Genomic DNA, 53,670 nt, shown 5'->3' with positions numbered 1-53,670 from the left:
CCATTCTCGCGGATACGCCGGAAGTGCGCGTGCCGGCGGTCGAGGTAGAGCTCTCGACCCGGCGCCTCCTGACCATGCATTGGCTCGACGGCAGCCCGATCCTCTCGCACAAGCAGGATGGGCAGCAGGCGCGCGACCGCATCTCGACAGCGATGTTCAAGGCCTGGTGGCGCCCCTTCAGCCATCACGGCGTCATCCATGGCGATCCGCATCTCGGCAACTACACGGTGTTCTCGGAGGACGGGGAGCCTGAAGGCATCAACCTGCTCGACTATGGCTGCATCCGCATCTTCCCGCCTTCCTTCGTCGGCGGGGTCGTCGATCTCTATCAGGGGCTGCGGGACGGCGAGGAGGCACGGGTCGTCCATGCCTACGAGACCTGGGGCTTCAAGGGGCTGACCAAGGACCTCGTCGACACGCTCAACATCTGGGCGCGCTTCATCTACGGGCCGCTGCTGGAAGACCGGACACGGCGCATCGCCGAAGATGTCAGCCCGGCCGAATATGGCCGCAAGCAGGCTTTCCAGGTGCATCAGGCACTGAAGCGGCGCGGGCCGGTGACGGTGCCGCGCGAATTCGTCTTCATGGACCGCGCCGCGATCGGGCTCGGCGGCGTCTTCCTGCATCTCGACGCCGAATTGAACTTCCACCGGCTGTTCGAGGCGGAAATCGAAGGCTTTTCCTTGGTGGGTGTCGCCGAGCGGCAGGGCGCGGCGCTGGCGGATGCGGGTTTGAAGGCGCAGCCCTGACCGGTTCAGTCGCCGCCCCCGCAGTCCCCGCCATCGCCGCCGAAATCGCCGCTTCCTCCATCGCCCCCGGCCGGGCCGTTGTCGCGACGCCAGGCGGCAATCTCCTCGTCGTCGCGTTTGGTCTGCTCTCGCGCCTCGGCGAATCAGCGCCTGGCCTTCTCCCGCAGGGCGGGGTCGAGGGCAAAGGGATCGTCCTTGCTGACATCCTTTCGAGGATCGTTCACGACAAGCGTCTCCACTCCGTCGCGAGAGGTTTAGCCGAGATCGGGAGGGCCGTCCTTGCCCGCGCCGAAACGATGTTAACGGCGATCATGCGGGGTTGGCGGACTCAGGGCAATTTGTGTCCTTTAAATCGATTGAATTCCCGTCAGGGCGTCGCCATTAGTCGAGCAAGCGCCCGCTGAACGATGTCGTGCCGGGGTGCGTTGCGGTGGTGCGTTGCCCGTCCGTCGCGGGTGCGCTACAGGCTTAGAGAGACTGTGTCTTTTTCAGGATCGAGACCATGGCCGACCACGCCCAGCATGCCGACATCCCCGCGATGGACTACGAGGAGCACGAACGCACCTATACCGGCTTCGTGCACTTCGCCGAGGTCGGCACCGTCGCCTGTCTCGCGATCGTCGCGGCGCTCGCGGTCGGTGGCTCCAAACATGCCTGGGGCACTGCGCTGATCGGAACGATTCTTGCGGTCATCGGCGCCGGTGTCGGCATTGCTGCTCCCTCGATCTCGTGGCGCGCGCCGGTCGTCGCGCTGGTCCTGATGTTGCTCGCCCTCCTGCTGCTCTGACCGTCTTCCCATAACGCCGGAAAGGCCTGCCCCACCATGCGCATTGCTGTCCCAGCCGAAACGCAAGGGGCGGAAACCCGCGTCGCCGCGACGCCGGAGACCGTCCGCAAGTTCAAAGGCCTTGGAGCCGAGGTGGTGATCCAGGCTGGGGCGGGCAAAACCTCCGGCATCCCCGATGCGGAGTATGAGGCAGCTGGCGCAACGATCGCGAAGACGGCCGAGGAGGCGCTGAAGGGCGCCGAGATCGTGCTGAAGGTGCGGCGCCCGGGCGAGGCCGAGATAGCCGGCCTGCCGGCGGGCGCGCTCGTCATCGCGACGATGGACCCCTACGGCAACGAGGCGCAGGTCGAGGCGCTGGCCAAGGCCAATGTCGCGGCCTTCGCCATGGAGTTCATGCCGCGCATCACCCGCGCCCAGGTGATGGACGTGCTCTCCTCGCAGGCGAATCTTGCCGGCTACCGCGCCGTGATCGACGCGGCGGGCGAATACGGCCGGGCGCTTCCGATGATGATGACGGCGGCGGGCACCGTGCCGGCCGCGAAGATCTTCGTGATGGGCGTCGGCGTCGCCGGCCTGCAGGCGATCGCCACCGCGCGCCGCCTCGGCGCCATCGTCACGGCTACCGACGTGCGCCCCGCCACGAAGGAACAGGTCGAATCGCTCGGCGCCAAGTTCCTCGCCGTCGAGGACGAGGAGTTCAAGCAGGCGCAGACGGCGGGCGGCTACGCCAAGGAGATGTCCAAGGAGTACCAGGCGAAGCAGGCGGAGCTGACAGCCAGCCACATCGCCAAGCAGGATATCGTCATCACCACCGCGCTGATCCCGGGCCGCCCGGCGCCGAAGCTGATTTCGGCGGCAATGGTGGAGAGCATGAAGCCCGGTTCCGTGATCGTCGACCTCGCGGTCGAGCGCGGCGGCAACTGCGAACTGGCCAAGCCGGGCGAGGTCGTGACGACGGACAACGGCGTCAAGATCGTCGGCCATCTCAACGTGCCCGGGCGCCTGGCCGCGACCTCCTCCTCGCTCTACGCCAAGAACCTCTTCGCCTTCGTCGAGACGCTGATCGACAAGGCCGAGAAGAAACTCGCGGTGAACTGGGACGACGAGCTGGTCAAGGCGACCGCCCTGACGAAGGACGGTGCCGTCATCCATCCGAATTTCGCGCCGAAGGCCTGAGCGAAGGAATTCCGACCATGGCAACTCCCTCTCCCGAACAGGCTCTGGAACAGGCCCGCAACGCGGCCGCTCTCGCCAAACAGGCGGCCGAGCTCGCCGAGCGCTACGCCGACCAGGCTGCCGCTGCCGCCAGCATCGCAACCGGCGGCGTCGATCCGACGGTGTTCCGCCTCGCCATCTTCGTGCTCGCCGTCTTCGTCGGCTATTACGTCGTCTGGTCGGTGACGCCGGCGCTGCACACGCCGCTGATGTCGGTCACCAACGCGATCTCCTCGGTCATCGTCGTCGGCGCCCTGCTGGCGGTCGGCGTCTCGGCGGCGGATGCGCTGGGCGACGGGCCGATCTGGGCCAAGCTCTTCGGCTTCATCGCGCTGATCCTGGCCTCGGTGAACATCTTCGGCGGCTTCCTCGTCACCGAGCGCATGCTCGCGATGTACAAGAAGAAGGGCTGACGCATGGCCGCGAACCTCTCAGCCCTCCTCTACGTCGTTTCGGGCGTCCTCTTCATCATGGCCCTGCGGGGCCTGTCTCATCCGACGACCTCGCGACAGGGCAACCGCTACGGCATGATCGGCATGGCGATCGCCATCGTCACGACCGTGCTGTTCTTCCCGCCTGCCGGCTTCTCCGGCTGGCTGCTGGTCGTGGTCGGCATCGCCATCGGCGGCGGCGCCGGCGCCTATATGGCCAGGCGCGTGCAGATGACGCAGATGCCGCAGCTCGTCGCCTTCTTCCACTCGCTGGTCGGCCTCGCCGCCGTTCTGGTGGCGGCGGCGGCGCTCTACGCCCCGGAGGCCTTCGGTATCGGCCGCACCGGCGCGATCCACGGCTCGAGCCTGTTCGAGATGGCGCTCGGCGTCGCGATCGGCGCGATCACCTTCACCGGCTCGATCATCGCCTTCCTCAAGCTCGACGGGCGGATGAGCGGCAAGCCGATCATGCTGCCGCAGCGCCACGGCATCAATATCGGCCTCGGCATCGCGCTCGTCGTGCTGCTCGCGATCTTCATCAAGAGCGAGAGCCATGCGGTCTTCTGGCTGATCGTCGTGGTTTCGCTGGCTCTCGGCATCCTGCTGATCATCCCGATCGGCGGCGCCGACATGCCGGTCGTGGTCTCGATGCTGAACTCCTATTCCGGCTGGGCTGCGGCCGGCATCGGCTTCACGCTCGGCAATATGGCGCTGATCATCACCGGCGCGCTGGTCGGCTCCTCCGGCGCGATCCTGTCCTACATCATGTGCAAGGCGATGAACCGGAGCTTCATCTCCGTCATTCTCGGCGGCTTCGGCGGCGACGATGCAGCGGCTGGCGCGGGCGGCGCGGCCGAGGCGCGGCCGGTCAAGCAGGGCTCGCCGGACGACGCCGCCTACATCATGAAGAACGCCGGCAAGATCATCATCGTGCCGGGCTACGGCATGGCGGTGGCCCAGGCGCAGCATGCGCTGCGCGAAATGGCGGACACGCTGAAGAAGGAGGGCGTCGAGGTCAAATACGCCATCCACCCGGTGGCGGGCCGCATGCCCGGCCACATGAACGTGCTGCTGGCCGAAGCCAACGTGCCTTATGACGAGGTCTTCGAGCTGGAGGACATCAACTCGGAATTCGGCCAGGCCGATGTCGCCTTCGTCATCGGCGCCAACGACGTCACCAACCCGGCGGCCAAGACGGACAAGTCCTCGCCGATCTACGGCATGCCGATTCTCGACGTCGAGAAGGCCAAGACCGTGATCTTCATCAAGCGCGGCATGGCGGCTGGCTATGCCGGCGTCGAGAACGAGCTGTTCTTCCGGCCCAACACGATGATGCTGTTCGGCGACGCCAAGAAGGTCACCGACGAGATCGTCAAGGCGATGGCGCACTGAGAACACGCCCCGCAAAAGTGGCGCCACTTTTGCGATGCGGACTGGTTCCAGGCGAAACGCCGCCGCCGTCATCGGATTGCTGCAAAGGGCCGGCTTGATCGCCGGCCCTTTCGCTTTCCGGGCGTGCCGTCGTGATCACCCTGCGCCTTCTGAAGCTGATCGCTGTTCTGGGTGTCGCCGGCTATCTCGCGATGCTCGGCATGCTCTACACCCGGCAGCGCGAGCTGTTGTATCCGCGCGACCCAGCGAAGGTCGACATCGCGACGGCGGGGCTCGTCGCGGCCGAGGAGGCGACAATCGCGACCGCGGATGGCGAGCGGCTCATCGCCTGGATCGTGCCGCCGCGGGCCGACAAGCCGGTCCTGCTCTATTTCCACGGCAATGCCGGCAATCTCGCACGGACCGGCCGGGTGGGGCGGTTCCGGGCGCTGACGGAGGATGGCGCGGGGCTCTTCGCGGTGAGCTATCGCGGCTATGGCGGCTCGACAGGCAGCCCGAGCGAAGACGGGCTGCTGCAGGATGCCCGGGCCGCCTATGGCGCTGCCGCGGACCGTTTCGGCACGGGGCGGCTGGTCGGCTACGGCGAGTCGCTTGGGACCGGCGTGCTGCTGAAACTGGCGGCGGAGGTGCCGCTCAAGGCCGTGGTGCTGGAGGCGCCTTATCTCTCGATCGCCGCCGTCGCGCAGGAACGCTATCCTTACGCCCCGGTCGGATCGTTCATGAAGGACCAGTTCCACTCGGATGAGGTCGTCGGGCGGCTCAAGACGCCTTTGCTCGTCATGCATGGCGAGCGGGACAAGGTCATTCCCTTCGCTCAGGGGAGGGCACTTTATGAGCTTGCCAACCCACCGAAGCGTTTCCTGCGCTTTCCCGATGGCGGGCACGAGGATCTGCCGCAATACGGCTCGCTCGCCGAGGTGCGACGCTTCCTCGCCGATGTCGCGGGAGGCAGGCTGAGCGGGGCTGAAACCCGGACGGTGGGCGAGCCGGCAACCAGGGCCGGCTCCGCGCCGTGATCAGCTGCGGAAGAAGCCGCCGCCGCCGAGACGTGACTGGCCTGCGCGAGCCTGGGCATTGTTGCCGTCGAGGCTGAGCGCACGCTGATAGGCCTCCGAAGCCTCCGTCTTCTTGCCGAGCTTCTCGAAGGCGAAGCCGCGGCCGGCCCAGGCATCGGCATTGCGGTTGTCGACGTTGAGCGCGGCGGTGAAATCCTCCAGCGCCGCGTCGTATTTGCCGAGCGCGTTCAGGCTCTGGCCGCGGGCGATATAGGGCGGCGCGGTGTAGGGGTTCCGGTCGATCACCGAATCGAAATCGGTGACGGCATGCTGGTGCTGGCCTTCCTTCTGGTAAACGAGCCCGCGGGCGTGGAAGGCTTCGGCCGCTTCCGGGTTGAGGCGGATCGCGGTGTTGAGGTCGGCGATGGCCTGCTGGCTGTTGCCCTGCTGGCGCAGCAGGTTGGCGCGAGCGACATAGGCCGGCGCATAATTCGCATTGGCCGTCGTGGCGCGGTTGAAATCCGCGAGCGCGGCGTCGTTCCGGCCGCTCTGGCGCAGTGCCAGGCCGCGATTCGTATAGGCCGAGGCGAGGTTCGGATCGAGCTGGACCGCCTTGGTGAAGTCACCGATCGCATCGGAGAAGCGGCCGACGCGGGCATAGGCCGCACCGCGAAGATTGTAGGCGCCGGGGTCGTTCGGATTGCGGCTGATGACCTCGGTCAGCGAGCCGATATTGACGTTGGCGTCGGCGGTATCGCGGGTGTCGAGCTCGGCGATAGCGGGTTGCGAGGAGAGGCCGGAGACGGTGTCGCATCCTGCGAGCGCAAGCGCCATGCCGGCGGCGGCCAGCCAATATCTGCCTCGGATCATGCTCTGCCTCTTTGGTTCCGTGCTTCGCCTGCCGCATGGCCTCCGCGCGGAAGGCTCATCCGGCACAAGGCCGGACACGGCGTCTCTGCGCTCCCAACCGACAGCGCCTCGCGGAAGAGAACGCCTGAAACCCGCCAAAACTTGGTTAACATGGCTGAAAAGCAAGAGCGCCCGGAGGGGTCTCCAGGCGCGTTTCGCTATCGGCCCTGGGTCCTGGACGGCTCAATGGCCGCCCGGGAATCGATCAGGGACGCTTCGGCTTCACCGGCGCGGGCAGGAGACCTTCGCGCTGCATCTTCTTGCGGACGAGCTTGCGAGCGCGACGGACGGCCTCGGCCTTCTCACGCGCCTTCTTCTCGGAGGGCTTCTCGTAGTGACCGCGGAGCTTCATCTCACGGAAGATACCTTCGCGCTGCATCTTCTTCTTGAGAGCGCGGAGAGCCTGGTCGACATTGTTGTCGCGAACGAGAACCTGCACGTGAAACGTCCGTCCTTAGCGGTTGATCCAAAAATGAGGGCCGGCGATGACACGAGGCACATCGCTCGAAGGTTCGTGCGGATAGCAGAATTAATTTTGCCTGTCCACGCCGAAAACCCGTGAAAACCGGGGTTTGTGGCGGTTTCAGGTTGGCGCTGTGCCGAAGGCCTAGACTCCGTCGCGGGTAATGCGCGTGACGTGGCCCATCTTGCGGCCGGGGCGGGCGTCGCGCTTGCCGTAAAGATGCAGATGAGCGCCGGGCTCGGCGAGGATCTCGCGCCAGCGCAGCGCGGCATCGCCAATCAGATTTTCCATCTCGATATGGCCGCGCCTGGTGGCGGACCCGAGCGGGAAGCCACAGACGGCGCGGACATGCTGGTGAAACTGCGATGTCTGCGCGCCTTCGCTGGTCCAGTGCCCGGAATTGTGGACGCGCGGGGCGATCTCGTTGATGACGATGCGCTCGTCCTCGCCCTCTTCCAGCACGAACATCTCGACGGCGAAGACACCGACATAGCCCAGTGCCTCGCCGATGCGGCGTGCCGCATCGATGGCGGCGTCCGAAGCTTCGGCGGAGAGATTCGCCGGCACATGGGTGAAGGCGAGGATGTGGTCGCGGTGCTCGTTCTCGCAGACGTCGAAGGCGGCGAAGGCGCCATCCAGCCCGCGGGCCGCAATGACCGAGACTTCGCGGATGAAGGGCACGAAGCCTTCGAGGATCGCGGGAAAGCGACCGATCGCTTCGTGGGCTTCGCCGAGATCGCTGCCGGGCGCGATTTTGACCTGGCCCTTGCCGTCATAGCCGAAGCGACGGGTCTTGAGCACGCAGGGGCGCCCGAGCGCGGCGACGGCAGCCTCGAGATCGGCCAGCGAATCGACGGCGCGGAAGGGGGCGACGGGCAGGCCGAGATTGGCGATGAAGCGCTTCTCGCTGAGCCGGTCCTGGGTGACCGCAAGCGCGCGGGCTCCGGGGTGCAGCGGGGTCCGGCCGGCGAGGAACGCGGCGGTCGCGGCGGGAACGTTCTCGAATTCGTAAGTGACCACGTCGACCGCACCGGCGAAGGCGGCGAGCGCCGCCTCGTCCTCATACTCGGCGATCGTGTGACGGGCGGCGACATCGAAAGCCGGGCTGTCGGCCTCGGGTGCGAAGATATGGCAGCGCACGCCCAGATCGGCGGCCGCGAGCGCCATCATGCGGGCGAGCTGGCCGCCGCCGAGGATGCCGAGCACGGCGCCCGGCGCAAGGCCAGTGGGAACGGGGGGGCTCATGCGTCCTCGCGGCTGGGGCGCTCGGCGATCCCCGCGCTCTGGCGGGCGCGATAGGCATCCAGCCGCTCGGCCAGCTTCGCGTCCGAAAGCGCGAGCACTGCAGCGGCGAGAAGGGCGGCGTTGACCGCGCCCGCACGGCCGATGGCGAGCGTCCCGACGGGGATGCCCGCCGGCATCTGCACGATGGAGAGCAGGCTGTCCTGTCCCGACAGCGCCTTGGATTCGACCGGCACGCCGAAGACCGGCAGCGGCGTCAGCGAAGCGGTCATGCCCGGCAGATGGGCGGCCCCGCCGGCACCTGCGATCACCACCTTGAAGCCCTCTGCCTTGGCGCCCTTGGCGAAGGCGAAAAGACGATCGGGCGTGCGATGAGCCGAGACGATGCGGGCGTCATAGGGAATGGCGAGCGCGTCGAGCGCTTCCGCGGCATGGCGCATCGTCGCCCAGTCGGACTGGCTGCCCATGATGATGGCGACGGGAGGGTTGGTCTCGGCCATGGATGCGCTCAAGGCTCCGCTTAGGGAAGCGCGCGATCTAGACCGTCCGGCGCTCGGTAAGCAAGGGCGAATCGGGCCTGCGCTGCCGGAAAAGGCATCGCGTCAGGCGATGATATCGGGCGTCAGCGCGTCCTCGATCTGCGCGATGCGGTCCTTCAGGTAGAGCTTGCGCTTTTTCAGCCGCTGCACCTGAATCTGGTTGATCGCGCCGACCCGCTCCAGCGCATCGATGGCGCTGTCGAGATCGCGGTGTTCCTCGCGTAGCCGCGCCAGCTCCGCGGTGAAGGTCTCGACCTCTTCCGGGCTGAGCTCGAATCCCATGGCCATCTCATCATCGCCGCACTTGGGCGCGACTATGCCTTTGCCGCTGCGCGCCCTGCAAGAGCGTCCGCGGCGGTACGAGGGCCGGAAGGTCGTCCTATTCACGGCTTTCCGGGACCGAGCTGGCGAGGATCACAGAATCTCATGAATACCGTGTGACATCACAGGGAAGACGTGAAGCCGGCTCTATGTCAGATTGAGGCGTCAACCGCTCATCAGGAGGATCCAGATGTCGTTGCAAACCCGTCTTGCGGAACTTGAGCGCAAGCACCGTCAGCTCGAAGACGCGATCGCGCAGGCCGTTTTGAGCCCGTCCTCGAGCGACCTCAGCGTGGCTGAGCTGAAGCGGAAGAAGTTGCAACTGAAGGATGAGATCGAGCGCGTAAGGCAGACGATGCCGGTGCGCACCTTGCATTGAGGCCAGAGCGGGCGACCCAGCCCGCCAAGGATTCGACGATTCCAGAATTCGACGATGCGGATGAGCCGGCCCCCCGAAAGGGGCCGGTTTTTTTGTCGACGCCGTCTTCGCGCAGGGTCGTCAACAGGATGACGCAATCGCGCAGGAACATCTTGCTCAGTCAGCCGTTGAGGCCGGGCGTTCGTGCAAAGGGGAGGTAGCCTTGGGCATCGTCTGGACCATCATCATCGGCTTCATTGCCGGCGTCGTCGCCAAGTTCATCATGCCGGGATCGAACGAGCCTTCCGGGTTCGTGCTGACCACGATCCTCGGCATCGTCGGCGCCATCGTGGCGACCTATCTCGGCCAAGCGCTCGGCTGGTACGCGCCGGGCCAAGGCGCGGGGCTGATTGGCGCAGTTGTCGGCGCGATCGTCGTGCTCGTCATCTGGGGCGCCCTATCCGGCCGCAATCGTGCGGTCTGATCCACGCGAGCCTATTCCAGGACAGAGGAGTGATTGCCGTGAGTGACGACAACAGCAGCAGCGGCTTCCCGTCCATGACCGCCTTGCTCGGTCTTCTGGCCGTGGCGGGCTTTCAAAACCGCGACAAGATCGCCGAGTGGATCGGCGGTCGCGGCCAGCCCGAGCCGGGACAGATTCCCTCGCCCGTGCCGCAACCCGGGCAGGCACAGGCACAGCCGCAGCAGGGCGGCGGACTTCTCGGCGGCCTCGGCGGCTTGCTCGGGGCGGGCGGTGTCGGCGCGGTGCTCAACAACGGCCTGGGCGAACTGGTCGACCGCTTCAACCAGTCGGGGCAGGGCCAGAAGGCCGATTCCTGGGTGAGCCAGGGGCCGAATGAGCAGGTTGCGCCGAATGAGCTGGAGCAGGCGCTCGGCCCCCAGGTCATCGACGCGATCACGCGCCAGACCGGGCTGACTCGCGAAGACCTGCTGGCGCGGCTGTCGAAAATCCTGCCGGAAGCGGTCGACCGCTACACGCCGGAAGGCCAGTTGAAACGGGGCTGATCGACAGTCCGTTTTCGTGATTCCGGGCCGTCGCTCTGCGTGCCGCCCGGAATGACGGTTTTCGTTTGTCTCAGAGCGCCCGCGCCATTTCGCGCAAGCGGAACTTCTGGATCTTGCCCGTGGAGGTCTTCGGCACCTCGGCGAAGACGATCGTCCGCGGGCATTTGAACGAGGCGAGGTGCTCCTTGCACCAGGCGATGATCTCGGCCTCGGTCGCGGTGTGGCCCGGCTTCAGCTCGATGAAGGCGCAGGGCGCCTCGCCCCATTTCTCGTCGGGGCGCGCCACCACGGCGGCAGCCTGCACGGCGGGGTGTTTGTAGAGCGCGTCCTCGACCTCGATCGAGGAGATGTTCTCGCCGCCCGAGATGATGATGTCCTTGGAGCGGTCCTTGAGCTGGATGTAGCCGTCGGGATAGCGCACGCCGAGGTCGCCGGTGTGGAACCAGCCCCCGGTGAAGGCGGCCCCGGTCGATTTCGGGTTCTTGAGATAGCCCTTCATCACCACATTGCCGCGCATCATCACCTCGCCGAGCGTCTGGCCGTCGCGCGGGACCGGATGCATTGTCTCGGGATCGAGCACGTCGAGCCCTTCCAGCGCCGGGTAGCGCACGCCCTGCCGGGCCTTCTTGGCGGCCTGATCGGCGGGGGAGAGCGCATTCCAGTCGTCGTTCCAGTCGTTGACGACTGACGGGCCGTAGCACTCGGTCAGTCCGTAGAGATGCGTCACCTCGAAGCCGGCCTGCTTCATGCCGGCGAGCACCGCCTCTGGCGGCGGGGCGGCGGCGGTGAAGAAGGAGACCGTCTGCGGGAAGTCGCGCCGGTCCTCGGCCGGGGCGTTGAGCAGCGTCGACATCACGATCGGCGCGCCGCAGAGATGCGTGACGCCGTGGTCGGCGAGCGCATCGTACATCGCCTTGGCGCGGACCTGCCGCAGGCAGGCATGGGTGCCGGCGACGATCGAGATCGTCCAGGGGAAGCACCAGCCATTGCAGTGGAACATCGGCAGCGTCCAGAGATAGACGGGATGCCGGCCCATATTGCCGGTGATGACGTTGGAGGTGGCGAGCAGATTGGCGCCGCGGTGGTGATAGACCACGCCCTTCGGGTCGCCCGTGGTGCCGGAGGTGTAGTTCAGCGCGATGGCGTCCCATTCGTCCGATGGCATCTGCCAGTCGAAATTCGGGTCGCCGCCAGCGACGAAATCCTCGTATTCGACACTGCCCAGGCGCTCGCCCGGCCCGTCATAGACCGGATCGTCATAGTCGATGACCAGCGGCTTCGCCTTGCAGAGCGCGAGCGCCTCCTTGACCGTCTTCGAGAACTCACGGTCGCAGATCAGCACCTTGGCTTCGCCATGGTCGAGCGAGAAGGCGATGATCGCAGCATCGAGCCGGGTGTTCAGCGTGTTGAGGACGGCGCCGGCCATCGGCACGCCGTAATGGCATTCGAGCATCGCCGGCGTGTTCGGCAGCATCGCGGCGACGGTGTCGTTCTTGCCGATGCCGTGCTTCGCCAGCGCGGACGCAAGCCGGCGCGAGCGGGCATAGAACTCGGCATAGGAGCGCCGCAGCGTGCCGTGGACGATTGCCGTGCGGCTCGGGAAGACCGCGGCGGCGCGCTCAAGGAAAGTGAGCGGCGTCAGCGGCTGGAAATTCGCCGGGTTGCGGTCGAGATCGGTGTCATAGGCCGAACGGGTCATCGGAAAACCTTCCACGCAAGCGCGACAGCCTTAGCGGCTGGAGCGCCCTCGCGTAATCCATCCCTTTTTCCGATGCGGCGCAATCGCGCGGTGGCAGTTCATCGTGAGCCCTCATCCTTCGAGACGCCGCTGCGCGGCCCCTCAGGATGAGGGCCGAGAGGTGAACGGGCGCCTGGGAATCAGCCGAGAAGGTGCAGGTCGCGCACGCCGTCGAAGACCAGCTTCGCGCCGACGAGCAGCAGCAGCCAGTAGACGATGCCGTAGAAGCGCTCGGCCGGCACCCGCCGGACCAGCCAGATCCCGGCAAAGGTCGCCGCGATGGCGAAGGGCAGCAGCGCGGCTGAGGCCATGAGGTTCTGGCTGCTGAACTGGCCGAGCGCGAGATAGGGGATGATCTTCACCCAGTTCATCGCGGCGAAGAAGATCGCGCCGGTGCCGACGAAGACGGCGGGCGGCAGCTTCTGCGGCATGACGTAGATCTGGAATGGCGGGCCGCCGGCATGGGCGACCATGCTGGTGAAGCCGCAGAGGAAGCCCCAGACGCCGCCCGCGCTCCAATTCGCCTGCGTCGCCACGGCGGGCTTCTTGCCGTCGCTCAGCATGCGGCGCAACGCGAAGCCGACCGAGATCAACCCGACGGCGAGAACGACGGCTGCGTCCGAGACCTTCGCCGCCAGCAGATAGCCGAGGAGGATGCCCAGCAGCGCGCCGGGCGCCAGGGTTGCGAGATTGCGGCGGTCGAAGTCCCGCCGGTAGGACCAGACCGAGACCACGTCCTGCGCGATCAGCAGCGGCAGCATGATCGCGGCTGCCGTCACCGGCGAGACGACCAGCGCCATCAGCGGCAGGGAAAGCAGGCCGAGCCCGGAAAAGCCGCCTTTCGCGAGCCCCGTCAGGATGACGGCCGGCACCATGGCGGCGAAGAAGATGAGGTCGAAGGACATGGAGTGACGCTGCGCCGCAGCGCCGAGAGGTGCAGAATGGGATGGGCGAAAGTCGTAAGTTTACGTGCTTGCGCTGGCCGAGGGGAGTGCGCAGGATTCCGCGCAAAACCAGCCCTGCCATCGCCGGCTCGCTGCGGGGCTTTAGGACGAAACCCGGCGCAGAGGAACACGTCCGATGAATGGCTCCCATGCGGTACCCGCCCGCCCCGCCGAAGGCTATCGCGAAACCTACGCCCGGTGGCAGGCCGATCCGGCCGCCTACTGGCTCGATATTGCCAAGGGAATCGATTGGATTCGGCCGCCCGAGAGGGCTTTCGACGCTTCGGCCGGCATCTATGGCCGCTGGTTCCCCGACGCGACCTGCAACACCTGCTTCAATGCGCTGGACAGGCATGTCCGGGACGGGCGCGGCGATCAGGTCGCGCTGATCTACGACAGTCCGGTGACCGGGACAAAGGCCCGTTACACCTATGCGCAGATGCTGGAGGAGGTCGCGACGCTCGCGGCCGTGCTGCAGGATCTTGGCGTGGCCAAGGGTGACCGCGTCCTCATCTATATGCCGATGGTGCCGGAGGCGGCCTTCGCCATGCTGGCCTGCGCCCGCATCGGGGCGGTGCATTCGGTCGTCTTCGGCGGCTTCGCCGCCAAGGAGCTGGCGACGCGTATCGACGATGCCGAGCCCAAGGTGATCCTGACCGCGACGTGCGGCATCGAGCCGACGCGCGTGGTCGAATACAAGCCGCTGCTCGATGGCGCGATCGAGATGGCCAGGCACAAGCCGCAAACCTGCGTCGTGCTGCAGCGGCCGCAGGCGGACGCCTCGATGCATGCAATGCGCGACAAGAACTGGCGCACGCTGGTGGCCGCGGCGAAGGCGGCCGGCCGCAAGGCCGATTGCGTCGAGGTGGCGGCGACCGACCCGCTCTATGTCCTCTACACCTCCGGCACGACCGGCAAGCCGAAGGGCGTGGTGCGCGACAATGGCGGGCACATGGTCGTGCTCAAGGCGACGATGGACCAGCTCTTCGACGTGAAGCCCGGCGAGGTGATGTTCACCGCCTCGGATGTCGGCTGGGTCGTCGGTCACGGCTATATCGTCTACGCGCCGCTGATCCAGGGCGCGACCAGCGTGCTCTATGAGGGCAAGCCGGTCGGCACGCCCGATCCCGGTGCCTTCTGGCGGGTGATCGCGGAGCATGGCGTCAAGGTGCTGTTCACGGCGCCGACCGCGTTCCGCGCGATCCGCAAGGAGGATCCCGAGGGCAGGTACCTCGCCGGTCATGACCTGTCGCGGTTCAGGGCGCTCTTCCTCGCCGGCGAGCGGGCCGATCCCGAGACGCTGAAATGGGCCGAGGAATTGCTCAAGGTGCCGGTGATCGACCATTGGTGGCAGACCGAGAGCGGCTCGCCGATCGTCGGTGATCCGATGGGCCTCGGCCTGCTGCCGGTGAAGCACGGCTCGCCGACGGTGCCGCTGCCGGGCTGGGACGTCCAATGCCTCGACGAGGCCGGCCATCCGGTGAAGGCAGGGACGATGGGCGCGATCGTGCTGAAGCTGCCGCTGCCGCCCGGCGCCCTGCCGACGCTCTGGAACGACGACGAGCGCTTCAGGCAGGCGTATCTGACGACCTATCCGGGCTACTACAACACCTCGGATGCCGGTTTCATCGACGAGGACGGTTATGTCTTCATCATGGGGCGCACCGACGACATCATCAACGTCGCCGGCCACCGGCTCTCGACCGGGGGCATGGAGGAGGTGCTGGCGGCGCATCCGGCCGTGGCGGAATGCGCCGTGGTCGGCATTCGCGATGCGCTCAAGGGCGAGCAGCCCTGCGGCTTCGTCGTGCTGAAGGCGGGTACACGCCAGTCGCCGGCGGAGGTCGAGAAGGAGCTGGTCGCGCTGGTGCGCGAGCGGATCGGCCCCGTGGCGGCCTTCAAGCTGGCGGTGACGGTCAATCGGCTGCCGAAGACGCGTTCCGGCAAGATCCTGCGGGCGACCATGAAGAAGATCGCCGACGGCGAGGATTATGCCGTGCCGGCGACGATCGAGGACGCCGGAGTGCTCGACGAGATCGGCACGGCGCTGAAGGACAAGGGAATCGGGTAGGGCTGGCTCCGTCATCCTCCACAGTCATCCCGGGCGGAGCGAAGCGAAGACCCGGGATCCATGCCGGAACTGTTCAGGCATGGATCCCGGATCGGCGCCGCTCACGCGGCTTGTCCGGGATGACGGTGTTGTGTGGAAGGAGGCTAGAGAGCCTCAGCCCTCGTCGTCCTCATCCGCCGGGCGCTTGAGCTGCTTCAGCTTGGCGAAGACGGAATCGACGTCGATCGCCGCTTCCTCCTCGCGCTTCGGCCGGCTCATGTCGGCGAAGGGCTGGCTCTCGGTGTGGGCGTGCGCCGGCGCGGTGGTCTCTTCGGCGGGCAGCAGGGTCGAGCCGGCTTCGGCCAGCGCGGCCGGACGGTCCTTGGCGGCGCGGCCGACCTCGAAGTCCAGGTCGATCTGCGAGCACAGGCCGAGGCTGACCGGGTCGATCGGGGTGAGCTGCTGGGCGTTCCAGTGCGTGCGGTCGCGGATCTGCGCGATGGTCGACTTGGTCGTGCCGATCAGGCGGATGATCTGCGCGTCCTTGAGCTCGGGGTGGTTGCGCAGCAACCAGAGAATGGCGTTCGGGCGATCCTGGCGCTTGGAGACCGGGGTATAGCGCGGGCCCTTGGCGCGCTTGACCTCCGGCACCTTCACCTTGCGCTCGGCGAGACGCAGATGATGGTTCGGGTTCTTGGCGGCGCGCTCCAGCTCCTCGCGGGTGAGCTGGCCTGAGGTGATCGGGTCGAGGCCCTTGATGCCGGCCGCAACCTCACCATCGGCGATGCCGCGGACCTCGAGCGGGTGCAGCTTGCAGAACTCGGCAATCTGCTCGAACGTCAGGGAGGTGTTCTCGACCAGCCAGACCGCGGTGGCCTTGGGCATCAGCGGGGTTTGTGACACGGGGCGTCTCCTGGAAGGCCTTCGCGCCCGATCGGGCTCGTCAAGGCAGGGTCGCGGACAAAAGCTCTCATGCGCCGACCGGCCTCCCCGGCCGGCCATCCAAATCATCGACGATGAGCAGGATGGCGCGCCTTATAGGCGAGGGCGTGGCCAGTGTCCATGGATTTGCATGTCATTGCGGCGGCTGCTCGCGAGCCGAGAGGAGGGCATCCGGGATGGGCCGGGACGGTGTCGCCTTGTCCCAGGCCTGCGCCACGATCCGCCAAACGTCGGCCTCCTTGACCAGCAGCATCATCTCGACGGTGCGGCCGGTTTCGATCGCGTTTTCGACAGCCTCGCAGGCTGCGACCGCCACGGCGACATTGCCGAAGACACGGATCTCGATGCCGAGCGGGCTTTCCTCGAAGGAGCGCAGGCTCGTCTGCGACAGCTCTTGCATCCGCGCGACGAATTGGGCGGGCGATTGCGGCCGGGCGGGGCGAGCGGAGGCATAGAGCAGGGCGGCGTCATGGAAGTCGGCGCCGAAGCCGGCCCAGTCGGCCGGCTCGTCGAGCTGCCAGCTCAGGCTGGCGAACTGCCGCGCGACCAGCGCTGCAATCGCCTGCCTGTCCTCGTCCGGCGCCTCGTTCGGCATGGCTACACCGTCAGCACGATCTTCCCGATATGGGCGCTGGACTCCATCAGACGATGGGCGTCCGCGGCCCGGGCCAACGGGAATGTAGCATGGATCTGCGGCTTGCAGCGCCCGGCTTCGAGCAGCGGCCAGACTTTCGCATGCAGCTCGGCGGCGATGGCGGCCTTCTCGGGGACGGTGCGGGGACGCAGCGTCGAGCCGGTATGAGTCAGGCGCTTCAGCATCAGGCGGCTGAAATTGGCCGATGCCTTCGGGCCGTTGAGGAAAGCGATCTGGACGATGCGGCCCTGATCGGCCGCGGCTTCGTAGTTGCGGTCGATATAGTCGCCGCCGACCATGTCGAGGATGAGGTCGACGCCGCGCCCGCCGGTCGCGGCCTTCGAAGCGGCGACGAAGTCCTCGGTGCGGTAGTTGATGGCGTGGTCGGCGCCGAGTTCGCGGCAGGCGTGGCACTTCTCGTCGGAGCCGGCGGTCGCCAGCACGGTCGCGCCGAAGGCCTTGGCGAGCTGGATCGCCGTGGTGCCGATGCCGGATGAGCCGCCATGGACGAGGAAGCTCTCGCCCGCCTGCAGTCGGCCGCGCTGGAAGACATTGGTCCAGACGGTGAAGTAAGTCTCGGGGACGGCGCCTGCTTCGACAAGCGAAAAGCCCTTCGGCACGGGCAGGGCATTGTCCTCATGAACGATGGCGTATTCGGCATAGCCGCCGCCGGGAACAAGGGCGCAGACCTGCTGGCCGATGGCGAGGCGCTCCGCGCCTTCGCCGCGCGCCACGACCGTGCCCGCGAATTCGAGCCCCGGAATGTCGGAGGCGCCCGGAGGAGGCGTGTAACCGCCAAGGCGTTGCAGGACATCGGGGCGGTTCACGCCGGCAGCCGCGATGGCGACGAGGACCTGGCCGGGGCCGGGCTTGGGAACGGGGCGGGTTTCCGGGCGCAGGACTTCCGGGCCCCCGGGGGCGGGAATGCCGATCGCCGTCATCGTCTCGGGAATGGGGATCATGGCCTCGTCATCCTTCGTCATGGTGCGGCGCAGCGTGACTGTCGCCTCAAGTTCGCTAGCCTGCCGCGCGCAGTTTGAGCAGATGCGAGGCCGCCATGTCGATATTCCCGGAGGACGATCGCCCCAAACCGAAGAGCGTGCATGAGATCGGGCAGGACCTGTCGATGCTCTCGCTCGCCGAGATCGATGAGCGCATCGCCGCGCTGAAGGCCGAGATCGAACGCCTGGCCGAAACGCGGGCGCGCAAGGATGCCTCGCGCTCCGCAGCGGACGCGTTCTTTCGGAAACTTGCCTGAAAAAAGCGTCAAAAAGAAACGCCCGTTAAGGGGGCGTTAATGATTCCAAATTATGAATCGCATCATCCAGTTTGTCTGGATGTCGAGTGGCTCCTGCCCACTCTGTTTGACGCCTCCCTGTTGACCTTCGAGCCGCCTTTGGCGGCTCTTTTTTTGTTTTTGGCGCTTCCTCGCGCCTTCCTGTGGAGAGGGCCGCTGCCTGTGCCCGGACGGGCCGCCGGCCTCGTTTCCGCCATAGCGGTGTAGCCTTGTTAAGGTTAACGACATCTTAGCGGCGTTCGGAAACGCGATCGGCGTTATCCTTGCCACGTCAGCGGCATGATCCGTGGCGCGTTCCAAAGGCGCACGGGCTTGTGCCGATGGGAGACACCGCATGAACGATGCCCAGCTGCTCGATCCGCCGACGGAGGAGGGCGCGCTTTCCTTCGCGCGCCGTTTCGTCCGTTCGGACGCCTTCATGCTGCTGTTTCGCGAAGGCATGGGGCTGGTCGAACAGACCGCCGCCTATCTCGACGGGGAAGGCCGCAAGGAAGCGGCGGCGCTGCCGCGCGAGATCGCGCTGACCTATGCCACCGAGAGCATGCGCCTGACGACGCGGCTGATGCAGATCGCCTCCTGGCTGCTGGTCCAGCGCGCCGTGGCCGAAGGCGAGCTCACGGCCGAGCAGGCCAGGACCGAGCACAACAAGGTCAAGATCAGCGATCCGATGATCTCTCCTGCCGAGCATGTCGTCGCACAGCTGCCGGAGCGCCTGCGTAACCTGATGGCGCATTCGCTGCGGCTGCAGACCCGTGTGCGCCATCTCGAAAACCAGATGTCCGGGACCGAGACCCGCCGCGAAGCCGGCAATCCCGTCCAGGACCAACTGGCGAGCCTGCAGGCGCGCCTCGGCATGAGGCACTGAAGAATTCTCGCGGGAGGCCCGCTCTCCGGGCGGGCCGTCTCGGGCTTCACGCCGCTTCCAGGCTGAACAACAAAAAACCCGGCCGCGAGGCCGGGTTTCTTTGTCTCAGATCAAGGACGGTGGCGCCGGGGCGCCGCAGCCTCACTTCTTGCCGATCGTGCCCAGGCCCGCGAAGCGCGTGTTGAAGCGCGAGACGCGGCCGCCACGGTCCAGCATATGCTGCGTGCCGCCGGTCCAGGCCGGATGGGTCTTGGGGTCGATGTCAAGGTTGAGCGTGTCGCCTTCCTTGCCGTAGGTCGAACGGGTGGCATATTCGGTGCCATCGGTCATGACGACCTTGATGGTGTGATAATCGGGGTGGATGCCGGCCTTGGCCATGACGAAATCCTCGGAGCTTACAAAAACGGGCGCATCGACAAGCAGGCGAGCCTGCCCGGCCCGTCGAAAGAATTCGGATGAGCCTGTCGTGAAGTCGCGTGCACATATCGCAGCCGCGGCGTCAGCGCAAGCTTAACCGGCAATCGGCGCGCCCCTGCGGCGATGCGTCGTTTGCCAAGCTCGCCTTCATGGGCTTCACCGGGCGAGGTTGATATTGGTGGAAAAGGCGCGCGCGTGGCGCGCGCGTGACGAAGGAGGTTCGGTGCGTGGCCGAGGCTGACAAGAACGACAAGAAGGCGCGTCCCGACTTCCGCTCCCTGGCGACCTTCTGGCCCTATGCACGCGCGCAGAAGGGGCGGATCGCCTTCGCGCTCGTCGCGCTCGTGATCGCGTCGCTGGCGACGCTGGTGCTGCCGATGGCGGTCCGACGCGTCATCGATGTCGGCTTCGCCGGCGGCGAACGGCAGCTCGCCAACAGCTACTTCATCCTCCTGATCGGCGTGGTCGCGGTGCTCGCGCTGGCGAGTTCGGCGCGCTTCTACCTCGTCATGACGATCGGCGAGCGCATCGTCTCTTCGCTGCGTGCCGATGTCTTCCGCCATCTGACGCGGCTGGAGCCGGCCTTCTTCGATTCGAGCAAGGCGGGCGAGCTCGTCTCGCGGCTCACGGCGGACACCACGCAGATCAAGTCGACCTTCGCCTCGACCGCCTCGATCGCCCTGCGCAACGTCATCATGGCGCTGGGCGCCCTCGGGCTGATGGTGGCGACGAGCCCGCGGCTTTCCGCCATCGTCATCGGCGTGATCCCGCTGATCGTGGTCCCGCTGGTGCTCTCGGGTCGTTCGGTGCGCAGACGGGCGCGGGCCGCGCAGGACAGGTTGGCCGACGCCTCCGCCTTCGCCGCCGAGGCTGTCGGCGCGATCCGGACGATGCAGTCCTTCGGAGCCGCCCGCCAGACCTCGGCCCGCTTCGAGGCCGCCTCCGACGGAGCTTATTTCGCTTCGCGGGAAGCGACGGCCTCGCGCGCGCTGCTCTCCGGCGTCGCGATCTTCCTGGTCAGCGCCAGCGTCGTCTGCGTACTCTGGACCGGGGCGACCGAGGTCTTCGACGGGCGGATGAGCGGCGGCCGGCTCTCGCAGTTCATTCTCTATGCGGTGCTGGCGGCAAGCTCGCTCGGCCAGCTGTCCGAGGTCTATGGCGATATCAGCGCGGCGGCCGGCGCCTCGAGTCGGCTCGGCGAGATCCTGGCCCTGAAGCCCGCGATCGCCGCGCCGCCGCATCCCAAGCCGATGCCGGCCCCTTCGCTCGGCGAACTCGCCTTCGAGAACGTCTCGTTCAGCTATCCCGGCCGGGTCAGCCCGGCGCTGTCGGACCTGAGCTTCTCCGTGCGGCCGGGCGAGCGCGTGGCGCTGGTCGGCCCGTCCGGCGCCGGCAAGAGCACGGTGCTGCAGCTCGCGCTGCGCTTCTACGATCCGCAGGACGGGCGCGTCGTGGTCGATGGCGTCGCCGGACCCGAGGCAGACCCGGAGATCTGGCGCGAACGCTTCGCGCTGGTGCCGCAGGAACCGACCGTCTTCGGTGTCTCGATTCGGGACAATATCGCCTATGGCCGTCCCGACGCGTCGCAGGACGAGGTCGAAGCGGCGGCGCGGCTCGCGGCGGCCGAAGAGTTCATCCGTGCGCTGCCGCAGGGCTACGACACGATCGTGGGCGAGCGTGGCGTCACGCTATCGGGCGGGCAACGCCAGCGCCTCGCCATCGCGCGGGCGATCCTGAAGGACGCGCCGATCCTGCTGCTCGACGAGGCGACGAGCGCGCTCGACTCGGAAAGCGAGCGGGCGGTTCAAGATGCGCTCGACCGGCTGATGCTGGGGCGCACGACGCTGGTCGTGGCGCATCGCCTGGCGACCATCCTCTCGGCCGACCGAATTCTCGTGATGGAAGACGGACGCATCGTCGAGGAAGGCACGCATGCCGAGCTCAAGGCGCGCGGCGGGCTTTATGCACGCCTGGCCGCGCTGCAGTTCGGGCTGGAGGCGGCTTAGGATAGAGCGAGAAGAAAACCGTTGTTCCGGATCGGCGCCGCTAAAGCGGCGTGTCCGGAGTGACGCAGTGGACCCGGCTCTAGGGGCCCACCAGCGCGCGCTGTTGTTCTTCGCTGGGTTGGCCGAAGAAGCGGATATTGCCGGGCTGGATGAGGACGCCGAGCGCCTCGCTGCCATCGGGCGAGAACAGCGCATAGAACCGGTTGTCGCCGCAATCGTGGCGCTTGCAGGTGTCGACGCGCTCGAAGGTCTGGTCGCCGACGGTGACGATCGTGCTGGGGCCGCCCGGACCGCTCAGCTTGTCAGCCCTGAGCCAGGCTTCGCGCGGGCCGAGCTTGCCGACCATGTGGGTCCAGGCCTCGCGATAGGTCGGCTGCTTCAGCATGTCGTGGAGATAGCGCCCGCCGCCGCCCGTCGACTGGGCCGAAGCCGGGGCCGTCAGCAGCAGCGCGAGAGCCCCAGCGACGGTGAAAGAGAGGCGCCCGACGGACATGATCAGCGCTCCGTGATCTTGAACTCGATGCGGCGGTTGCGGCGGTGCGCTTCGTCGGTATTGGCGACATCGAGCGGCTGGTATTCGCCGAAGCCGGTGGCGGCGACCCGATCGGTCGGCAGGCCGCGCGAGATCAGGTACTCGACCACGGCGATGGCGCGCGCCGAGGAGAGATGCCAGTTCGAAGGGAACTGGGCGGTCTTGATCGGGCGGTTGTCGGTGTGGCCGTCGACGCGCAGGATCCAGGGCAGGTCGGGCGGCATCTCGCGGCCGAGATCGAGCAGGATGGTGGCGAGCTTGTCGAGCTCCTCCTTGCCTTCGGGCTTCAGAACAGCCTGACCGGCATCGAAGAAGACTTCCGACTGGAAGACGAAGCGGTCCCCGACGACGCGGATGTCGGGCCGCGTGCCGAGCACCTGCCGCAGACGTCCGAAGAAGTCCGAGCGGTAGCGCGCGAGTTCCTGGACGCGCTGGGCCAGCGCCACATTGAGCCGCGAGCCCAGTTCCGAGATGCGCGCCTGCGAGTCCTTGTCTTTGGCCTCCGAGGCGGCAAGCGCCTCTTCCAGCGCGGCGAGCTGACGGCGCATGGCGAGAATCTGCTGGTTGACGAGATCGACGGTCGACTGGGCGCGGGCGGAGAGCTGCTTTTCGGCGTCGAGCGCCTTCTGCGTCTCTGCGAGCTGGACCGGGGCGGCATTGTTCTGGGTGGCGAGCTGGCCCTGCAGGCGGCCGCGCTCGTCCTGCTCGCGCGTCAGGGTCGATTGCATGAGCTGCAGGTTCTCCTGCGCCTGCCGGTTCGAGGAACGCTCCAGCGCCAGCAAATCGGTGAGCTCGGAGATCTGCCTGTTGAGCCGCTCCAGCGCGGTGTCCTTGCCGGTCAGCTCCTGTGAGAGGAAGAACTGGCCGAGGACGAAGACGGTGAGCAGGAAGACGATGCCGATCAGCATCGTCGAGAGCGCGTCGACGAAACCGGGCCAGAAATTCGCGTCCTCGCGGCGATGGGCGCGGGAGAGGGCCATGGGTCAGGCTCCTGAAGTGCCGACGGCGATCATGGCTCGGTGATCTGGTCAGCCGTAAGGCGTTCGATCAACCGCTTCAGATCCTTTTCGCGCGTGGCCTGCGCCTCGACCCAGTCGCGGATCATCTGCTGCTCGGCGCGCATATGCTGGACGAGGCCCTGGATGCCCTCGGCGAGGTTGGCGAGCGCCTGGGTCGCCGCGCGGTTGTTCGAGGCGCCGTCCGCCATCGCGGAGCTCAGCCTTTCGAAGCGGTCGGCCAGCGGGTCGCCTGCGGCGAGCAGGGGCGCGATGGTATCCGGCGTTGCGGTGCGGGTGCCGAGCCAGCTTTCGAGCTCGTTGCGGAAGCGGCGCTGCGCCTGTGCCACCTGAAGATCGAGGAAGCCGAGAATCAGCGAGCCGGCGATGCCGAAGAGCGAGGACGAGAAGGACAGGCCCATGCCGGCGAGCGGGGCCGAGAGCCCGGCCTTCAGCTCGTCGAAGAGCACCCCGGCCTCGGCGCCGGTGCGCAGCGACTTGATGACGGTGCCGACCGAACCCACGGTGTCGAGCAGGCCCCAGAATGTGCCGAGCAGGCCGAGGAAGACGAGCAGGCCGGCGAGATAACGCAGCACCTCACGCCCGTCGTCGAGCCTGACCGCGACCGATTCGAGGGCCGAGACGGCCTGGGCGGGGGCGAGCGTGCCGCGATCGAGAGCTGTGAGGACGGAGCCGAAGGGCGCGATGACCTGGCTGCGCTGGACCTCTGCCGAGGCGGGGGCGGCGGCAAGCCGGGTGGCGGCACGGGCCTCGGTGTAAAGGCGCCAGAGTTCGCGCAGGGCGATCAGCACGCCGACGAACAGTGCGCCGACAATGAGGCCGTTAAGCCCCGGATTGGTCATGAAGGCCTGAACCAGGCCGCCCTGGAGGATGTAGCCGAGGAAGCCGATCAGGGCGAGAAACAGGACCGCACGGATGATGTAGCGAAGCGGGCGCGAGAAGCGGGTCTCCGTACGCAGGGGTGCGGCCGTCACCGGCTCGGCCGCGAAATCCTCGTTCGCCATTCGTCGTCTTCCGTTCGCCTCGGAGTGCGGGGAGGACTGTCGCCTTCCACGCCTCCGGGATCAAGCACGAAAGAGCTACAGTTCTGTCTCAAAGCCGGTTTGAAAAAGTCCCCAGCCCTCGGGCGAGGAGCCATTTCGCCGGAAGTGGCGTCTCGCGATGAGGACTGGTGCGCCCAGAGAGCCTCTCAGGCGGCGGCTGTCTTCAGCGCTGCAGCGAGCGCACGCTCGCCGGCCTCGTTGCCGCAGATGATGTCCCGGGCGCTGGTGATCGGCTTGCCGTCGAGCGAGCCGAAGGTGCCGCCCGCCTCGCGGATCAGCACGGCGCCCGCCGCGAAATCCCAGGTGTTGAGACCGCGCTCCCAGTAGGCGTCCATGCGGCCGGCGGCGACATAGGCGATGTCGAGCGCTGCCGAACCCATGCGGCGAACATTGGCGAAGCGCGGCATCACCGCGGCGAGCTCGCGCAGGAACTGGCCGTGGCCGCCCTTGCCGATATGCGGGATGCCGGTGCCGATCAGCATGTCGGCCGGCTCGTTGCGGCCGGAGACGCGCAGGCGCCGGTTGTTGACATAGGCGCCCTTGCCCTTCTCGGCCATGAACATCTCGTCCTTGGCGGCGTCGTAGACGACACCGGCGATGAACTGGTTGTCGCGCTCGAGCGCGACCGAGATGTTCCAGTGCGGGATGCCGCGCAGGAAGTTGTGGGTGCCGTCGAGCGGGTCGATATGCCAGCGATTGCTCTCGTCCGTGCCGTGGACGACGCCGCTTTCCTCCATGATGAAGCCGTAGCCCGGCCGCGCCTTCTCCAGCGACTCGCGCAGGATCTGCTCGGCTTTGTGATCGGCCTTCGAGACGAAGTCGCCGGGCCCTTTCGCGAGCACCTGCAGGTTCTCGACCTCGCCGAAGTCGCGCTTCAGAGAGCGGGACGCCTTCATCACGGCGTCGGTCATCACGGTCATCAGGGGGGAGCGGATCATCGGAAACCTCTTGCGCGCCGGGGCGCGGCTGGAAAGGAAGGAACGGCCTCTCCAGCCCTCATCCTGAGGAGCCGCAAAGCGGCGTCTCGAAGGATGTTTCAGATTGCACTGGAACATCCTTCGAGACGCAGCCTAAAGGCTGCTCCTCAGGATGAGGGCTGCGTTTCGACCGTAGTAACCCGTCACTTGCGCGGCTCTTACTGCGCCGTCAAGACGGCGCTGCTGATGCGGCTGGCCGCAATGCGCGCGGCGCGGGCCTGCTGTTCGGGCTTCAGCCGGTCGAACAGGGCGTCGAGCCCGGGGTCATCGAGCCCCTGCGCACGAGCGGCGAGATGCCAGGCCGCGGCCTCGATCGTGTCGGGCGGAATGCCCAGGCCAAACTGGTAGAGCTTGGCCAGACGGTTCTGGGCGATCGGGTTGCCGAGCGCGGCGGCGCGCTGGAACAGCTTCGCCGCGCGCGCCTCATCCTTGGACACGCCGATGCCGTTGAACAGCATGATCGCATACTCGACCATGCCGGGAACGTTGCCGGCCGCAGTCGCCTGCTTCATCCAGCGCGCGGCTGTCTCCTCGCTCGCCGGCATGCCGCGGCCCTGCTTTGCCAGCACGCCGAGGGCATGCATGGCGTCGCCGACATTGGATTTGGCGGCGATCTCGAGGCAGGCGACGGCGCGCTGGTCGTCCGCCTCGCGGCCGGTGGCGAGCAGGGTCAGCGCGAGATTGTAGTTGGCGGCCGGGTGGCCGGCCGCAGCGGCCTTCTCAAGCAGGGCGCCGGCGCGGACCGGATCGCGCTTGCCGCTCTTGTCGTCGAGCAGCTGGGTCGCCAGGGCGAAGGTGGCATTGATATCGCCGCGCGCTTCGGCCCGTTCATACCATTCGGTCGCGACCTTCTGGTTCGGGGCGACGCCGAGGCCCTGACGGTAGAGCTCGCCGAGCAGCGTCATCGCGGCGGCGTCGCTGTTGTCGGTCTCGATGCGCTTGAGCGCATCGGACAGCGCACGCCGGTAGTGGCCTGCCTGATAGGCGCCATAGGCATTGTCGGCTGAGGGCGCGGCCCAAGCCGGAGCCGCCACCAGCATGGAACCGGCGAGGCAGGCAATACGGGCGAGATGCTTCATCGCGCCGCCTTCCGGGCCGCGAATTCGGCGATCGTGGCATTGGCAGCCTCGACCAGCGCGCGGACATCCTGGCCTTCCTCGAAGGCCCAGGCACCGAGCGCGACGAACTCGGCGCCGGTCTCGACCAGCGCGGGGATCGATTCGGCATCGGGCGCATAGGCGACGCAGGGCGTCTCGAAGATCTCGGCCCACCAGCCGGCGCGCTCGATCACGGCCGTGAGCGGCGGCACGCTGCCGTCGGCGCGCGGTTCGCCGAACATGACGTAGTCGACACCGGCCTCGCCGACATCCATCGCGTCGTGGCGGGCGCGCAGGCCGCCGGCGCCGACGATGCGCTCGTTCTTCAGGCTGGAGCGGGCCTCTGCGATCGCCTCGGGCCCACCGGTGACATGCACGCCGTCGGCGCCGCCGCGGGTCGCGACGAGCGCGCTGTCCTCGACGACAAGGGCGACGTTGTTGGCCTGGACCGGTGCGGCGAGGCGCTTGACGCGCTCGATGCGGTTGCGGTCGTCGCCGGGCGTGAGGCGCAGCACGATGGCGGCGATGTCACCGCCGGCCATGGCCTGCATCAGGCGAAAGACGATCGCCTCCGCGTCCTCGACGGGCGGGGTGACGAGCATCAGGCGGGTGTGGGAGGAGTGCGTGGTCATGATCGGCTGCGCAAACGGCCCGCAGCGAAGTCCAATGTCAAGACCGCAAGCCCGGCAATCAAGCTCCAGAAGGCGGAGCCGATGCCGAAGAGCGAGAAGCTGGAGGCGGCGACGGAGAAGGCGATGACGGCGGCGAAGCGCTCCTTGTCGGAGGATATGGCCTGGGCGAGCGCGCCCGTGAGCGAGCCGACGAGGCCGAGCCCGGCAACGGCGACGATCAGCGCCTTCGGCATGGCGAGCACCAGCGCGATCAGCAGGCCGGCAAAGCCAGCGACGGTGAGCCAGAGCGCGCCGTAGACCACGCCGGCCTTCCAGCGCTGCTTCGGGTCAGGGTGGGTGTCGCCGCCGGTGCAGATCGAGGCTGATATCGCGGCCATGTTGGTCATATGCGCGCCGAAGGGCGCGGTGACGAGCGAGGTCAGGCCGGTGACGAAGAGGGCGGGCGCCGTCGGCGGGCTGTAGCCGGCGGCGCGCAGCACGGCGAAACCCGGCAGGTTCTGGGCGGCCATGGTGACGAGGTAGAGCGGGACGCCGATGCCGAGCATGGCGGCAATATCGAAGCGAGGCGTGACGAATTCGAGGCCGGTCAGCGCGATCTCTCCTGCCGGCCAATGGGCGAGCCCGCCCGCAAAGCTGATCACAATACCGGCGGCGAGCGCGGCGATGACGCCAAGGAAGGGGCTGATCAGCCGCGCGACGAGAAAGACCGCGAGCAGCGGCAGGACGAGCGTCGGCGACAGCCGCATCTCGTCGAAGACCGCGACGACAAAGCGGAAGATGACACCAGCCAGCATCGCCGAGGCGACGGGCATCGGGATGCGTTCGATCAGGCGGCCGAGCGGGCGGAAGGCGGCGGTGAGCATCATCAGCGCCGCGGCGAGGAGAAACGCGCCGACCGCCGACGCCATGTCGAAGCCGCTGGCGGCGGCGATGAGGGCCGCGCCCGGCGTCGACCAGGCGCAGATCATCGGCAGGCGGTAGCGCCAGGACAGAAAGGCGCTGGAGATCGCGGTCGCAATGGCGAGCGCAGCGATCCAGGACACGGTCTGTCCGGCCGTTGCGCCGAGCGTCTGCGCGGCGGAGAGGATGACGGCCACCGAGGCGGCGAAGCCGACGAAGACCGCGACCAGAGCGGAGAAGACGATCGACATGGCGTTCCGGCGGTGATCGCAGGCGGCGGGATCAAGCCGTTGAATCAGAAAACGCTGCGTACGGAAAGAGCGCTAGGCACATGCCGAGCTGCAGCCGGAGCGATGCGCCGCCCCGGAAAGAAAACGCCCGGCGCCAGGCCGGGCGTTGCAGAATGGAGCCGTCAGGCGGATCACGCCGCCTTCTTCGAGCCGAAGGTCGGGTCGAGTTCGCCCTTGGCGTAGCGCTTGGCCATTTCGGCGAGCGTGATGACGCGCTTGATCTTCGAGGCCTGGCCGGCGGTGTTGAACTCCTCGAGCCGCTGCTTGCAGAGCTTGGTCATCGCCTCCATGGCGGGCTTCAGATATTTGCGCGGATCGAACTCGCCGGGGTTCTCGGACAGGATCTTGCGGATCTGGCCGGTCATCGCCATGCGGTTGTCGGTGTCGATGTTGATCTTGCGCACGCCGTGCTTGATGCCGCGCTGGATCTCCTCGACCGGCACACCCCAGGTCTGGGGCATCTTGCCGCCGTACTGGTTGATGACGTCCTGAAGGTCCTGCGGAACGCTGGACGAGCCGTGCATGACGAGATGCGTGTTCGGCAGCAGCTTGTGGATCTCCTCGATGACATGCATCGCCAGGATCGCGCCGTCGGGCTTGCGGGTGAACTTGTAGGCGCCGTGCGAGGTGCCCATGGCGATGGCGAGCGCATCGACCTTGGTCTCGGCAACGAACTTCACGGCTTCGTCGGGGTTGGTCAGGAGCTGGTCATGGCTGAGCTTGCCCTCGAAGCCGTGCCCGTCCTCCTTCTCGCCCTCGCCGCTTTCCAGCGAACCCAAGACACCGAGCTCTCCTTCGACGGAGATGCCGCCGAGATGGGCCATGTCGGTGACGGTCTTGGTCACGCCGACATTGTAGTCCCAGTCGCCGGGGGTCTTGCCGTCGGCCTTGAGCGAGCCGTCCATCATCACCGAGGTGAAGCCCGCCTGGATCGCGGTCATGCAGGTCGCCGGCTCGTTGCCGTGGTCGAGATGCACGCAGACCGGGATATGCGGATAGATCTCGGTGACGGCGTCCATCATGTGCTTGAGCATGATGTCGTTGGCGTAGCTGCGGGCGCCGCGCGAGGCCTGGATGATGACGGGCGCGTCGGTCGCATCCGCCGCGGCCATGATCGCCAGCGCCTGCTCCATGTTGTTGATGTTGAAGGCGGGCACGCCGTAGTCGTTCTCGGCGGCGTGGTCGAGCAACTGGCGAAGCGTGATACGGGCCACGATTGGCACTCCCCTTTGGCTAATCGATATGAGGTTTGATGTAGTGCGTAAGCGCCACTGGCGCAAAACTAAAGCACTGACATGCTGAAAATGCGAAGGGCCGCCCGGTTGCCGGGCGGCCTCTGAAAACATCGTCGCAATCAGGCTTTCCGCAGCGCCTCGACGCCCGGCAGAGCCTTGCCTTCCATCCATTCGAGGAAGGCGCCACCTGCCGTCGAGACATAGGACAGGCTGTCCGCGACGCCGGCATGGTTCATGGCCGAGACGGTGTCGCCGCCGCCGGCGACCGCGACGAGTTCGCCTGCCTGGACGTGCCTGGCCGCCGCCTTGGCGACCGCGACGGTCGCCGTGTCGAAGGGCGGCAGCTCGAAGGCACCGAAGGGGCCGTTCCAGACCAGCGTCTTGACCTTCTCCAACCGCAGAACGACTTCGGCGATGCTCAGCGGGCCGGCGTCGAGGATCATCTCGTCGGCCTCGACCTCGCCAACCGGCACGACGCGGTAGCTGGGATGGGCCTTGAATTCACGCGCGACGAGCGCATCGACCGGAAGCAGGATCTCGCAGCCGGCGGCCTTGGCCTTGGCTTCGATCTCGCGGGCGGTGTCGAGCAGGTCGTGCTCGCAGAGCGACTTGCCGACATCGACGCCGCGCGCGGCGAGGAACGTGTTGGCCATGCCGCCGCCGATAGCGAGCACGTCGACCTTCCTGACGAGGTTGCCGAGCAAGTCGAGCTTGGTCGAGACCTTGGCGCCACCGACGATCGCCATCACCGGCCGGGCGGGATTGTCGAGGCCGGCGGAAAGCGCCTCCAGCTCCGCCTGCATGGTCCGTCCGGCATAGGCCGGCAGGACATGGGCGAGACCTTCAGTCGAGGCATGGGCGCGGTGGGCGGCGGAGAAGGCGTCATTGACGTAGAGATCGCCATTGGCGGCGATCGCCCTCACGAACTCGGCGTCGTTCTTCTCGTCGCCAGCGTGAAAACGGGTGTTCTCCAGCAGCAGGACGTCGCCGTTCTTCGCGGCGGCAACGGCCTTGGCGACCGGCTCGCCGATACAGTCGTCGACGAAGGCGACGGGGCGGCCGAGCGCCTGAGTCAGCGCCGGGACGATCTGCTTCAGGCTGTTCTTGTCGTCGCGGCCCTTGGGACGGCCGAAATGCGCGAGCAGGATGACCTTGCCGCCCTTGTCGGCGATCTCGCGAATGGTCGGCAGCACACGGTCGATGCGGGTGGTGTCGCTGACCTTGCCGTTCTCCATCGGAACGTTGAGGTCGACGCGGACGAGGGCACGCTTGCCGGCGAGATCGGCGTCGTCGAGGGTGCGGAAGGCGGTCATCGCGTCAGCAGGCTCCCGAACAGACCGGGCACTCCGAACCTCAGCACCGCAATGGTGAGCGCGACAGTGAGAACGGCCGTGACGATGGCGGTCAAGAACAGGGTTCCGGCGCGCGGCGTGGCGTCGACGCGGTCACGCAGGGCGGAAATCTCGCCGCGGATCGCGGCGAAGTCCATCGTGCCGGCGGCGGCGTCGACCTTGTGGGCGCTGCGCTCGAGCGAGGCCTCGGCGCGGGTCAGGACAGCCTCGTAGCGGGCGAACTTCTCCTCGATGCGCGCGGCCTTCTCCTCGATGCGGGAGAGCTGATCGAGCTGGCGCGGATCGGGCTTCGATGCGGTTTCGACGGAGGCGGGCACCGCGGAGCCGATGACCACGGCGGGAGCTGCCGGTGCAGGCGTTGCAGCTGCGGGAGCGGGGCTGAATGCGGGGGGCGGCATCACGGCGGGCGCCTCGACGGGCACCGGGGACGCAACAGTCGGCTCGATCTTGGCCATAGGCTCTCCGTAGCGTGGAGGAAATGGCGGGGCCGCGCCGGAGCACGGTGCGGCCTCGCTTTCAGGCACCATACCCCCTGCCGGGGGCATGGGGGCGATGGATCAGAGCAGGGCGCCCATGGCGACGGCCGTGTCGCTCATGCGGTTCGAGAAGCCCCACTCATTGTCGTACCAGGACAGCACGCGCACGAACTTGTCGTCCATGACCTTGGTCTGGTCGAGGGCGAAGGTCGAGGAATGCGAGTCGTGGTTGAAGTCGATCGAAACGTTCGGCTGGTCGGTGACCCCGAGGATGCCCTTCAGCGCGCCACGCTTCGACGCCTTGATGATGGCGTCGTTGATCTTCTCGACCGAGGTCTTGCGCTTGGCGAGGAACTTGAAGTCGACGACCGAGACGTTCGGCGTCGGCACGCGGATCGAGGTGCCGTCGAGGCGGCCCTTGAGATCGGGGATGACGAGGCCGATCGCCTTGGCAGCGCCGGTCGAGGTCGGGATCATCGACATCGCGGCGGCACGGCCGCGATAGAGATCCTTGTGCATGGTGTCGAGCGTCGGCTGGTCGCCGGTATAGGCATGGATCGTGGTCATGAAGCCCTTGTCGATGCCCACGGCGTCATGAAGCACGCGCACGACCGGCGCGAGGCAGTTCGTGGTGCAGGAGGCGTTCGAGACGACGAGATGCTCCTTGCTGAGCTCGCCATGGTTGACGCCGTAGACGACGGTGAGGTCGGCGCCGTCGCAGGGGGCAGAGACCAGCACGCGCTTGGCGCCTGCGGCCAGATGGGCGGCGGCCTTCTCACGGGTGGTGAAGATGCCGGTGCATTCCAGCGCGATGTCGACGCCGAGAGCCTTGTGCGGCAGATCCTTGGGATCGCGGATGGCGGTGACCTTGATCGGGCCGCGGCCGACATCGATCGTGTCGCCGGAGACGGTTACCGTGCCGGGGAAGCGGCCGTGGACTGAGTCGAAGCGGAAGAGATGGGCGTTGGTCTCGACCGGGCCGAGATCGTTGATCGCGACGACCTCGATGTCCTTGCGCTTCGACTCGATGATCGCGCGCAGAACGTTGCGCCCGATGCGGCCGAAGCCGTTGATCGCCACCTTAACCGTCATCTCTTCCTCTCCTTCGCCGAGCGAACCGGCGTGAGCCGTCGCTATCCACGCGGGCAATTCGGCCAAAGCATGGCCGAACGCAAGATAAAAACCGTCATTGCGAGGAGCGTAGCGACGAAGCAATCCAGGGGCAGCAGGGCCCGACGTTCCCCTGAATTGCTTCGCCGCGCTCGCAATGACGGGGAATATCAGCCGTTGTGCTGCTTCATCGCGGCTTCGGCGACAGCCTCCGCCGTGATGCCGAAGTGCTTGTAGACTTCCTTGTAGGGGCCGCTCGCCCCGAAGGAGTGCATGCCGACGAATGCGCCGTCATGGCCGATCACCGCATCCCAGCCGAAGCGCACGCCCGCCTCGACCGCGACCTTGACCGGCGCGGAGCCGATGATCTCGGCCTGGGTGGCCTCGTCCTGCAGGAGCAGGAGTTCGAGCGAGGGCACCGAGACGACGCGGGCGCGCACGCCCTTCTCGGCCAGCAGCTTGCGGGCGGCGACGGCAAGCTCGACCTCGGAGCCCGAGGCGAAGAGCGAGACCTGGGCCTTGCCGCCCTCGGCCGCGAGCAGCTCATAGGCGCCGGTGGCGGAGCGGTTCTTCGCCGTGGCGTCGGTGCGCAGTTGCGGCAGGTTCTGGCGCGACAGAGCCAGCACGGTCGGCCCGTCCCTGCGCTCCAGCGCTGCCTGCCAGGCTTCGGCGGTCTCGATCGCGTCGGCCGGGCGGAAGACGCGCATGTTCGGCATGGCGCGCAGCGAGGCGATCTGCTCGACCGGCTGGTGGGTCGGGCCGTCCTCGCCGAGGCCGATCGAGTCATGGGTCATGACGTAGACGACCGGCAACCCCATCAGGGCGGCGAGGCGCATCGACGGACGGGCATAATCGGCGAAGACGAGGAAGGTGCCGCCGGCAGTGCGGAAGCCGCCATGCAGGGTGATGCCGTTCATCGCCGCGGCCATGCCATGCTCGCGGATGCCGTAGCGCACGTAGCGGCCCTTCGGGGTCTTCGGGGTGAAGTCCTCGGCGGCCTTTGTGCGGGTGTTGTTCGACGGCGTCAGGTCGGCCGAGCCCATCACCAGCTCCGGCATGACCGGTGTGATGGCTTCCAGCGCCAGCTCCGAGGCCTTGCGGGTCGCGACGGCCTGCGGCGCCGCGATCAGCCCCTTCTTGTGGGCGAGGATCACCTTGTCGAGCTTGGCGGGGACCGTATGGGCGAGACGGCGCTCGAACTCGCCGCGCTTGCGCTCGGAGAGGGCGCCGAAGCGCTCGTTCCATTCCTTGTGCGCGGCGGCGCCGGCCGCGCCGAAGCTGCGCCAGGCCTTCAGCACCTCGGCGGGAATCTCGAAGGGCCCACCGGTGATGCCGAGGTTCTTCTTGGCTGCGGCGAGCTCGTCGGCGCCCAGCGCCTCGCCATGGGCCTTCGAGGTGCCCTGCTTATGCGGCGCGCCGAAACCGATGATCGTCTTGCAGGCGATCATGGTCGGCTTGTTCGACTTCTGGGCGCGGCGGATGGCGGCCTCGATCGCCTCGGGATCATGGCCGTCGACGCGCTCGGAGCGCCAGCCGCAGGCCTTGAAGCGCGCGACCTGGTCGACATTGTCGGTGATCGAGAGCGGGCCGTCGATGGAGATGCCGTTGTCGTCCCAGAGCACGATCAGCTTGTTGAGTTTCTGGTGGCCGGCGAGCGCGATCGCCTCCTGGCTGATGCCCTCCATCAGGTCGCCGTCAGAGGCCAGCACATAGGTGTGGTGATCGACGACCTTCTTGCCGAACTCGGCGGCGAGCATGCGTTCGGCCATCGCCATGCCGACGGCGGTGGCGAGGCCCTGGCCGAGCGGGCCGGTGGTGGTCTCGACGCCGGCAGTCTCGAAATTCTCCGGATGGCCCGGCGTGTTGGAACCGAGCTGGCGGAATTTCTGGAGGTCGGCGAGCTCCATGCCGGGGGTGCCGGTGAGATAGAGTAGGGCGTAGAGCAGCATCGAGCCATGGCCGGCGGAGAGCACGAAGCGGTCGCGGTCCGGCCAGCGCGGATCGGCGGCATCGTATTTCATCACGCGGGAAAACAGCACGGCGGCGACGTCGGCGGCGCCCATCGGCAGGCCGGGGTGGCCGGACTTGGCCTTCTCGACGCCGTCCATCGCCAGGCCGCGGATGGCGTTGGCGAGCTTGTCGTGCTGGGCGCGGTCGATGCTGGTCATGATGGTCTCACAGGGCTCCGTCTGGCGGGAGGGCCGGTCCGACCTGCGCGACAGCGGGCCGGGGGAGGGGGGAAGGCAGTCTTGAAGCTGCTCTTGGCGAGCTTGGAAAGGACGGGTGGATTAGGCCCGGCTCTCCCTTCGAGTCAATTCGCGGAGGCCGGCTTTCGCGGTCGCAGGGGGCCTCAGTGCCCGGTTTTTCGCAGATGGCGCATCCGTCGCGGCGGGCAAGCCTTTGCGAGGCAGCGTTTACGCGCTTTTGGGTCGATTCCTGTTTTCCCGCGTTCTGCTGTAAATTCAGGCACGAATCGTGTGAGCCGGCTTCGATCTGAAAGGAGAGCGACCGTGGCGAGCCTGATGCTGGACAATGCGCTGGCGCGTCTCGACAGCGCTCTGGGGCAGCTCGAGGCGGCGGCGCGGCGGCGGATCGAAGCGGAACGCGGCCGGGGCAATCTCGAAACCGAACTGGCGCTGATGCAGGATGACCGGGCGCGGCTCGCGGCCGATCTCGACGGCGCGATGGCGCGGCTCGGCCATGTCGAAACGGCGGCCGCCGATGTCGACCAGCGGTTGCTGCGGGCGATGAACGTCATCAGCGCGGTGATCGAACGCGTGCAGGCGCAGCAGCCGGCCGAGGAGCCGGAGCACGAGGCCGAAGCGAGCTAGCGCATTTTCGAGCGAAGTGGACGCCGGTTCGCGTGCGGAAAACGCGACAAAACGAAGAGATGGAGCATTCCCGCGATACGCAGAGACGCGGAAATGCACTAGAAGCGAAGAGGGCAGGAGACGGATGCCGCAAGTCAACGTCATGATCGCCGGCAAGGCCTACCGCATGGCATGCGGGGAGGGCGAAGAAGCCCATCTCGAAGGGCTCGCGCAGTTCTATGACGAGAAGATCGGCGAGATGCGGCTGGCCTTCGGCGAGATAGGCGACATGCGGCTGCATGTCATGGCGGCACTGATGGTCGCGGACGAGGTCCATGAACTGAAGCAGCGGCTGGCGAGGCTCGAATCGGACCTCGCCGCAACGCAGGGCGATGCCGGCGCAGCCGACCAGCGCCTGAGCGAGGTCGAGGACCGCGCGGCGGAAGCCCTGGTCGCGGCGGCCGAGCGGATCGAGGGCGTGGCCAAGAGCCTGCTTCCGACAATGACGGGGTGACGGACTGCCGGCTACGGCACTTGCCAATTAAAGCGAAAACCCCGGACGTTGCCGTCCGGGGTTTTTTCCTGCGCAGCTCAGGCCGAGATCAGACGCCCGGGGCGCCGCCCGCGCCGTCCAGCACCGTGACGGAGCGGCGGTTCTGCGACCAGCAGGAGATGTCGTTGCAGACCGCGACCGGGCGCTCCTTGCCATAGGAGATGGTGCGCATGCGGTTCGCCTGGATGCCGCGCGAGGCGAGGTAGTCGCGCACGGTCTGGGCGCGGCGGGCGCCGAGCGAATAGTTGTACTCGCGCGTGCCGCGCTCGTCGGCGTGGCCCTCGACCGTGAAGGTGTAGCGCGGATAGCGCTGCAGCCAGCCGGCCTGCTTGTCGAGGGTAGCGGTGGCGGTGGAGGTCAGGTCGGTGGAGTCGGTCTCGAAGAAGACGCGGTCGCCGACATTCACGACGAAGTCCTGGGCGCTGCCGGGCGTCGCGGCGCCGCCGGCGCCGAAGCCCGAGGCGTCGGCATTCTGGTCTTTGGCGCAAGCGCCGAGCGCGAGCGTCGCGGCGATGGCGGCGGCAAAGCGGACCGAACGGCCGCCGGCGAAAAGAGTGGTCATCATGGCTAAACTCCGGGCGATCGAAATCTCTTGGCGGCGCGCTTCAAGGACGGCTTCGCGTGGCTCCATCAATGAAGCGTCAACCTAAACGAGACCTTGCCAGAACAAGGCGAAGTGGCGGCATTGCGGCGTATGGTTAACCAATTATGGCGAAAGGCGTTTGCGCTGGCCGTTGTGGCCCTGGAGACACAGAAGCTCGCCTCTCTGGCCACTTTGCCAGCTACCCGGCCGATCAGGGGCGCAATCGTTTCGGCGACGCCTCGCAGTGCATCACAAGGCTGGGGCAAGCTCTCGGTCGGGGCGTGCACTTTGAATAGCTTGGGGACGGCTTAACCGATCAGGTCGATTGAACCTGATCGGATCAGGCTCCGGGCCGCCTCTCGGGCCAAATAAGAAGGCCGCCCAACCATGGCCGGGCGGCCCCTTCTCCCGTCAAATGCGCGGCCGTTCTCAGCGCTGCCCGCTCAGCAGCGGCGACCAGGTCGGGTCGGAGGCGAAAGCCGGTGTCGGGACCGGCACCTCGACGCGGCCGGTGATGTCGACCATGTACAATTTGCCGCCGGACTGGCCGCCCGGATCGCGGAAGAACATCAGGTACTGGCCGTTCGGCGCCCAGTTCGGGGCTTCGTTGTGGAAGCCCTCGGTGAGGATGCGCTCGCCCGAGCCGTCCGGGCGCATCACGCCGATGGCGAAGCCGCCGCCGCCCTGCCGGGTGAAGGCGATGAGGTCGCCGCGCGGTGACCACGAAGGCTGCGAATAGCGGCCCTGGCCGAAGGAGATGCGCTGGGCTTCGCCGCCGGAGGACGACATCACATAGAGCTGCTGCTGGCCGCCACGGTCGCTCTCGAAGACGATCCGCGAGCCGTCCGGCGCGTAGGAGGGCGAGGTGTCGATCGCCGCCGTCGAGGTCAGGCGCGTCGTCGAGCGCGAGCCGATGTCGATGGCGTAGAGATTGGCGTTTCCGCCCTGCTGCAGCGAGAGCACGACGCGCTGGCCGTTGGGCGCGAAGCGCGGGCTCGAGCTCATGTCCGGGAAGTTGCCGACGATCTGGCGCTGGCCGGTCTCGATGTTGAGCACCTGCACGCGGGGCTGCTCGCCCTGGCGCTGCGACATGAAGGTGACGTCCTGCGAGACCGGCGAATAGCGCGGCGTTACCACCGAGGTATCGCCATTGGTGAGATAGCGCACATTGGCGCCGTCCTGGTCCATGATGGCGAGACGCTTGCGGCGGCTCTCCTTCGGGCCGGATTCGTCGACGAAGACGACGCGGGTGTCGAAGAAGCCACCGAGCCCGGTGACCTTGCTGAAGATCGCATCCGAGATGATGTGGCCGACGCGGCGGGCATTGCTCGGGTCGGTGAAGTACTGCTGGCCGTCGGTCTGCGTGCCGGTCGCGACATCCCAGAGCCGGAACTCGGCGCGGATGCGGCCGGCCTCGCGCGCGACGCGGCCGGTGACCAGCGCCTGTACGCCGCTGGCCTTCCAGGCGTCGAAGCGGGGCGCGGAGTCGAAGGGCGGGTTCGGCTCCGGGAAGCGGCTCTTGTCGACCGGCGTGAAGTAGCCGCAGCGCTTCAGGTTGTTGGTGATCACGCTGGAGACGAGCACGCCGCCTTCGCCGGCGAAATCGGCGATGGCGATCGGCATGGGCTGGAAGGCGCCGCCGCGCAGGTCGATGACAAGTTCGGCGCGGGCGGCCGCAGGCACCATCAGGGCGGCGCCGGCGGTGGCGAGCAGACGGCGGCGCGTCGGCGCGGCCGTCAGGAAGGGGAGGGGGCTAATGTCGATCATCGGGGTCACATGACGTCCCTTGCGTCGAAATTGACGACGACGTCGCGCCAGTCGTCATAATAGGCGGCGAATTGAGCCGGAATGCGCAAAGGCGCGCAGCGGCGGGTGGCGGTCAGCGCCGAGTCGGCGGCGACACGGAAGAGCGGGTCGGACGAGGAGTTGATCACGCCAGGCTGGCCGGCGAGCGAGCCGTCGGTATTGAGCTTCATCCGCACGGACGGCACGACGTTGCCGCTGCCATGGGCGTTGGCGAGTGCGATCGGCACGTTCCAGCACTTCAGCAGCTGATCCTGGATGATGCCGATGAGCTGCGCCCGGAGCGACGGGCTGAGCTTCTGCGAGGCGCCGCGCTCGGTGCCGAGCGAGGCCGTGCGATTGACCTGCGGCGCCGAGGAGCCGGAGGACTGCGCCTTCTCCTTCGACTGCAGCAGCTTGGCGATATCGCTGGCGTTGAAGTTCTTGGCGATCTCGGCCTCGCGCTTGGCCTTGGCCTCGGCCTCCTGCTTGGCCTTGGCCTCGGCGGCGAGCTTCGCCTTCTGCTCGGCCTCGGCCTTCGCCTTGGCGGCAGCTTCGGCCTTCTCCTTGGCCTGCTTGTCGGCTTCGGCCTTGGCGAGCGCCTCGGCCTTGGCCTTCGCGTCGGCCGCGCGCTTGGCGGCCTGGGCCTCGGCTTCCGCCTTGGCCTTGGCGGCGGCCTTCGCCTCCTCCTCGGCCTGCTTCGCCTTGGAGGCGAGCTCCGCGTCCTCGGCGAGCTTCGCCAGCTCCTCGCGCTTCTGCTCGGCTTCGCGGGCGGCCGCGGCCTCGCTCTTCTGCGGGGGCTGCTTGGCCGGCTCCGGCGGCTTGGTCTCGGGCTTCGGCAACTCGACCGGGCGGGCCGGCGGCGGCGGTGTCGAGGCGTTGTCCTCGGCGACCTTCAGCTCGGGCGGGCGCGAGGGTGGGGCAGGGGTGTCGGTCTTGGCCTCGCCGGCTTCCTTGCGCTCGACGACATCGGACTGGCGCTCGGCGCGCGGCGTCGGCTGCGCCTGCACCTTCTCGGCGCTGCGCTCGCCGCGCGTGACTTGGTTCAGTGCGTTGGGATCGATGATCTCGACGGCGATCGCTTCCTCGTTCTCCGGCAGCGGCGCCGGGGACGAAAACGCCAGCAGCCCCGCGACGAGGACCGTCGCGTGGCCGAGCGCCGACACCAGCATGCCAGGTTCGGAGGTCGTAAGCTTCACGCCCTGAACACCCTTACTCTCGTCGCTCTCAGCGGCCCGCCGGCTCGGTGACCAGCGCGACACGCTTGAACCCGGCCGAGGTGATGGTCGACATCACCGAAGCGACCCGGCCGTAATCCACCAGCTTGTCGCCGCGCACATAGATGCGCTCGTCGAAGCCCTGCTTGGCGAGGCCCTGCAGCTTGCTGACAAGGTCCGGCTCCAGCGTCGGCTGATCCTGCAGGAAGATCTGCCCCTTGCTGTCGATCGCGATGGTGATCGGCTTCTGATCGACATTGATCGGCTTGGCGCCGGTCTGCGGCAGGTCGAGCGGGACGCCCGTCGCGATCAGCGGCGCGGCGACCATGAAGATGATGAGCAACACCAGCATGACGTCGATGAACGGCGTCATGTTGATCTCGGCGATGGCGCCGTGGCGGCGCCCGCGGCGGCCCCGGCGGCCGGCGCCCTTCGCGGCGGTGGCGGCGGACATACCCATTGTTCAGCCCCTCACGCGGCCATGCGCTCGTCGATCTGCCGCGACAGGATCGCGGAGAACTCGTCGGCGAAGGCTTCGAGCCGGCCTTGCGCCTTGGCGACCTCGGCCTGGAGCTTGTTGTAGGCCATCAGCGCGGGGATTGCGGCGAAGAGGCCGATCGCGGTGGCGAAGAGCGCTTCGGCGATGCCGGGCGCGACCACTGCGAGGGAGGAATTCTTGGAGACCGCGATGGCGGTGAAGGAGTGCATGATGCCCCAGACCGTGCCGAAGAGGCCGATGAAGGGCGCAGCCGAAGCGATGGTCGAGAGCACCAGGAGCTTGGATTCGAGCCGCTCGGTCTCGCGCTGGATGGTGACGTCGAGCACCTTGTCGATGCGCTGGGAGAGGCTGGCGACGGAGCGGCCGCCATTCTCGAAGGAGCGCTTCCATTCCCGCATCGCCGCGACGAAGACCGCGGCCATGTCGTTGACCGGCTTGCTGGCGAGGTCGCGATAGAGTTCCTCGAGCGAGCGGCCGGACCAGAACACCTCCTCGAAGGCGTCCATGTCGCGCCGCGTGCGCCGATAGAGCAGCGTCTTGTCGATGATGATCGACCAGCACCAGATCGAGGCGCTGATCAGACCCATCATCACCAGCTTGACGACGATGTGAGCATGCCAGAACAGCGTCCAGAACGACATGTCGATCTGTGGCGCGGCCTGCGCGACGTCGGCGGGGTTCATCCTGTCATCCTTCTTACCCAGGCGGTACGCCGATGGCCCGAACCTTCAAGGCTCATGGCCCCGGCCCCAAACCCCGCCGCTCGCGTCGCAGGAGACCCACGCCGCCGCCCGTTTCGCGATCGGGGAAATGCCGTATCCCGTCAATCGCGCGCGAATTCGGCGAAAGATGGGCCGAAACGGGGTTTCCCACGAAACGCATGCTCCAGGAGCAGTTAAGCATCCAGCAAGGTTAATGTGGGGTATACGTCCGGTGCGATGCGGCGATGACGGGGCACAGGCAGGGACGGACAGCCCCGCTTGAAACATCGGGCAGGCGCATGATTCGGCTGCTCCGCGGCAAGGAACAGCCAGTATTCCGTGCAGATGTCGCAGATCGGGATCCGAAGGAAGGGCGCCGAGCATCTCCGGAAAAAGCCCGTGATCCGACCCGGCCACGGACTTTCACCCGCTCGAGATCTCACAGACGCTCTTCGGCCGGACTGGCCGAATCGGCGCACGGAGGCATCTCGGCGTTCGTCGGGATGGCAAGAACAAGAAATCGGCTGAAACTTGTCTCGGAACACTCTACGACTGATGTCGCGGCTGCCATCCGCGACAAGACGCAAAAAATTGAACCGTCGTTGCTTTCTGAGTGGAGAGGTTTCCCATGTCGAGGCACATTGGTCTGATTGTTGCCATTTCAATCGCAGCGGGTCTGGCGGGTTGCGCCACCTACCCCGAGGTTACCACCCAAACCGTGATCGTCTCGGGCGTCGGCCCGGTCGAGATCGAGCGCCTCAATGTCCGCGTGGTGTCGATCGACCGGCCCAACCGTGCCGTGACGGTCGAGCAGCGCGGCTACAGGTGGCTCGTTGATGTCCCGCCTGTCTTCGGCAATCTCGAAAATCTGCGGGAAGGCGACACGGTCGATATCAGCCGTGTCGAGGGCGTCGTCGTCGAGGTCCGGCCCAACAGGCGGGGTGCCAAGCCGGGGATCACCTATACGGAGATAGGGGCCAGTTCGACCTTCCAGAACCTGCCGGAGAGGTTCGTCGCCCGGTCGGTGACGCTGACCGCCAAGTTCGAGCGGTTCGATGCGGCCAGCGGCGTCGTGAGTTATGTGGGCCCCTTCGGTCCGCGCTCGATCACCGTGGTCGACCCCGCCGTGAAGGCGCGGCTGCAGAAGTTCAAGCGTGGTGACATGGTGGACCTGAGCTTCGAGGAAGCCTTCTTCATCACTCTCAAATAGCTTTTGGCCGCATGGGCCGCCTGCCTGGTGCTCCCGGGCAGGCGGGGCCTGCTTTGGGGCGATGAGACTGCGTCGCCCGGTCGTGCGATCGGGCTTCGGCGCGACGCTGCCGGCGTCGCGCCGAAGATTGGCGTCTCGCGCCAGCCGCCATCGGCCGTCTGCTTGCTTGCGCGGAGGAAGCTGCGGCCGAAAAGAAAAGCCCGCCCCGGCGGTCCGGGGCGGGCTCGATTCTTGGCTTGCCTCGACCGGCGCGTCAGGCCGCGTCAGGCTGGGCCGGAGGATTGGCCGGCGGGTTGTTGCGGCGCTCGTTCATGAACTGATCGAACTCGGCCTTGTCGCGGGCCATGCGCAGGCGGCCCAGGAAGTCGTGGAACTCGCGCTGCTCGTCCTCGAGCCGGCGCAGCGTCTCGGCGCGATACTCGTCGAAGGCGCGGTTGCCGCTGGAGGGGCCGCCGCGGCCCCAGCCGCCGAAGCCGCCGCCAAAGCCGCCTTCACGGCCGGCCATGCGCTCACGCAGACGATCCATCTTGCCCTGAAGGCGGCTCATCCGGTGCTCGTAACGGTCGCCCGCGTAGCCACAACCCATGCGTCCACTCCCGAACAGAAAGGCCAGGGTCGCCAGACCCAGCGGCCACCACACGATGAAGCCGAGCACCGCGAAGGCGATCCAGGCCCCTCTTCCATATTCGTCAAGCTTCGTGACGATCGGCATCTTCTCCTCCGCTCATCGGCGTGAATGTAAATCACATTTACATAGATGCGCGCGGCACCCCGGCTTGTCAAGAATGGCGCCGCGAAAATCGTCAGCCGGCCGGCGGTGGCGCTGCTTCCGGGCCGATTCCTAGGCCCTGGAGGTAGATCAGCATGCCGGCTTCGAGGAGCTCGGCGGCCGACATCGGCAGCGGCCGCCGGCCACCGTCGGCGCGGCCGAACAGGGCGGCGATGCCATGGGACATCGCCCAGATGTGCAGCGCCATCATCAGCGCGGGCGGGCGCTTGTTCTGCGGCAGCCGGGCGATCAGCGCTTCGGCTGCCTGCCGCAAGCCGGCGAAGGCGCGGTCGGCCGCTTCGCGCAATTCGGAACTGGCGTCGAGCGGTACGCCCGCCTCGAACATCGCCGAATAATAGGCGGGCTCGTCATGGGCGAAGGCGAGATAGGCGCGCCCCAGCCGGTGGAAGGCGGTTTCGGGATCGGGCCGACCCTGGTCCCAGGCGTGCGAGAGCGCGGCCTCGAACGCCTGGAAGCCGCGTGTCGCGACATCGGCCAGCAGTTCGTCACGGTCGCGAAAATGGCGATAGGGCGCGGCCGGGCTGACGCCGGCGAGGCGCGCGGCCTCGGCGAAGGTGAAGCCGTTCGGGCCCTTCTCGCCGATCAGCCCGAGCGCCGCACGCACCAGCTCCTCCTTGAGGTTGCCATGGTGATAGCCGCGGGGTGTCTCGGGGCGGTCGCGCTTCCAGCTCATGTAAGGAGCGCTAACATAAGCGCAGGCGCCGCGTCGACTGTCGTGCGATCTGTCAGTCGTCGAGCATCAGCCGCTTGCGCAGGCCGTCCGGGATGCGCCGGGCCCGGCCGCCGCCGACGCAGGCGACCATGACCTGCGCGGTGATCAGCACGTCCTCGCCGCGCAGCACGCGCTGTTCGAGATCCATGGTGGCGCCACGCGCTTCGACCGAGCGGGTCTCGACGGTCAGCAGATCGTCCATCACGGCGGGGCGCAGGAAATCGATCGTCATCTTGCGCACGGCAAAGCCCAGCGCGGTCTCGCCGTCGAAGAGCTCGCGCTGCTCAATGCCGAGCGCACGGATCAGCTCGGTGCGCCCGCGCTCCATGAAGCGTAGATAGGAGGCGTGGTAGACCACGCCCGAGAAATCGGTGTCTTCATAGTAGACGCGGACGTCGAGGCGGTGGACCCTGCTCATGTCGCTCCGGGGCGCTGTCGGATTGTTCGCGCTGCAATAGACCAACAGGCGCGCCTTCGGAAAGGCCGGAACCGGTTCGGCCGGGAAGCGTTGCCCGTTACGCGGCCAAAGACGTGGGAGGACATCAGATGGCACAATCCAGCAAGGCGACGGCAAGGCTGCTCGACAAGACCGAGCTCGACTTCGTCGCGCGCACGCAGCGCGGCGCGATCGCTGCATTACCGGACGAGGAGCTGCGCGATCTTGCCGGCAAGCTGCGGGAACGCCGCGACAAGGCGCGCGACAGCGCGCGGCGCCAGAAGCGCGAGATGCGCGGCAAGGCGGAGCCGAAAGGCGCCAAGGCGGCGAGCGACAACAGCGGCACCAAGGCCAAGGCCGATGCGCTGACGGCGGCGCTGAAGCGGGTCGGCGCCGAGCGCACCCGTCGCGCCGAGAAGCTGAAAGAGCCGAGCCAGCGCAGCCTCGCCCGCAAGGCGTTGGCGCTGAAACAACGCCAGAGCGCGCTTGAGCGTCCGAAGAGCCGCACTGCCGGCAAGGGCATGCAGCCGGTCGAGAATCCCAAGGCGGCCAAGTCGGGCGCCCTCAAGGATGCTGGCGCCCGCCCCGCGATGATGCGCRCGAAGATGGCTCGCCGTAGCGGTTGATCAGTCGGCGCGTTCCGGCGACGCGGTTATCTCGGGCCCTGCGGGCGCTTAGCGCTTGCAGGGCTTGTTCATGAAGGAGCCGCAATCATAGGGCTGCGAGAGCTGCTCGCGGATCGAATAATCCTTGCCCTCGAAGCGGTTGACGATGTCGTCGATGCGCCAGCCGCCATTCTCCCTGATCATCTGGAACTGGACGGTGACGGGCTTGCCGAAGCTACGGAAGTTGGCCAGCACGGTCGCCTTGCCGGCCGCGACGGGAATCGTGTCGAAGCTCAGCTTCTTCACTTCGCCATCCTGGCCGTTGAGGAAGGGATCGGCGCCGATCTGGCCCATATCGCCGCTTTCCGTCTGGTAGAGGTCGTCGCGGGCGAAGAGCGCGGCCAGGCTCTTGCTCATCAGCCTGTCACGGTGCGGCGGGCGCCATGCCGGCGGCGGGGCCTTGCCCTTGGCCATCAGCGTCCTGGTTGTGATGGCGTACCCTTCTTCCACCGGCCCGCGCGGAACGTCGTCGCCGGCGCGGGCCGAAACCGCCAGGACTGCGAACAGGCCCGTCAGGGCCAGCGCCAGCGCGAAATTCCGAACGATCTGCTTCACGCTTCGTCCTCGTCGTTTCCGAACAAGCCGAACTGTGCCGTTTCACGCGAGGGCTCGGGCATGCCGAGATGGCGGAAGGCATGGGGGGTCAGCAGCCGCCCGCGCGGCGTGCGCTGGATGAAGCCCTGCTGCAGCAGGAAGGGCTCGATGATCTCCTCGATCGCGTCGCGCGGCTCGGAGAGCGAGGCGGCGATGGTCTCGATCCCGACCGGGCCGCCGCCAAAATTGATGGCCACCGTCGTCAGGTAGCGCCGGTCCATCTGGTCGAGGCCGATGGCGTCGACATCGAGCAGCGAGAGCGCCTTGTCCGCGACCTTGCGGGTGACGATCGGATCGCCGTCGACGATGGCGAAGTCGCGCACCCGCCGCAGCAGGCGCCCGGCGATGCGCGGCGTCCCCCGAGAGCGCTTGGCGATCTCATTGGCGCCGTCGTCCGACATCGGCACGCCGAGCACGCGGGCACCGCGGGCGACGATGCCCTGTAGCTCCTCGACGGTGTAGAACTGCAGGCGGATCGGGATGCCGAAGCGGTCGCGCAACGGCGTGGTCAGCAGGCCCGCGCGGGTGGTGGCGCCGACGAGGGTGAACTTCGGCAGGTCGATCTTGACCGAGCGGGCCGCTGGCCCCTCGCCGATGATCAGGTCGAGCTGGTAGTCCTCCATCGCCGGGTAGAGGATTTCCTCCACTGCTGGGTTCAGCCGATGGATCTCGTCGATGAAGAGCACGTCGCGCTCTTCGAGATTGGTGAGCTGCGCGGCGAGATCGCCGGCCTTGGCGATGACCGGGCCCGAGGTCGAGCGGAAATTGACGCCGAGCTCGCGCGCCACGATCTGCGCAAGGGTCGTCTTGCCGAGACCGGGCGGGCCGACGAAGAGGACATGGTCGAGCGCATCGCCCCGGCTTTTGGCGGCGTTGATGAAGACCTGGAGATTCGCGCGGGCCGCCGCCTGGCCGGTGAAATCGGCGAGCGATAGCGGCCGCAGCGAGGTTTCGCTGTCGTCGTCGCGGCGTTCGGCCGTCATAAGGCCGGAGCGCTTCGGGTCGCTCACAGCGCGATCTCCAGCTCGATGGCGTCGTGGATCGGAATGTCCTTGTATCCCGTCTTGATGATATCAGGCACAACCGAGCGATAGGCGTCGATCGCCTCGAGATAAAGCCCCGAGAGGCGAAAGCCACGGCGCTGGTAGAAGGTCATGCCCGGCATGTTGTCGTTGGTCAGCATGGCCTTGAGCTTCTTCGCGCCCGCCGTCCGTGCGGCCTCGATGACAGCGTCGAGCATCTGGATCGCCACGCCTTCGCCGGGGCGCAGCGAATGGAGCGCGCAGAGATAGGCGGTGTCGCCTCTCACCGTCCAGCTCGCCAGCGCCGCCGTCCTGCCATCGCGCTCGAACAAGCCGAGCGCGCCGATCTCGGCGACGTCATAGACATGCAGGTCGATCATCATGCTGTGCGAGCCCCAGCTCGCCAGCATGATGCGGCAAAGCTCGGTCTTGTCAGTGACGATGCGCAGGTCCAGCTCGTCGGGCGCTTCGCTCACTTCGCCAGTTCCTTCAGGCCCAGCTTGATGAGCTGGGCCGTGCCGGCGCCGTCGCCGGCGGCCTTGGCGGCGGCTGCGACGGCCGCTACGGCCTGCGCCTGAGGATAGCCGAGATTGGCGAGCGCCGAGACTGCGTCGGCGATGGGCTGCGGCAATTTCCGGTCCTCGAGCGCGCCGGAGAGCTGGACGATCCCAGGATCGATATGGCCGAAGGCCGGGGCCTTGTCCTTGAGCTCGGCGCAGAGGCGCTGCGCCAGCTTGGGGCCGACGCCCGGGGCGCGGGCGATCGCCGCCTTGTCGTTGGTGGCGATGGCGGTGGCGAGCGCGCCCGGGTCCAGTGTCGAGAGGATGGCGAGCGCGACCTTGGCGCCGACGCCCTGCACCACCTGCATCAGCCGGAACCAGTCGCGCTCGACGTCGGACATGAAGCCGTAGAGGCGGATGGCATCCTCGCGGACATGGGTCTCGATCGAGAGCGCCGCCGCCTCGCCCGGCTTGGGCAGGCGCTGCAGCGTGCGCGCCGAGCACTGCACGACATAGCCGACGCCTTGCACGTCGATGATAACGTGGTCCTCGCCATAGGAATCGATCAGGCCCTTGAGCTTGCCGATCATCGATATTCTCCGCCTGTCATCCCGGGCGACCGCAGGGAGACCCGGGATCCATGCCGGAGCGCCGCCGATAGAGGTTCAGGCATGGATCCCGGATCTCCGCTTCGCTGCGTCCGGGATGACCTGCGCGGTACGAGCCTCGCAAAAATTACCAGATGACAGCATGGCCCTCACGATGCCTTCAATTGCGCGACCAGCGCCTTCATGCCGCGATGCTGGGCATGACAGATCGCGACGGCGAGCGCGTCCGCCGCATCGGCGGAGCGGGTCTCGGCCTTGGGCAGGAGCACGCGGATCATTGCCTGCACCTGCTTCTTGTCGGCGTGGCCGACGCCGACCACCGTCTTCTTGACGAGATTGGCGGCGTATTCCGCCACGCTCAGGCCGGCCAGCGAGGGCACGACCAATGCGATGCCGCGCGCCTGGCCGAGCTTCAGCGCCGATTGCGGATCGCGATTGATGAAGGTCTCTTCCACGGCCGCCTCATGCGGGCGATGCGTGGCGATGATCTTGTGCAGTCCCTCGTGCAGCTGCCGCAGGCGCTCGCCCAAGGCGAGAGTGCCGTCGCTTTCTACGCAGCCGCAGGCGACGAAGGAGAGCTTGTTGCCTTCCGAGACGACGACGCCCCAGCCGGTCTTCCGGAGGCCGGGGTCGATGCCGATGATGCGAATCGCGGGTGCCATAACGTTGCCAAACTAGCGGGTGTTTCGGATTTGTCCCGCCCGGAACTTGGGCGGAGATGAATTCCGCTCATCGATCGCATCAAAAAGGAAAGTTGTTCTTGCCGCGCAGCGGCGGGCATGGTTCGCCGGATCAGCTTCTCCGACGCCGACGCCATGCCTTTCAGCCTCTCCGCCTTCATGCCCGGACTGACCTCAGACGGCATCGCCGTCCTGCTCGCCGCCACGCTGCTCGGCGGGCTGGTGCGCGGCTTCACCGGCTTCGGCTTCGCGATGGTATTCATGCCGCTGGCCTCGATGGTGCTCGGGCCGGTGGCGGCGCTGGGGCTGATCTGGTTCATCGACCTGCCCTTCGCCCTGCCGATCGCGGCGCGCAGCGCCAGGCGGGCCGAGTGGGGCGAAATCCTGCCGCTCCTGCTGACGGCGACGCTGGCGCTGCCGGCCGGCATCTGGCTTCTGACCTGGCTCGACCGCGAGACGATGCGCTGGCTGCTCGCCTCGCTGGTGCTGGTTGCGGTCGGTCTTATGGCCTCGGGCTGGCGCTATCACGGGCGCCCGACGATCCCGCTTTCGCTCGGGGTCGGCGCGCTGTCCGGACTTTTCAACGGCATGGCCTCTATCGGCGGCATGCCGCTGGCGGTGTTCTGGCTGGGTGCCCAGCGCAACGACCGGCACAAGACGCGGGCCAACATGCAGGCCTTCTTCGGCGTCTCGACGCTGATCAGCGGCGCGGTGCTGTGGTGGAAAGGCATTCTCATCTTCGGCGCGCTGCTGATGGCGGTGCCGCTCTTCGCGGTCTACGGGATCGGGCTCTGGGCCGGCACGCATGGCTTCCGGCTGGCCTCGGAGCAGAGCTTCCGGCGCGGCGCCTATCTGGTGATCTTCCTGAGTGCGCTGATCAGCCTGCCGCTCTGGGATGCGCTGATCGGGCGGTAATGCAAGCCGTCATGCTCGGGCTTGACCCGAGCATCTCGTGACCAGGAGGTGCCGCCGCGTTTTCCGGCATGAGATTCTCGGGTCTGCGCTTCGCTTCGCCCGAGAATGACGGCTGGCCGGGATCAGGCGCTGAGCTTGGCCATGATGTCGTCGGCAATCTCGAAATTGGCGAAGACGTTCTGGACGTCGTCGTCGTTGTCGAGCGCTTCCATCAGCTTCATCATCGATGCCGCCTTGTCTTCGTCGAGCGGGGCCGTCGTCGTCGGCCGCCAGACCGGCTTGGCCGAGGCGGGCGCGCCGAGCGAGGCTTCGAGCGCCTTGGAGACTTCGTTCAGCGCGTCGAAGGCGCAGGTGATGACATGGCCGTTCTCGTCCGAGGCGACATCGTCGGCGCCGGCTTCGATCGCGGCTTCCATCACCTTGTCGGCGTCGCCGGCCTCCGGCGGATAGGTGACCTCGCCGACGCGGTTGAACATGAAGGAGACGGAATTGCTTTCGCCGAGCGCGCCGCCGGACTTGGTGAAGTAGGAGCGGACGGCCGAGGCGGTGCGGTTGCGATTGTCGGTCAGCGCCTCGACGATGACGGCGGCGCCGCCGGGGCCGTAGCCCTCGTAGCGGACCTCGTCGTAGTTATCGCCTTCGCCGCCGGCGGCCTTGTTGATGGCGCGCTGGATATTGTCCTTCGGCATGTTCTCGGCGCGGGCGGCGAGCACCGCCATGCGCAGCCGCGGGTTCATGTTGATGTCGGGCATGCCCATCTTGGCGGCGACGGTGATTTCGCGGGCCAGCTTCGAGAACAGCTTGGAGCGCACCGCGTCCTGCTTGCCCTTGCGGTGCATGATGTTCTTGAACTGTGAATGGCCGGCCATGGGGACTCGCTGCCCTTTGAGATGATGGAACCATGGAAACACCACCCGCGGCGCGCCGGGGCGATCGGAACGGCCTTATAGGCGCCGATTTCCGGGACAGGCAAGCGCCAGTGGGCCCTCGCTGGCGAGATCGATGGCGGAGCGGCCGTTAAGCCATTGTTTGCCGTGGCCGAGCAGTATGCCGGCGGCGCCATGCCGTCATCTTTCAAGCTCGTGAACCAGTGACATTTAATTCCATTGCCGCGCAGGAACACCGGTTCCGCGCCTTCCGGATCTTCAGCGAGGATATCGAGCTTCTCGCTTCGCTATCGGGTTTCGCGCGCGACCGGCTGCCGCAACTGCTGGAAGAGCTGCACGAGCAATTCGCGCCCTGGCCGGAGATCGCGCAGGCGCTGCGCCGTCCCGACGTCCACCAGCGGCGGCTGGCGCACTGGATCAAACTTGCTTCCGGCGATCTCCGGGAGGGCTACAGCGAGTCGGCCCGCAAGCTGGCGACCGCGTTCCACGACCATGGCGTGCCGATCTATGCGGTGGTGATCTGCCACGCGATCGTCTCGAACGCCATCATCGTGGAGCTCGGCCTCGACCGGCAGAGCATGATGGGGCTGTCGAGCTTCTGGCAGAGACGCGAGCTCGACCGGCGGATCGCGACGCGCACGGCGCTCTCCAAGGCGACCCAGCTCGACCTGGAGCTGCTGCTCGAGACCTATGCCGTGGTTCAGCAGGAGAGCCGCGACCGCACGCGCCACCAGATCGAGGCGTTCGAGGTCACGGTCCGGGAGGTGGTTGGCGCGGTGAACGCGAGCGCCGGCAAGGTGGAGCGCCTCGCCGCCTCGGTCGAAGACGTGGTCGGAGAAACGAGCGCGCAAGCCAAACGGGCCGCGGGGGCGGCGGGGAGCGCTTCGGACAATGTCAGCAACGTCGCGACCGCGACGAACGAGTTGTCGATCTCGCTCGACCATGTCGCGGCGGAGGTCGTGCGGGCATCGACCATGGCGCATGAGGCCCATGTCGCGGCCCAGAAGACCGATGCCATCGTCAAGAGTCTCGCTCTTTCGGCGGAGACGATCGGCTCGGTCGTGGAGATGATCCAGACGATCGCCAGCCAGACCAATCTGCTTGCGCTCAACGCCACGATCGAGGCTGCACGCGCCGGCGAGACCGGACGAGGCTTTGCCGTTGTGGCTACGGAGGTGAAGCAGCTTTCATCGCGCACCGCGAAGGCCACGGACGAAATCGCGGCCCAGGTCCCGGCGATGCAGGCGGCGACGCGCGAGGCGGTGACGGCGATCGAGAGCATCGTCGCCTTCGTCAGCCAGGTGAACGGCATCGCCGGTGCGGTTGCGGCGAGCATCGACGAGCAGCGCGCCGCCACGCAGGAAATCGCACGCAGTGCCGATCAGGCGGCGATGGGCACGCAGGCCAACGCCGAAACCATTGTGCAATTGAACGACCGGGCGCAGCAGGCCGGCAAGGCGGTGCATGACGTGCTCGACGTGGCCGGCACCCTGTCCCGCCAGGCCGAGAGTCTGAACCACGCCTTCGACGATCTGGTTCGCCAGCACCGCGCGGTCTGAGACGCGCGGGCCCCTGCCGGTCAGTCTTGCGCCCAGCCGGGCAGCGCCTCGCTGAGATGCGGGCCGACCCGTACGGCCCAGACGGCTTTCGCGAGCCCCGTCGCATCGTCGATCTCGACTGCGACGCCTGACAGAGTGCCCTCGCCGGTGGCCGGCTCCAGCCGCGCGCCCGGCACCTTCTGCAGGAAGCGGCGCACCGGCTCGTCCTTCTGCATGCCGAGCACGGAATCATAGTCGCCACACATGCCGGCATCGGACTGATAGGCCGTGCCGGCGGGCAGGATGCGCGTGTCGGAGGTCGGCGCATGGGTGTGGGTGCCGACGACGAGGCTGGCGCGGCCATCGAGGAAATAGGCCATCGCCTGCTTTTCGCTCGTCGCTTCGGCATGGACGTCGACGATGACGGCGTCGGCGACTTCGCCAAGCGGGCAGGCGGCGAGCTCGCGCTCGACTGCGGCGAAGGGGTCGTCGAGCGGGTCCATGAAGAGACGGCCCATGACGTTGACGACGAGGACGCGGGCGCCGTTGCGCGCCTCGATGACGGTAGCGCCGCGGCCGGGCGTGCCGGGCGGATAATTCGCCGGGCGGATCAGCCGGTCCTGCCTGTTAATGAAGACAAGCGCCTCGCGCTGGTCCCAGGAATGGTTGCCGAGCGTGACGACATCCGCGCCGGCGGCGAGGATCTCGTCGCAAATCGCCTCGGTGATGCCGAAGCCGCCCGCGGAATTCTCGCCGTTGATGACCACGCAGTCGAGCTTCCACGCTTCGCGCAGGGCCGGCAGGCGCTCCTGAACCGCAATCCGGCCAGGGCGGCCGACGATGTCACCGAGGAAGAGAAAACGCATGAAGGCTCCGAGCCGGTAGGGGCGCCGGTTACACGAGCCCTCATCCTGAGGAGCGGCCGCAGGTCGCGCCTCGAAGGATGCTCCAGAGTCCGCTGGATCATCCTTCGAGGCGCCGCGTTCCGCGGCTCCTCAGGATGAGGGCTGTGGAATGGCAGGTCTGTCCTCCTCCGTGACCCGAAAGCCAGCCGGAATCAACCGCAGCGGATGGTGTCGCGTTCGGTCACGATCCAGTCGAGGCGCTGGTCGTGCGGCTCGTCCGGCACGGCCTCGATCTCCTGTGCGGCGTAGCCGATGCCGATGCTGACGGTCGGCCCGAGTTCCGTCAGGGCACGGTCGTAGTAGCCCTTGCCGTATCCGATGCGGTAGCCGCGCCGGTCGAAGGCGGCGAGCGGCACGATCAGGATGACAGGCTTAGCCTCGGGCTCGGCGGGAGCGGGGACGAGCGTGCCGAAGCCGCCGGGTACGATCGGCTCGTAGGGCGCCCAGCGGCGGAAGATCATGCGCTTGTCGACGATCGCCGGCAGGCAGAGCGGCAGCCCGCGCTCATGCAGCGCTTCGAGGATCGGGCGCGGATCGGCTTCCGAGCGCATCGGCCAATAGGCGGAGATAGGGCCGGTGCTGTCCCAGACGGGCAGAGCGAGGACGCGGGCGGCGATATCCGCATCCCATTCGAGCCGGCTGTCGAGATCCAACATGTCGCGGCGGGCCAGCGCGGCGTCACGGAGAACGGCCTTGCGCGGGGATGGGGAGGCCGGGGGTATGAAAGGCGTATCGGGACGCGTGGTCGTCATGGTCAGGCTGCGGAGCCACCTCGGCCGTGGAGTTTTGAATCCCGGGACACCTACAGAAGTAGGTGGGCGCCGTGTGCCCGGTTCCGATGGATCCGGACAGGGACAGCTCCCTAGGGAGTCGTATGGGCCCGGGGAATGCTGTCTCTCACGCACCAGGCAGCCCCGCTCAGCCAATGTAAGCAAGCCGCCGGCAAAGCGCCAGAGGCGATTTGCCGGCACGCACCCAAATGTGCGGGGGGGGCGCCATGAAAATGTTCATATTTTGGACGTGGTGAGCAGATGATATAGACAAGCGCGACATGTTCGGAAAACCGGTTTCATCGATGCTTCCTTCGATCCTCGCCCGTTATCTTTCCCGTTCGGGGCTGGTTGCGCTCGCCTGCGCCGCGGCACTGTTCGGCGGGGCCGCGCCCGGCTCGGCCCAGGATGCCGCCGACCTGCTGGTGCGTACGACGCGGCTGGAGAACCAGCTGCGCCAGATGTCCGGCCAGATCGAGCAGCTCCAGTTCGAGAACCGCCGTCTCAGCGAACAGCTGCGCAAGTTTCAGGAGGATGTCGATTTCCGCCTGAACGAGAAGGGCGGCGGCCGTTCAGGCGGGGCCGCGCCGGGTGCTTCGCCGGCTGGCGGTGGCGCCCCCGGGGCGCCGCAGCGCCAGCGCCGTGGCGATGCCTTCGATCCGACGATGCAGCAGGGCGCCGCCGGCGGCCCGCAGCAGCTCGGCGGCGGGATCGCAGGCATCATCGAGGATGACGATGGCGGCGGACCGGCCACGGGCCGGCCGCTCGACCTGCAGGGCGTCGGACGCCCCGCTCCGCAAGGCGGCCTGCCGCAGGCCATGCCGCGGGGGCCGAGCGTCGCGGCTGCCAGCGGTCCGCAGAGCGCCAAGGAGGCCTACGACCTCGCCTTCACCTCGCTCCAACGCAGGGAGTACGAGCAGGCGGAGATGGGCTTTCGGCAGTTCCTGCAGAGCTATCCGCGCGACCGGCTTGCGGTCGACGCCACCTATTGGCTCGGCGAAAGCTATCTACAGCGCCAGCGCTATCGCGAGGCTGCCGAGCAGTTCCTGAAGATCTCGCGGGAATCGCCCAAGGCGACCAAGGCGCCGGACAGCCTGCTCAAGCTCGGCATGGCTCTGAATGGGCTCGGTGCCAAGGACCAGGCCTGCGCGACCTATGCCAAGGTCGGCGTCGATTATCCCTCGGCCTCCAATGCGGTGCGCCAGGGCGTGGCGCGCGAGCGGCGCCGCTCCGGCTGCGCTTGAGCGCGCTGCCACAGAATCAAACGAATGCGTCGCCGGTCTCGCCTGTCGAGGCCGGCGAACTCTTTCTGG

Annotated in this window: 60 protein-coding genes and 1 other RNA gene (2 of these 61 only partly in view); 21 read left to right on the top strand and 40 right to left on the bottom strand. The window is 67.3% G+C overall.

Translation table 11 applies throughout. The features are described from left to right. The 6 genes from AB4Z10_RS24145 to AB4Z10_RS24120 all read left to right on the top strand — a co-directional run. Positions 1 to 749: the 3' portion of an ABC1 kinase family protein gene (locus tag AB4Z10_RS24145; RefSeq protein ID WP_441472946.1), read on the top strand. Its footprint begins 619 nt before the window's first position; the window shows 749 of its 1,368 coding nt (coding positions 620–1,368); the start codon falls outside the window, past its left edge; it ends in the stop codon at positions 747 to 749. Positions 750 to 1,251: 502 nt separating this feature from the next. Then, complete coding sequence (locus tag AB4Z10_RS24140) at positions 1,252 to 1,536, top strand: aa3-type cytochrome c oxidase subunit IV (RefSeq protein ID WP_441472945.1); 285 nt, start codon at positions 1,252 to 1,254, stop codon at positions 1,534 to 1,536. Positions 1,537 to 1,572: 36 nt separating this feature from the next. Then, positions 1,573 to 2,712 (top strand): Re/Si-specific NAD(P)(+) transhydrogenase subunit alpha, encoded by a 1,140-nt coding sequence (locus AB4Z10_RS24135; protein ID WP_441472944.1) that lies wholly within the window; start codon positions 1,573 to 1,575, stop codon positions 2,710 to 2,712. Between the two features lie 17 nt (positions 2,713 to 2,729). Continuing rightward, positions 2,730 to 3,164: an NAD(P) transhydrogenase subunit alpha part 2 gene (locus AB4Z10_RS24130; RefSeq protein ID WP_441472943.1), complete on the top strand. Its 435-nt coding sequence runs from the start codon at positions 2,730 to 2,732 to the stop codon at positions 3,162 to 3,164. 3 nt (positions 3,165 to 3,167) lie between these two features. After that, positions 3,168 to 4,574, top strand: coding sequence for an NAD(P)(+) transhydrogenase (Re/Si-specific) subunit beta (locus tag AB4Z10_RS24125; protein WP_441472942.1), 1,407 nt, complete (start codon positions 3,168 to 3,170; stop codon positions 4,572 to 4,574). Positions 4,575 to 4,705: 131 nt separating this feature from the next. Then, positions 4,706 to 5,590, top strand: coding sequence for an alpha/beta hydrolase (locus AB4Z10_RS24120; RefSeq protein ID WP_441472941.1), 885 nt, complete (start codon positions 4,706 to 4,708; stop codon positions 5,588 to 5,590). Here AB4Z10_RS24120 and AB4Z10_RS24115 read toward each other — a convergent pair whose 3' ends face one another. The 5 genes from AB4Z10_RS24115 to AB4Z10_RS24095 all read right to left on the bottom strand — a co-directional run bounded on the left by AB4Z10_RS24115 (position 5,591) and on the right by AB4Z10_RS24095 (position 9,004). Beyond that, a complete protein-coding gene (locus AB4Z10_RS24115; protein WP_441472940.1) occupies positions 5,591 to 6,439 on the bottom strand; it encodes a tetratricopeptide repeat protein in 849 nt (282 codons plus the stop codon). 244 nt (positions 6,440 to 6,683) lie between these two features. After that, positions 6,684 to 6,917: a 30S ribosomal protein S21 gene (gene rpsU, locus AB4Z10_RS24110; RefSeq protein ID WP_441472939.1), complete on the bottom strand. Its 234-nt coding sequence runs from the start codon at positions 6,915 to 6,917 to the stop codon at positions 6,684 to 6,686. Positions 6,918 to 7,085: 168 nt separating this feature from the next. Then, positions 7,086 to 8,186 (bottom strand): 5-(carboxyamino)imidazole ribonucleotide synthase, encoded by a 1,101-nt coding sequence (locus AB4Z10_RS24105; protein WP_441472938.1) that lies wholly within the window; start codon positions 8,184 to 8,186, stop codon positions 7,086 to 7,088. Further along, a complete protein-coding gene (purE, locus tag AB4Z10_RS24100) occupies positions 8,183 to 8,683 on the bottom strand; it encodes a 5-(carboxyamino)imidazole ribonucleotide mutase (protein WP_441472937.1) in 501 nt (166 codons plus the stop codon). Before purE ends, AB4Z10_RS24105 begins: the two co-directional genes overlap by 4 nt. A 102-nt stretch (positions 8,684 to 8,785) precedes the next feature. Further along, complete coding sequence (locus AB4Z10_RS24095) at positions 8,786 to 9,004, bottom strand: YdcH family protein (protein ID WP_441472936.1); 219 nt, start codon at positions 9,002 to 9,004, stop codon at positions 8,786 to 8,788. A gap of 229 nt (positions 9,005 to 9,233) precedes the next feature. On the opposite strand from AB4Z10_RS24095, the gene AB4Z10_RS24090 reads away from it, so the two are divergent. The 3 genes from AB4Z10_RS24090 (at position 9,234) to AB4Z10_RS24080 (ending at position 10,427) form a co-directional block, all read left to right on the top strand. Then, the gene (locus AB4Z10_RS24090) at positions 9,234 to 9,422 is read left to right on the top strand and encodes a YdcH family protein (protein WP_441472935.1); all 189 of its coding nucleotides are present in this window, start codon (positions 9,234 to 9,236) and stop codon (positions 9,420 to 9,422) included. A 202-nt stretch (positions 9,423 to 9,624) separates the two neighbouring features. Next, positions 9,625 to 9,885, top strand: coding sequence for a GlsB/YeaQ/YmgE family stress response membrane protein (locus AB4Z10_RS24085; RefSeq protein WP_441472934.1), 261 nt, complete (start codon positions 9,625 to 9,627; stop codon positions 9,883 to 9,885). Between the two features lie 74 nt (positions 9,886 to 9,959). Beyond that, positions 9,960 to 10,427 (top strand): YidB family protein, encoded by a 468-nt coding sequence (locus AB4Z10_RS24080; RefSeq protein ID WP_441472933.1) that lies wholly within the window; start codon positions 9,960 to 9,962, stop codon positions 10,425 to 10,427. Positions 10,428 to 10,497: 70 nt separating this feature from the next. Here the strand turns inward: AB4Z10_RS24080 and AB4Z10_RS24075 are convergent, their stop codons facing one another. Then, on the bottom strand, positions 10,498 to 12,126 hold the full coding sequence (locus AB4Z10_RS24075; protein WP_441472932.1) for an acyl-CoA synthetase: 1,629 nt from the start codon (positions 12,124 to 12,126) through the stop codon (positions 10,498 to 10,500). Between the two features lie 179 nt (positions 12,127 to 12,305). Further along, positions 12,306 to 13,070 (bottom strand): sulfite exporter TauE/SafE family protein, encoded by a 765-nt coding sequence (locus tag AB4Z10_RS24070; RefSeq protein ID WP_441472931.1) that lies wholly within the window; start codon positions 13,068 to 13,070, stop codon positions 12,306 to 12,308. Between the two features lie 175 nt (positions 13,071 to 13,245). Between AB4Z10_RS24070 and AB4Z10_RS24065 the strand changes: the two genes are divergently transcribed. After that, a complete protein-coding gene (locus AB4Z10_RS24065; RefSeq protein WP_441472930.1) occupies positions 13,246 to 15,180 on the top strand; it encodes a propionyl-CoA synthetase in 1,935 nt (644 codons plus the stop codon). A 153-nt stretch (positions 15,181 to 15,333) separates the two neighbouring features. On the opposite strand, the gene AB4Z10_RS24060 is transcribed toward AB4Z10_RS24065, so the two are convergent. The 3 genes from AB4Z10_RS24060 to AB4Z10_RS24050 form a co-directional block, all read right to left on the bottom strand. Continuing rightward, positions 15,334 to 16,062 carry a DUF1013 domain-containing protein gene (locus AB4Z10_RS24060; RefSeq protein WP_441472929.1) on the bottom strand — a complete coding sequence of 243 codons (729 nt, stop codon included), beginning with the start codon at positions 16,060 to 16,062 and terminating at the stop codon, positions 15,334 to 15,336. 172 nt (positions 16,063 to 16,234) lie between these two features. Beyond that, a complete protein-coding gene (locus tag AB4Z10_RS24055; protein ID WP_441472928.1) occupies positions 16,235 to 16,696 on the bottom strand; it encodes a nuclear transport factor 2 family protein in 462 nt (153 codons plus the stop codon). Positions 16,697 to 16,698: 2 nt separating this feature from the next. Continuing rightward, positions 16,699 to 17,697 (bottom strand): NAD(P)H-quinone oxidoreductase, encoded by a 999-nt coding sequence (locus AB4Z10_RS24050; protein ID WP_441472927.1) that lies wholly within the window; start codon positions 17,695 to 17,697, stop codon positions 16,699 to 16,701. Between the two features lie 95 nt (positions 17,698 to 17,792). Here AB4Z10_RS24050 and AB4Z10_RS24045 point away from each other — a divergent pair, with 95 nt between their 5' ends. Then, positions 17,793 to 17,993 (top strand): DUF1192 domain-containing protein, encoded by a 201-nt coding sequence (locus AB4Z10_RS24045; RefSeq protein ID WP_441472926.1) that lies wholly within the window; start codon positions 17,793 to 17,795, stop codon positions 17,991 to 17,993. A gap of 373 nt (positions 17,994 to 18,366) precedes the next feature. Next, positions 18,367 to 18,897 (top strand): protease adaptor protein RcdA, encoded by a 531-nt coding sequence (rcdA, locus tag AB4Z10_RS24040; protein ID WP_441472925.1) that lies wholly within the window; start codon positions 18,367 to 18,369, stop codon positions 18,895 to 18,897. Positions 18,898 to 19,038: 141 nt separating this feature from the next. Here the strand turns inward: rcdA and rpmE are convergent, their stop codons facing one another. Beyond that, positions 19,039 to 19,275, bottom strand: coding sequence for a 50S ribosomal protein L31 (rpmE, locus tag AB4Z10_RS24035; protein WP_441472924.1), 237 nt, complete (start codon positions 19,273 to 19,275; stop codon positions 19,039 to 19,041). A 266-nt stretch (positions 19,276 to 19,541) separates the two neighbouring features. Between rpmE and AB4Z10_RS24030 the strand changes: the two genes are divergently transcribed. Beyond that, positions 19,542 to 21,320, top strand: a complete 1,779-nt coding sequence (locus AB4Z10_RS24030) for an ABC transporter transmembrane domain-containing protein (RefSeq protein ID WP_441472923.1) — start codon at positions 19,542 to 19,544, stop codon at positions 21,318 to 21,320. Between the two features lie 79 nt (positions 21,321 to 21,399). Here the strand turns inward: AB4Z10_RS24030 and AB4Z10_RS24025 are convergent, their stop codons facing one another. The 12 genes from AB4Z10_RS24025 to tkt form a co-directional block, all read right to left on the bottom strand. Next, a complete protein-coding gene (locus AB4Z10_RS24025) occupies positions 21,400 to 21,813 on the bottom strand; it encodes an Ivy family c-type lysozyme inhibitor (RefSeq protein WP_441472922.1) in 414 nt (137 codons plus the stop codon). Between the two features lie 2 nt (positions 21,814 to 21,815). Then, positions 21,816 to 22,832 (bottom strand): peptidoglycan -binding protein, encoded by a 1,017-nt coding sequence (locus AB4Z10_RS24020; protein WP_441472921.1) that lies wholly within the window; start codon positions 22,830 to 22,832, stop codon positions 21,816 to 21,818. A 29-nt stretch (positions 22,833 to 22,861) separates the two neighbouring features. Continuing rightward, positions 22,862 to 23,872, bottom strand: coding sequence for a flagellar motor protein MotA (locus AB4Z10_RS24015; RefSeq protein ID WP_441472920.1), 1,011 nt, complete (start codon positions 23,870 to 23,872; stop codon positions 22,862 to 22,864). Between the two features lie 185 nt (positions 23,873 to 24,057). Continuing rightward, on the bottom strand, positions 24,058 to 24,849 hold the full coding sequence (locus AB4Z10_RS24010; RefSeq protein ID WP_441472919.1) for an inositol monophosphatase family protein: 792 nt from the start codon (positions 24,847 to 24,849) through the stop codon (positions 24,058 to 24,060). Between the two features lie 197 nt (positions 24,850 to 25,046). Continuing rightward, positions 25,047 to 25,967 (bottom strand): tetratricopeptide repeat protein, encoded by a 921-nt coding sequence (locus tag AB4Z10_RS24005; protein WP_441472918.1) that lies wholly within the window; start codon positions 25,965 to 25,967, stop codon positions 25,047 to 25,049. Next, positions 25,964 to 26,617 (bottom strand): thiamine phosphate synthase, encoded by a 654-nt coding sequence (locus AB4Z10_RS24000; RefSeq protein WP_441472917.1) that lies wholly within the window; start codon positions 26,615 to 26,617, stop codon positions 25,964 to 25,966. Before AB4Z10_RS24000 ends, AB4Z10_RS24005 begins: the two co-directional genes overlap by 4 nt. Beyond that, complete coding sequence (locus AB4Z10_RS23995; RefSeq protein WP_441472916.1) at positions 26,614 to 27,768, bottom strand: benzoate/H(+) symporter BenE family transporter; 1,155 nt, start codon at positions 27,766 to 27,768, stop codon at positions 26,614 to 26,616. The genes AB4Z10_RS24000 and AB4Z10_RS23995 overlap by 4 nt, the downstream gene beginning before the upstream one ends. Before the next feature lie 170 nt (positions 27,769 to 27,938). After that, positions 27,939 to 29,021 carry a class II fructose-bisphosphate aldolase gene (gene fba, locus AB4Z10_RS23990; RefSeq protein WP_441472915.1) on the bottom strand — a complete coding sequence of 361 codons (1,083 nt, stop codon included), beginning with the start codon at positions 29,019 to 29,021 and terminating at the stop codon, positions 27,939 to 27,941. Positions 29,022 to 29,161: 140 nt separating this feature from the next. Next, positions 29,162 to 30,355 carry a phosphoglycerate kinase gene (locus AB4Z10_RS23985; RefSeq protein ID WP_441472914.1) on the bottom strand — a complete coding sequence of 398 codons (1,194 nt, stop codon included), beginning with the start codon at positions 30,353 to 30,355 and terminating at the stop codon, positions 29,162 to 29,164. Continuing rightward, complete coding sequence (locus tag AB4Z10_RS23980; protein ID WP_441472913.1) at positions 30,352 to 30,849, bottom strand: hypothetical protein; 498 nt, start codon at positions 30,847 to 30,849, stop codon at positions 30,352 to 30,354. Before AB4Z10_RS23980 ends, AB4Z10_RS23985 begins: the two co-directional genes overlap by 4 nt. Before the next feature lie 102 nt (positions 30,850 to 30,951). Continuing rightward, positions 30,952 to 31,962: a type I glyceraldehyde-3-phosphate dehydrogenase gene (gene gap / locus AB4Z10_RS23975; protein ID WP_441472912.1), complete on the bottom strand. Its 1,011-nt coding sequence runs from the start codon at positions 31,960 to 31,962 to the stop codon at positions 30,952 to 30,954. A 188-nt stretch (positions 31,963 to 32,150) separates the two neighbouring features. Beyond that, positions 32,151 to 34,148 (bottom strand): transketolase, encoded by a 1,998-nt coding sequence (tkt, locus tag AB4Z10_RS23970; RefSeq protein ID WP_441472911.1) that lies wholly within the window; start codon positions 34,146 to 34,148, stop codon positions 32,151 to 32,153. A gap of 342 nt (positions 34,149 to 34,490) precedes the next feature. Between tkt and AB4Z10_RS23965 the strand changes: the two genes are divergently transcribed. Together AB4Z10_RS23965 and AB4Z10_RS23960 are read left to right on the top strand one after the other, a co-directional pair. Beyond that, entirely contained in the window at positions 34,491 to 34,811 is a 321-nt protein-coding gene (locus tag AB4Z10_RS23965) for a DUF4164 family protein (protein WP_349238563.1), read from the top strand. 124 nt (positions 34,812 to 34,935) lie between these two features. Continuing rightward, on the top strand, positions 34,936 to 35,304 hold the full coding sequence (locus AB4Z10_RS23960; protein WP_441472910.1) for a cell division protein ZapA: 369 nt from the start codon (positions 34,936 to 34,938) through the stop codon (positions 35,302 to 35,304). 88 nt (positions 35,305 to 35,392) lie between these two features. Here the strand turns inward: AB4Z10_RS23960 and pal are convergent, their stop codons facing one another. The 5 genes from pal to tolQ form a co-directional block, all read right to left on the bottom strand. Then, entirely contained in the window at positions 35,393 to 35,905 is a 513-nt protein-coding gene (pal, locus tag AB4Z10_RS23955) for a peptidoglycan-associated lipoprotein Pal (RefSeq protein ID WP_441473018.1), read from the bottom strand. 450 nt (positions 35,906 to 36,355) lie between these two features. Beyond that, entirely contained in the window at positions 36,356 to 37,693 is a 1,338-nt protein-coding gene (tolB, locus tag AB4Z10_RS23950; protein WP_441473017.1) for a Tol-Pal system beta propeller repeat protein TolB, read from the bottom strand. 5 nt (positions 37,694 to 37,698) lie between these two features. Next, positions 37,699 to 38,907: a cell envelope integrity protein TolA gene (gene tolA, locus AB4Z10_RS23945; RefSeq protein ID WP_441472909.1), complete on the bottom strand. Its 1,209-nt coding sequence runs from the start codon at positions 38,905 to 38,907 to the stop codon at positions 37,699 to 37,701. A 28-nt stretch (positions 38,908 to 38,935) separates the two neighbouring features. After that, a complete protein-coding gene (locus AB4Z10_RS23940) occupies positions 38,936 to 39,385 on the bottom strand; it encodes an ExbD/TolR family protein (RefSeq protein WP_441472908.1) in 450 nt (149 codons plus the stop codon). 11 nt (positions 39,386 to 39,396) lie between these two features. Then, positions 39,397 to 40,107: a protein TolQ gene (gene tolQ, locus AB4Z10_RS23935; protein ID WP_441472907.1), complete on the bottom strand. Its 711-nt coding sequence runs from the start codon at positions 40,105 to 40,107 to the stop codon at positions 39,397 to 39,399. 646 nt (positions 40,108 to 40,753) lie between these two features. Between tolQ and AB4Z10_RS23930 the strand changes: the two genes are divergently transcribed. Further along, positions 40,754 to 41,335: a hypothetical protein gene (locus tag AB4Z10_RS23930; RefSeq protein WP_441472906.1), complete on the top strand. Its 582-nt coding sequence runs from the start codon at positions 40,754 to 40,756 to the stop codon at positions 41,333 to 41,335. A gap of 253 nt (positions 41,336 to 41,588) precedes the next feature. On the opposite strand, the gene AB4Z10_RS23925 is transcribed toward AB4Z10_RS23930, so the two are convergent. The 3 genes from AB4Z10_RS23925 to ybgC all read right to left on the bottom strand — a co-directional run bounded on the left by AB4Z10_RS23925 (position 41,589) and on the right by ybgC (position 43,255). Next, the gene (locus AB4Z10_RS23925; RefSeq protein ID WP_441472905.1) at positions 41,589 to 42,047 is read right to left on the bottom strand and encodes a DUF2852 domain-containing protein; all 459 of its coding nucleotides are present in this window, start codon (positions 42,045 to 42,047) and stop codon (positions 41,589 to 41,591) included. Between the two features lie 91 nt (positions 42,048 to 42,138). Continuing rightward, positions 42,139 to 42,798 (bottom strand): TetR/AcrR family transcriptional regulator, encoded by a 660-nt coding sequence (locus AB4Z10_RS23920; RefSeq protein ID WP_441472904.1) that lies wholly within the window; start codon positions 42,796 to 42,798, stop codon positions 42,139 to 42,141. Positions 42,799 to 42,850: 52 nt separating this feature from the next. Continuing rightward, on the bottom strand, positions 42,851 to 43,255 hold the full coding sequence (gene ybgC / locus AB4Z10_RS23915; protein WP_441472903.1) for a tol-pal system-associated acyl-CoA thioesterase: 405 nt from the start codon (positions 43,253 to 43,255) through the stop codon (positions 42,851 to 42,853). Between the two features lie 128 nt (positions 43,256 to 43,383). Here ybgC and AB4Z10_RS23910 point away from each other — a divergent pair, with 128 nt between their 5' ends. Next, a complete protein-coding gene (locus AB4Z10_RS23910) occupies positions 43,384 to 43,899 on the top strand; it encodes a hypothetical protein (RefSeq protein ID WP_441472902.1) in 516 nt (171 codons plus the stop codon). 48 nt (positions 43,900 to 43,947) lie between these two features. Here AB4Z10_RS23910 and AB4Z10_RS23905 read toward each other — a convergent pair whose 3' ends face one another. The 5 genes from AB4Z10_RS23905 to ruvC form a co-directional block, all read right to left on the bottom strand. Continuing rightward, on the bottom strand, positions 43,948 to 44,493 hold the full coding sequence (locus tag AB4Z10_RS23905) for a DUF3828 domain-containing protein (RefSeq protein WP_441472901.1): 546 nt from the start codon (positions 44,491 to 44,493) through the stop codon (positions 43,948 to 43,950). Then, on the bottom strand, positions 44,490 to 45,515 hold the full coding sequence (gene ruvB, locus AB4Z10_RS23900) for a Holliday junction branch migration DNA helicase RuvB (protein WP_441473016.1): 1,026 nt from the start codon (positions 45,513 to 45,515) through the stop codon (positions 44,490 to 44,492). Before ruvB ends, AB4Z10_RS23905 begins: the two co-directional genes overlap by 4 nt. A gap of 23 nt (positions 45,516 to 45,538) precedes the next feature. Beyond that, a complete protein-coding gene (locus AB4Z10_RS23895; protein ID WP_441472900.1) occupies positions 45,539 to 46,030 on the bottom strand; it encodes a GNAT family N-acetyltransferase in 492 nt (163 codons plus the stop codon). Next, the gene (gene ruvA, locus AB4Z10_RS23890) at positions 46,027 to 46,644 is read right to left on the bottom strand and encodes a Holliday junction branch migration protein RuvA (protein WP_441472899.1); all 618 of its coding nucleotides are present in this window, start codon (positions 46,642 to 46,644) and stop codon (positions 46,027 to 46,029) included. The genes AB4Z10_RS23895 and ruvA overlap by 4 nt, the downstream gene beginning before the upstream one ends. A gap of 167 nt (positions 46,645 to 46,811) precedes the next feature. After that, positions 46,812 to 47,324 (bottom strand): crossover junction endodeoxyribonuclease RuvC, encoded by a 513-nt coding sequence (gene ruvC, locus AB4Z10_RS23885; protein ID WP_441472898.1) that lies wholly within the window; start codon positions 47,322 to 47,324, stop codon positions 46,812 to 46,814. A gap of 117 nt (positions 47,325 to 47,441) precedes the next feature. Between ruvC and AB4Z10_RS23880 the strand changes: the two genes are divergently transcribed. After that, positions 47,442 to 48,257: a sulfite exporter TauE/SafE family protein gene (locus AB4Z10_RS23880; RefSeq protein ID WP_441472897.1), complete on the top strand. Its 816-nt coding sequence runs from the start codon at positions 47,442 to 47,444 to the stop codon at positions 48,255 to 48,257. Between the two features lie 122 nt (positions 48,258 to 48,379). On the opposite strand, the gene AB4Z10_RS23875 is transcribed toward AB4Z10_RS23880, so the two are convergent. Next, a complete protein-coding gene (locus AB4Z10_RS23875; protein WP_441472896.1) occupies positions 48,380 to 49,126 on the bottom strand; it encodes a YebC/PmpR family DNA-binding transcriptional regulator in 747 nt (248 codons plus the stop codon). 221 nt (positions 49,127 to 49,347) lie between these two features. On the opposite strand from AB4Z10_RS23875, the gene AB4Z10_RS23870 reads away from it, so the two are divergent. Beyond that, positions 49,348 to 50,703, top strand: a complete 1,356-nt coding sequence (locus tag AB4Z10_RS23870; protein WP_441472895.1) for a methyl-accepting chemotaxis protein — start codon at positions 49,348 to 49,350, stop codon at positions 50,701 to 50,703. 20 nt (positions 50,704 to 50,723) lie between these two features. Here AB4Z10_RS23870 and AB4Z10_RS23865 read toward each other — a convergent pair whose 3' ends face one another. The 3 genes from AB4Z10_RS23865 to ssrS form a co-directional block, all read right to left on the bottom strand. After that, positions 50,724 to 51,548 carry a TIGR00282 family metallophosphoesterase gene (locus AB4Z10_RS23865; RefSeq protein ID WP_441472894.1) on the bottom strand — a complete coding sequence of 275 codons (825 nt, stop codon included), beginning with the start codon at positions 51,546 to 51,548 and terminating at the stop codon, positions 50,724 to 50,726. Between the two features lie 191 nt (positions 51,549 to 51,739). Beyond that, positions 51,740 to 52,339 (bottom strand): 5-formyltetrahydrofolate cyclo-ligase, encoded by a 600-nt coding sequence (locus tag AB4Z10_RS23860; RefSeq protein ID WP_441472893.1) that lies wholly within the window; start codon positions 52,337 to 52,339, stop codon positions 51,740 to 51,742. 8 nt (positions 52,340 to 52,347) lie between these two features. Beyond that, a non-coding RNA gene (gene ssrS, locus AB4Z10_RS23855) (6S RNA) lies at positions 52,348 to 52,505 on the bottom strand. 157 nt (positions 52,506 to 52,662) lie between these two features. Here ssrS and ybgF point away from each other — a divergent pair. Both ybgF and tilS read left to right on the top strand, forming a co-directional pair. Next, positions 52,663 to 53,601, top strand: coding sequence for a tol-pal system protein YbgF (ybgF, locus tag AB4Z10_RS23850; RefSeq protein ID WP_441472892.1), 939 nt, complete (start codon positions 52,663 to 52,665; stop codon positions 53,599 to 53,601). Beyond that, on the top strand, positions 53,598 to 53,670 hold the beginning of the coding sequence (tilS, locus tag AB4Z10_RS23845) for a tRNA lysidine(34) synthetase TilS (RefSeq protein WP_441472891.1). 986 nt of this gene lie beyond the right edge of the window; the window shows 73 of its 1,059 coding nt (coding positions 1–73); its start codon is at positions 53,598 to 53,600; its stop codon lies beyond the right edge, outside the window. Before ybgF ends, tilS begins: the two co-directional genes overlap by 4 nt.

Origin of the sequence: Allobosea sp. RAF48 (assembly GCF_052114025.1) — a bacterium.
Lineage (GTDB): Bacteria > Pseudomonadota > Alphaproteobacteria > Rhizobiales > Beijerinckiaceae > Allobosea.
The sequence above is the reverse complement of the archived record's forward strand: the minus strand, read 5'-3'. Positions and strand labels throughout refer to the sequence as shown.

Bases quoted from the DNA above. Each gene is read 5' to 3' on its own strand.
- AB4Z10_RS23960 (WP_441472910.1), top strand. From the start codon at position 34,936: ATGCCGCAAGTCAACGTCATGATCGCCGGCAAGGCCTACCGCATGGCA.
- AB4Z10_RS23920 (WP_441472904.1), bottom strand. From the start codon at position 42,798: ATGAGCTGGAAGCGCGACCGCCCCGAGACACCCCGCGGCTATCACCAT.
- AB4Z10_RS24055 (WP_441472928.1), bottom strand. From the start codon at position 16,696: ATGCCGAACGAGGCGCCGGACGAGGACAGGCAGGCGATTGCAGCGCTG.
- AB4Z10_RS24015 (WP_441472920.1), bottom strand. From the start codon at position 23,872: ATGGCGAACGAGGATTTCGCGGCCGAGCCGGTGACGGCCGCACCCCTG.
- rpmE (WP_441472924.1), bottom strand. From the start codon at position 19,275: ATGGCCAAGGCCGGCATCCACCCCGATTATCACACCATCAAGGTCGTC.
- AB4Z10_RS23865 (WP_441472894.1), bottom strand. From the start codon at position 51,548: ATGCGTTTTCTCTTCCTCGGTGACATCGTCGGCCGCCCTGGCCGGATT.
- ybgF (WP_441472892.1), top strand. From the start codon at position 52,663: ATGCTTCCTTCGATCCTCGCCCGTTATCTTTCCCGTTCGGGGCTGGTT.
- AB4Z10_RS24065 (WP_441472930.1), top strand. From the start codon at position 13,246: ATGAATGGCTCCCATGCGGTACCCGCCCGCCCCGCCGAAGGCTATCGC.
- AB4Z10_RS24010 (WP_441472919.1), bottom strand. From the start codon at position 24,849: ATGATCCGCTCCCCCCTGATGACCGTGATGACCGACGCCGTGATGAAG.
- AB4Z10_RS24125 (WP_441472942.1), top strand. From the start codon at position 3,168: ATGGCCGCGAACCTCTCAGCCCTCCTCTACGTCGTTTCGGGCGTCCTC.
- AB4Z10_RS24050 (WP_441472927.1), bottom strand. From the start codon at position 17,697: ATGATCCCCATTCCCGAGACGATGACGGCGATCGGCATTCCCGCCCCC.
- AB4Z10_RS24090 (WP_441472935.1), top strand. From the start codon at position 9,234: ATGTCGTTGCAAACCCGTCTTGCGGAACTTGAGCGCAAGCACCGTCAG.
- AB4Z10_RS24000 (WP_441472917.1), bottom strand. From the start codon at position 26,617: ATGACCACGCACTCCTCCCACACCCGCCTGATGCTCGTCACCCCGCCC.
- AB4Z10_RS24070 (WP_441472931.1), bottom strand. From the start codon at position 13,070: ATGTCCTTCGACCTCATCTTCTTCGCCGCCATGGTGCCGGCCGTCATC.
- AB4Z10_RS23980 (WP_441472913.1), bottom strand. From the start codon at position 30,849: ATGGCCAAGATCGAGCCGACTGTTGCGTCCCCGGTGCCCGTCGAGGCG.
- ruvA (WP_441472899.1), bottom strand. From the start codon at position 46,644: ATGATCGGCAAGCTCAAGGGCCTGATCGATTCCTATGGCGAGGACCAC.
- AB4Z10_RS23925 (WP_441472905.1), bottom strand. From the start codon at position 42,047: ATGCCGATCGTCACGAAGCTTGACGAATATGGAAGAGGGGCCTGGATC.
- AB4Z10_RS24115 (WP_441472940.1), bottom strand. From the start codon at position 6,439: ATGATCCGAGGCAGATATTGGCTGGCCGCCGCCGGCATGGCGCTTGCG.
- AB4Z10_RS24025 (WP_441472922.1), bottom strand. From the start codon at position 21,813: ATGTCCGTCGGGCGCCTCTCTTTCACCGTCGCTGGGGCTCTCGCGCTG.
- pal (WP_441473018.1), bottom strand. From the start codon at position 35,905: ATGACCACTCTTTTCGCCGGCGGCCGTTCGGTCCGCTTTGCCGCCGCC.
- AB4Z10_RS24130 (WP_441472943.1), top strand. From the start codon at position 2,730: ATGGCAACTCCCTCTCCCGAACAGGCTCTGGAACAGGCCCGCAACGCG.
- AB4Z10_RS23860 (WP_441472893.1), bottom strand. From the start codon at position 52,339: ATGACGACCACGCGTCCCGATACGCCTTTCATACCCCCGGCCTCCCCA.
- AB4Z10_RS24080 (WP_441472933.1), top strand. From the start codon at position 9,960: ATGACCGCCTTGCTCGGTCTTCTGGCCGTGGCGGGCTTTCAAAACCGC.
- AB4Z10_RS24005 (WP_441472918.1), bottom strand. From the start codon at position 25,967: ATGAAGCATCTCGCCCGTATTGCCTGCCTCGCCGGTTCCATGCTGGTG.
- AB4Z10_RS24020 (WP_441472921.1), bottom strand. From the start codon at position 22,832: ATGGCCCTCTCCCGCGCCCATCGCCGCGAGGACGCGAATTTCTGGCCC.
- purE (WP_441472937.1), bottom strand. From the start codon at position 8,683: ATGGCCGAGACCAACCCTCCCGTCGCCATCATCATGGGCAGCCAGTCC.
- ruvB (WP_441473016.1), bottom strand. From the start codon at position 45,515: ATGACGGCCGAACGCCGCGACGACGACAGCGAAACCTCGCTGCGGCCG.
- AB4Z10_RS23985 (WP_441472914.1), bottom strand. From the start codon at position 30,355: ATGACCGCCTTCCGCACCCTCGACGACGCCGATCTCGCCGGCAAGCGT.
- AB4Z10_RS24045 (WP_441472926.1), top strand. From the start codon at position 17,793: ATGTCGATATTCCCGGAGGACGATCGCCCCAAACCGAAGAGCGTGCAT.
- rcdA (WP_441472925.1), top strand. From the start codon at position 18,367: ATGAACGATGCCCAGCTGCTCGATCCGCCGACGGAGGAGGGCGCGCTT.
- AB4Z10_RS24095 (WP_441472936.1), bottom strand. From the start codon at position 9,004: ATGGGATTCGAGCTCAGCCCGGAAGAGGTCGAGACCTTCACCGCGGAG.
- ruvC (WP_441472898.1), bottom strand. From the start codon at position 47,324: ATGGCACCCGCGATTCGCATCATCGGCATCGACCCCGGCCTCCGGAAG.
- AB4Z10_RS24075 (WP_441472932.1), bottom strand. From the start codon at position 12,126: ATGACCCGTTCGGCCTATGACACCGATCTCGACCGCAACCCGGCGAAT.
- tolQ (WP_441472907.1), bottom strand. From the start codon at position 40,107: ATGAACCCCGCCGACGTCGCGCAGGCCGCGCCACAGATCGACATGTCG.
- AB4Z10_RS23880 (WP_441472897.1), top strand. From the start codon at position 47,442: ATGGTTCGCCGGATCAGCTTCTCCGACGCCGACGCCATGCCTTTCAGC.
- AB4Z10_RS24105 (WP_441472938.1), bottom strand. From the start codon at position 8,186: ATGAGCCCCCCCGTTCCCACTGGCCTTGCGCCGGGCGCCGTGCTCGGC.
- AB4Z10_RS23930 (WP_441472906.1), top strand. From the start codon at position 40,754: ATGTCGAGGCACATTGGTCTGATTGTTGCCATTTCAATCGCAGCGGGT.
- AB4Z10_RS24140 (WP_441472945.1), top strand. From the start codon at position 1,252: ATGGCCGACCACGCCCAGCATGCCGACATCCCCGCGATGGACTACGAG.
- tkt (WP_441472911.1), bottom strand. From the start codon at position 34,148: ATGACCAGCATCGACCGCGCCCAGCACGACAAGCTCGCCAACGCCATC.
- gap (WP_441472912.1), bottom strand. From the start codon at position 31,962: ATGACGGTTAAGGTGGCGATCAACGGCTTCGGCCGCATCGGGCGCAAC.
- AB4Z10_RS23940 (WP_441472908.1), bottom strand. From the start codon at position 39,385: ATGGGTATGTCCGCCGCCACCGCCGCGAAGGGCGCCGGCCGCCGGGGC.
- AB4Z10_RS24135 (WP_441472944.1), top strand. From the start codon at position 1,573: ATGCGCATTGCTGTCCCAGCCGAAACGCAAGGGGCGGAAACCCGCGTC.
- AB4Z10_RS23875 (WP_441472896.1), bottom strand. From the start codon at position 49,126: ATGGCCGGCCATTCACAGTTCAAGAACATCATGCACCGCAAGGGCAAG.
- AB4Z10_RS23995 (WP_441472916.1), bottom strand. From the start codon at position 27,768: ATGTCGATCGTCTTCTCCGCTCTGGTCGCGGTCTTCGTCGGCTTCGCC.
- tolB (WP_441473017.1), bottom strand. From the start codon at position 37,693: ATGATCGACATTAGCCCCCTCCCCTTCCTGACGGCCGCGCCGACGCGC.
- ybgC (WP_441472903.1), bottom strand. From the start codon at position 43,255: ATGAGCAGGGTCCACCGCCTCGACGTCCGCGTCTACTATGAAGACACC.